This window comes from Streptomyces sp. NPDC006332, assembly GCF_040612855.1.
Classification (GTDB): domain Bacteria; phylum Actinomycetota; class Actinomycetes; order Streptomycetales; family Streptomycetaceae; genus Streptomyces.
This window is the reverse complement of sequence record NZ_JBEXRA010000028.1, coordinates 57,672-113,697: the sequence shown is the minus strand read 5'-3', so window position 1 is coordinate 113,697 and position 56,026 is coordinate 57,672. Positions and strand designations below refer to the sequence as shown.

The following is a 56,026-nucleotide window of genomic DNA, read 5'->3' as shown; positions in this document are numbered from 1 at the left end:
GGCGTCCCACAACTTCGCGCCCTCACCCCGGACCAGGGGCAGCCGCGGCGTGCCGTAGTTGTTCATGAGCGCGCCCTGCCACCGCTGGGTGAGTTCCTCGTTGCCTGTCATGCGTCGTCCCCCTCTTCCGCGTCGGGCACGACCATCGTCCCGATGCCTTCGTCGGTGAAGATCTCCAGCAGGATCGAGTGCTGGACCCGGCCGTCGATGACCCGGGCGGTGGTCACGCCGCCCCGCACGGCGTGCAGGCAGCCCTCCATCTTCGGCACCATGCCGGAGCTCAACTCCGGCAGCAGCTTCTCCAGTTGGGAAGCGGTGAGGCGGCTGATCACCTCGTCGCTGTGCGGCCAGTCCTCGTAGAGGCCCTCGACGTCGGTGAGGACCATGAGGGTTTCGGCGCCCAGCGCGGCAGCGAGTGCCGCAGCCGCCGTATCAGCATTGACGTTGTAGACATGGTGGTCGTCCTCGCTCCGGGCGATCGACGAGACGACCGGGATGCGGCCGTCCGCCAGCAGTGCCTCGATCGCGCCCGTGTCGATGTCGGTGATCTCGCCGACCCGCCCGATGTCGACCAACTCGCCGTCGATTGTGGGCTGGTGCTTGGTGGCGGTGATGGTGTGCGCGTCCTCGCCGGTCAAGCCCACGGCGAGCGGGCCGTGTTGGTTGAGCAGCCCGACCAGTTCCCGCTGGACCTGCCCGGCCAGCACCATCCGTACGACGTCCATGGCGTCCTCGGTGGTGACCCTGAGGCCGGCCTTGAACTCGCTGACGATGCCGTGCTTGTCGAGGGCCGCGCTGATCTGCGGGCCGCCGCCGTGCACGACGACGGGCTTGAGGCCGGCCTGGTGCAGGAAGACGATGTCCTGCGCGAACGCGGCCTTCAGGTCCTCGTCGATCATGGCGTTGCCGCCGAACTTGATGACGACGGTCTTGCCGTTGTGGCGGACCAGCCAGGGCAGCGCCTCGATGAGGATCTGCGCCTTGGGCAGGGCGGTGTGCTTGCGAGTAGTGCTCATGACGAGTACGCGCTGTTCTCGTGGACGTAGTCGGCGGTGAGGTCGTTGGTCCAGATGGTGGCGGTCTCGGACCCGGCGGCGAGGTCGGCGACGATGTGCACCTCGCGGTAGCGCATGTCGACCGTGTCGCGGTCCTCGCCGACACCTCCGTTCTTGCACACCCACACACCGTTGATGGCCACATTGAGCTGGTCGGGGTCGAAGGCCGCCTTCGTGGTGCCGATCGCGGAGAGCACCCGGCCCCAGTTGGGGTCCTCGCCGTGGATCGCGCACTTGAGGAGGTTGTTGCGGGCGATGGACCGGCCCACCTCGACGGCGTCGTCCTCGCTCGCGGCGTTCACCACCTCGACCTTGATGTCCTTGGTGGCACCCTCGGCGTCCTGGATCAACTGCTGGCCGAGGTCGTCGCAGACGGCCCGTACGGCCTCGGCGAACTCCTCGTACGCGGGGGTGACTTCGGAGGCGCCGGAGGCGAGCAGCAGCACGGTGTCGTTGGTGGACATGCAGCCGTCGGAGTCGACCCGGTCGAAGGTGACCCGGGTGGCGGCGCGCAGCGCCCGGTCCAGGGTCGCGCTGTCGAGGTCGGCGTCGGTGGTGAGGACGACGAGCATGGTGGCCAGGCCGGGGGCGAGCATGCCCGCGCCCTTGGCCATGCCGCCCACGGTCCAGCCGTTCCTGGTCACGACGGACGTCTTGTGGACGCTGTCGGTGGTCTTGATGGCGATGGCGGCCTTCTCACCGCCGTGCTCGCTGAGGGCCTCGGCGGCCTGCTCGACTCCCGGCAGCAGCTTGTCCATCGGGAGCAGGACGCCGATCAGCCCCGTGGAGGCGACCGCGACCTCGATCGCTCCGAGACCGAGCACCTCGGCGGCCTTCTCGGCGGTGACGTGCGTGTCCTGGAAGCCCTTCGGTCCCGTACAGGCGTTGGCGCCACCGGAGTTGAGGACGACCGCGGAGACCTGGCCGGCCTTCAGGACCTGCTCCGACCACAGCACCGGCGCGGCCTTCACACGGTTGGAGGTGAACACGCCGGCGGCGGCGCGGCGCGGCCCGGTGTTGACCACGAGGGCCAGGTCCGGGTTGCCGTTCTCCTTGATTCCGGCGGCGATACCCGCCGCCTGGAAGCCTTGTGCTGCCGTGACGCTCACGGTGCGACTCCGATCGTGGAAAGACCGAGCTCCTCGGGAAGCCCGAGGGCGATGTTCATGCTCTGGACGGCACCGCCCGCGGTGCCCTTGGCCAGGTTGTCGATGGCGCTGATCGCGATGATGCGGCCCGCCGCCTCGTCGTACGCGACCTGCACCTGAACGGCGTTGGAACCGTAGACGGACGCCGTGGCGGGCCACTGCCCCTCGGGGAGCAGGTGGACGAAGGGCTCGTCGGCGAAGGCCTTCTGGTAGGCGGCGCGGACGGACTCGCCGGTGACACCGGGGCGTGCCTTCGCGGTGCAGGTGGCGAGGATGCCCCGGGGCATCGGCGCGAGGGTGGGTGTGAAGGAGACCGAGACGGCCTCCCCGGCGACCCCGCTCAGGTTCTGGATCATCTCGGGCGTGTGCCGGTGGCCGCCGCCGACGCCGTACGGCGACATGGAGCCCATGACCTCGCTGCCCAGCAGGTTCGGCTTGGGGGCCTTGCCCGCGCCGGAGGTGCCGGAGGCAGCGACGATCACGGCCTCGGGCTCGGCGAGGTGGGCGGCGTACGTCGGGAACAGGGCCAGGGAGACCGCGGTCGGGTAGCAACCGGGCACCGCGACGCGCTTGGACCCCTCCAACGCGGCGCGGCCGCCCGGCAGTTCGGGGAGGCCGTACGGCCAGGTGCCGGCGTGCGGGGAGCCGTAGAACCTCTCCCAGTCGGCCGCGTCCCTCAGCCGGAAGTCGGCGCCCATGTCGACGACGAGAACCTCCGGGCCGAGTTGTTCGGCGACGGCGGCGGACTGCCCGTGCGGCAGCGCGAGGAAGACGACGTCGTGTCCGGCGAGGACGTCGGGTGCGGTCTCCGCCAGGACCCGGTCGGCCAGCGGCAGCAGGTGCGGCTGGAGCGCGCCGAGCTTCTGACCCGCGTTGGAGTTGCCGGTCAGGGCACCGATCTCGATCTCGGGGTGTGCCAGGAGCAGCCGCAGGAGCTCCCCGCCCGCGTATCCGCTCGCTCCGGCCACTGCCGCACGTACCGCCATGGAATCCATCCTCCTCTTGGATGGCATGACTATACGTTTCGATGCACGTTTATGCAATCTTGTCTCTCTCGGGCCCGGCCGTGATCACACGGCCGGGTCCGGCGCGTCGGTTCTCACTTTCCGTAGACGGAGGCCTCGTAGAGCCCGCGGGACCAGTCGGCGTCCTTGCCGTGCGCGAGGTCGAACGACTTGTACACGTCGAGCTTGACGTACCGGTACGAGCCGGTCAGCTCGTGGCTCTGGTGGCCGACCCGGTTGTTCTGGGTGTTGTCTACGAGTTCCGTCCAGCGTTGTCCGTCGGTGCTGGCGGAGACGGTGTAGCGGTGGACGTTGTCCGAGCCGCCGACCGTCTTGAACGAGAGCCCGATCCAGGCCAGCTTGTGGCGCCCGCCGAGGTCGACCTGCCAGGAGAAGGGGAGCCCCGCGCTCTTGTAGTACTGCTCCGTGTCGTCGTAGACGCTGACGTCCGAGTCCTTGCCGTCATTGGCCTCGGTGGCGTCGTAGTGCCGGTAGATCCCGGTCTTCTCCTGCTCGGGTGTGGTCTCCCAGTCGCTCTGGCTCTCGGTGGGCGCGCCGACGGCGGCACGGACCTTGGGAGAGGCGGTCACCGGCTTGTTCAGGGAGAGCAGCTTCCAGTCCGGCTGCTTGACCTTCCCGTTCTTGACGTCGAGGTCGAGGCGGGGGGTGGGCTGGAGCCTCATCAGACCCTTGCCGCCGTTGCCGCTGTCGCTGATGGTCACGGGCATGGCCACATAGGTCGACTTCAGCAGGAGGTCCGGGCGCCAGCGGTCGCCGATGTACACATAGCTCGGCTTGTTGTCGGTGCCGATGTTGAGGATCTTGGTGGGCTGGGAACCGTAGGTGGTGTTGTCACCGACGAGCTGCAGGGAGCTCCACGCCTTCTGGCCATTGCGGTAGCCGTAGGCGTCCCGCGGCTCGCCGAAGCCCGCGTCCAGGTCCTCGGTACGCCCGTACTGGGACTGGTTGGGGTACCAGCCGGACTGGTAGGACGTCATGAGGTACACGTATTTCCCGTTCTTGCCGCCGTTGCGGACGAGGGCGGGAGCCTCGCGGTGCTCGCCGACGTACATGTCGTACTCCTTGTCGGGCACCACGTCCGTGAAGGAGTCGTTCAGCTTCCACACCCGCATGTAGATGTGGTCCTGCGCGGTGACGAGGTAGGCCTCGCCGGTCTTCTCGTCCTGGTGGACGGTGAGGTCACGTGAGCCGTACCCGATGTTGTCGCCCTTGCGTGCGGGGGCCGGGTCCTGACCGTCCATGGTGTAGTACGTCTCCGCGCCGTAGGAGGGGGAGAAGATCCGCAACTCCTTGTAGCCGAAGGTGCCGTACGTGCCGGGGACACGGTTGATGACCGGCGCGAACACCGGTACGTCCGAGGCGTTCTCGGCCACCTGGTACGTCACCGACGTGACGTCGCTGGCCTTGCCGTCCTTCTCGGTGACCGCCTTGACGACGGTCCGCTTGCCGGGGGCGCCCGCCAGGGAGATCCGCATCCCGTCGCGGTATCTGCGGCGCTGGGCGTTGTCCGGGGCGGCCGGGTCGGACCCGTCCGTCGTGACGTACGAGACCGAGTCCGCGGTCGCGCTGGTGACGAAGGCGACGTCCTGGCTGTTGACCAGCACCACCGACGGATCGGAGGACTCCTTCAGCGTGGGAGACACCACCGGCGCCACCAGCTGGTCGTGGGAGGTTCCCGGATCGCCGATCGTGTACCGGGCGGTCACCGTGTCGGACGCCGTTTCCGTCGGGTACCGCACGATGTAGCCGCTCGTGGAGACGTTGTAGTCCTTCACGTAGCGGTCGTACGCCGACGTGTCGAAGCCGGTCATCCGGACCGCCCTGGCCTTCACGGTCGTGTCGTGGGCGATGTCGTTCAACTGGTACGTCCACGAGTTGCCGGCCTGGCTGGTGCCGTAGTCGTCGTCACCGACGTAACCGAGCTTCTCGGGGGTGCGGGCGTCCGGGGCCTTGTACTGGAGGATCTTCGCCGGATAGTCGGCCTGCACGGGCTTGTAGGCGTGCTTCTTGTTCGCGGCGTCCTTCGCCGAGGTGTCGAAGTCCTCGACCGGCTGCCCCACGCGGTCGCCCATCGCCTCCGCTGCGGCGTTCCCCGCACCGGGGCGGAAGTGGCCCTTCGAGGTGATCGTGTACGGGCCGTCGATGGTGCTGGAGGTCGCCACGAGGACCTCCGAGGCGGAGTAGTCCGCGGCCATCTCCCAGTGACCCCACAGGACGTACTTCTTCGTCTTCTCGTTGTAGAGCAGCTTCGGGCGCTCCACCTTCGCGTGGGTGAGGATCTTGTTGCCCCGGGTGTCCTCGGAGTCCACCGTGAGTATCTGTTTGACCTTCTCCCAGTTCTCCAGGTCCTTGGACTTGTACAGATTCAGTCCGTTGAACCGGGCGCTGCCCTGGGACTTGTCCTCCCCCACCCAGTAGTAGGTGTCTCCTCGCTTGAGGAAGCCCCCACCGTGGGCCTCGACGGGGTCGCCGGCGGTGTCGTAGTACGTCTGACCGTTCGGGATGGCGTCGTACCGCGGACGCGAGGTGGCGCTCCCGGATGCGGAGGCTCCCGCGGCGGTGGGAAGCAGGCCGGTCAGCAAGGCGGCGGCGGTCACCACCACGGCCGCCGCCCTTCCAGGTCTGGGCATGTCTGAGTCAGATCCCCTCGTGAGCTGTGCGGGCCGGATCGGTCGGTGCCCGGACGCGATCACGTCCGACGCATGTTTACGCAAACATGCGTCGTGAGCATGGCACCGCGGGCGTTGCCGGACAAGGGGATGAACCTCAGTTGCTCTTCTGAACCGCGACCCGTTCCTCGGTGTCGTGGCCGTCCCATACGGGTGTGGGCCGCTGCCGCCGGACAGCGGCCCACACCGGGACCTGCTACCTCTGCTTGATCCGCAGGAAGGTGACCGAGTTCGCCGGGAAGGTGTACGTGAACCTGTCGGCCACGCCCGAGAAGGTGGACGACACCGGCGCCACCGTCGTGGACGTCTCCGTGTTCACCGCGTCCGGGGCGGCGGCCAGCGTGGTGACCTTCGCCTTGGACGCGACCTTCGCGCCGCCCAGGTCGATCGCCGTACGGGCCGCCGAGGACTGGGCGTTGACGACCTTGACGATCAGGTCACCGCTCTTCTTGTCCTGGGTGACGACCTGGCGGAACGGCTCGGCGGGCTTGTCGTCGGTGAAGCTGCCCCACTCCTTGCCGTCGAGGTAGAGGGTGACCTGACGGCCCCGCACCTTGATGTCGATGTCGTAGGCCCGGCCCGTCTCGACCGACCCGGGCTTGGAGAGGAGCGTCGACTTGCCGCCGTCCACGGCCTGCTCCACGGCGGACTGGGTGTTGTTCCAGCCGCCCAGGTTCCACCAGTAGTAGTTGCCGGTGTCCTTGACGCCGAAGGCGACGAGGAAGCCCTCCTTGCCGGACTTCTTGGTGGCCTTCGCGTGCAGGTCGTAGTCGTGCCAGCCGGCGTCCCCGGCCGAGACCATGGTGTTCTCGGCGGCGGTGTCCGTCTGCACGTACTGACCGTCCTGGACGCTCCAGGTTCCGCCGCCGGTGTGGTTCCACTGGGCGGCGTCCCCGGAGAAGTCGTCCGTGAGCAGCGTCTTCCCGTCGGCGTCGGTGACCTTCACGTCGTCGTACGCCGCACTGGTCGCCCAGGTCGACAGGCCGACGGCGCCGGTGATCGGGGCGAGCAGCGACGGCGTCCCGGTGGCCTTCGAGGGCACCACCCGGTCGCCGACGTTGTTCATGAACAGCTTCTGGACCTCGTAGTTGGCGGAGTTCCAGGAGGCGTGGTTGTTGAACCACACCAGGTCCGGGCGCCACTGGACGTAGTCCTCGTTGGCGAACAGCGGGGCGTAGGAGGCGAGTTTCACGACGTCGGCGTTGCGTTCCAGGCCGGTCATGAAGGCCGCTTCGGCGAGGCCGTTCTTGAAGGCGTTGCCCTGTGAGGCGTACTCGCCGAGGAAGACCTTGGGGCCCTTCCGGTCGTAGGAGTCGTAGCGGCCGTTGTTCTGCAGGAACCACTGCGGGCTGTTGTAGTAGTGCTCGTCGACCATGGCGACGTTCGCGTCCCGGTTCAGCTGCCAGGCGGTGTCGAAGATCGAACCCGTGTCGTCCGGGCCGGAGTTGGAGATCACGGTGATGCCGGGGTACTTCGCCTCGATGGCTGCTCGGAACTGCTTGAACCGGGCGAAGAACTCGTTCGGGAGGTTCTCCTCGTTGCCGACCTCCAGGTGCGTGAGGTGGAACGGCTTGGGGTGCCCCATCTGCGCGCGCTTCTTGCCCCAGGTCGAGGTCACCGGGCCGTTGGCGAACTCGATGAGGTCGAGGGTGTCCTGGATGTGCCGCTTGAGCAGCGCCTCGTCGTCGACGGCCTGGTTCTGGCCGCAGCCGGTCACCAGCGCCGGGACCACGGGCAGAGGCATCGCGCCGATGTCCTCCGCGAAGCGGAAGTACTCGTAGTAGCCGAGGCCGTAACTCTGGTTGTAGCCCCAGAAGTTGGAGTTGGTGGCCCGTTGCTCGACCGGGCCGATGGTGTCCTTCCACTGGTAGGAGCGCTTGCGCTGGTAGCCGGAGGCCTCGCTGTAGTCCTCCATGGAGCCGGTGTTGACCAGGCAGCCGCCGGGGAAGCGCACGAAGCCCGGGTGCAGGGCGGCGACCTTCTCGGCGAGGTCCTTGCGCAGGCCGTTCGGTTCGTTGCGGTAGGTGTCACGCGGGAAGAGCGACACCATGTCCAGGGCCGCGTCGGCCGAGGAGGCGACGGTGAGGCGGCCGGTGGAGCTGGTGCGGGTCGCGGTGAACGTGGCGGTGTACTTGGCCCAGCCGCTCTTGCGTACGGCCACCTTGCGGGCGGTGGCCAGGCTTCCGTCGGCGTCCTGCAGGGTGAGGGTGAGGGTGGTGCCGGCGGCTGCGCGGGCCCACACCGAGAAGTCGTACTTCTTGCCCTCGGCCACGTGGACGCCGGTGTTGTAGCCGGCGTTGGTGATGGATGAACCGGCTCTCAGGGAAAGGTAGTTGCGGTTGCGTTCGTTGAGCCGGCCGCCGTCGTCCACGACCTGCGCTGTGCCGTCGACCGTCCAGGAGGTGAGGGGCGTGTACGAGGAGTTGTCGGCGGCGGAGTACTCGAAGGACCGGTTCTGCACGAGTTCGGCGTACAGGCCGCCGTCCGCGGCGCGGTTGATGTCCTCGAAGAAGACGCCGTACATCGTGTCGTCGATCTTCGCGCCCTTGGTGGCGGGATCGACGGTGATCGCGTAGTCGGTGACGTCCTCGGCGTGGGCGGATGCCGGGACCAGGCCGGCCGCCACCAGGAAGGTGGTGGCCGTGAGACCGAGTCTCCAGCGGGTGCGGGTGCGTGACATGGATACTCCGCGGCTCAAGTGGGGGGGAACCCCAAGTCATTCGAGATACCGGACAATGATCAGCACTTCGAACGGCAAGATAGAGAGGGGATTCAGGAGCGTCAACGGGTCGCGCGGTATCGAAAGTGTCGGAAGAGTCGGAAGGGAGGGACGGATGGACGAGTTCTGGCCGGTACCGGACCTCCTGGCGTATCTCGCCGGGAGCTGGGGGGTGGAACGCTCCGTGCGGGATCTGGCGGGCGGCGACGAGGGACGCTTCGGCGGTACGACGACTTTCGGCCCGTTGGACGAAGGCGGGCTGCTGCACCACGAAACCGGCACCTTCACCTGGCGGAGTGTCCCCCGCCCCGCGGAGCGCACCCTGCTCTTCCTGCCGGGCGGCTCACCGGGAGCCGTCGACGTCCGCTTCGCCGACGGCCGCCCCTTCCACGACCTGGACCTGACCTCGGGGCAGCATGTCGCCGACCACCCCTGCTCGGCCGATCTCTACCGGGGCGAGTTCACCGTCCGCGACAAGGACCACTGGCGAACCGTGTGGCGGGTCCGCGGGCCCGCCAAGGACCTCGTCCTGACCACCGACTACGCCCGTGAGGGCTGAGCTTTCACCCCGTCGAAGCGGAGGTTCCAGCGGCCCGTCCGGCCGGTGACGGCGGTCGTCGACAGCGGGCGTACGTCGATGTTCCAGTACGTCGAGGGCGGCGCCTTCAGGGCGTAGACGATCGCGGCCCGGATCACCGAGGGTTCGGCCACGGCGACGATCCGGCCGGCGTCCTCGACGGGACGGGTGTCGAGCCAGTTCCCGACCCGCGAGATGAACGCCATCAGCGACTCGCCGCCGTGCGGGGTGGCCCGCGGGTCGGCGAGCCAGGCGTCCACGGCCTCCGGCTCACGGGCCATCGCCTCGGCCAGCGTCAGCCCGCGCCACCGGCCCATGTCGCAGTCCCGCAGGGCGAGTTGCACCAGCGGCGCGTAACCGAGGACCTCCCCGGTGGTGCGGCTGCGCGGGGTCGGCGAGCAGTAGCGCAGTTCGGCCGCCGCGAGCGGGAGCAGATCCGGGACGACGCTCTGCACCTCGTCCCAGCCGGCCCGGTCCAGCGGACGGTCGTCCTCGAAGCGCTCCGCGAGCAGCGGGGAACTGCGCGCGGCGGCGACGAACGTGACCCGAAGATGCATGCGGTGATGGTGAGCCCCGCGAGTGCAAGTTTCAATAGCCGTCAGTCGAGAGGTGTGCGGTCCGCCCGCGGGGCGTGGGCGGGGGCGACCTCGTCGCAGGCCGCACGAAGACGTCGTACGCCCTCCGCGATCTCCCCCGCTCCCGCCACCGCCGCGAAGCTCAGGCGGACGTGTCCGGCGGACGGCTCGGCGCTGAAGTACGGGCGGCCGGGCGTGATCGCGACGCCCGCCCGCAGGGCCGCCGACGTCAGGGCCGATTCCGCGCCGGAGCCGAACGCCGAGGAGGTGCCCCCGTCGGGCAGCCGCAGCCAGAGGTGGTAGCCGCCCGAGGGGATGTGCGGGAGGGAGAGCTCGGGCAGGTTGAGCCGCAGGGCGGCGGTCATGGCGTCCCGCCGCGCCTTCAGCTCCACCGAGACGGCCCGCAGATGGCGGGGCCAGGCCGGCGAGCCGACCAGTTCGAGTGCCGCCTCCTGCAGCGGCCTGGGCACGAAGAAGCTGTCGACGACCTGGATGGCGCGCAGCCGCTCCAGGACCGGGCCGTGCGCGGCGAGCGCGCTGACCCTGAAGCTCGGCGAGGTCGCCTTGGTGAGCGAGCCGACGTGCACGACGACTCCGTCGGGGTCGTCGGCGGCGAGCGGACGCGGCACCGGACCGGCGTCCTCGTGCACCAGGCGCCGTACGAAGTCGTCCTCCACGACGAACGCGCCGGCCGCGCGCGCGATGCCCAGCACCTCCCCGCGCCGCTCGGGGGCGAGCACCGCGCCGGTCGGGTTCTGGAACAACGGCTGGCAGACGAACACCCGGGCGCCGGTGGCCCGGAACGCGTCGGCGAGCAGGGACGGCCGTACCCCGTCCGCGTCGACCGGCACCGGGACGGGCCTCAGGCCGGCCGCGCGGGCGATGGCCAGCATGCCCGGATACGTGGGCGATTCGACCAGCACCGGCGCGCCCGGCGGGGCGAGGGCGCGCAGGGTGGTGGTCAGTGCGGCCTGGCCGCCCGAGCTGATCAGCACCTCGGCCGCGGTGAGGCCGCCGATGCCGCGCGCGAACCACTCCCGCAGCTCCGGCAGCCCCTCCATGGGCGGCCGCCCCCACGCGCCCGGTCGGCGTGCCGCGCGTGCCAGTGCTGCGGACATCGCGCGTTCCGGTTGCAGTGAGGGATGGAGATAGCCCCCGTTGAACTCGATCACCTCGGGCGGCGGTGCGGCCAGCGACACCAGGACGCCGGACGCGTCCACCGAACGCGGTACGAGGTCGGCGGCGCCGTCCGCACTCAGCGCCACCTCCTGCCAGGAGGTGTCCCCGGCCGTCGTGGCCGCGGTCGTCCGCGGCGAGGCCCGGAACGCGCCGGCGCCCGGCCTGGTGACGACCAGGCCCTCGGAGGCCAGCTGCGCGAGCGCCCGCGAGACGGTCACCGGGCTCACCCGGAACCGCTCCACGAGGGCCCGGCTCGACGGGAGCTTTCCACCCGGAGAGTAGCGGTCCAGCTCCCTTCGCAGCCGTTCCGCCAGTTCAGTGACGCTGCTACGCTCTTGCATGAGAGCACAGAGTAGCGCTACCGCGCCAACCCGGATAGCGGTCACCACTCCGGCCAAGCCGCCGGTCACCGGCACCCTGCTGGCCGCCCTCGGCGTCGTCGCCTTCTCCCTCACCTTCCCCGCCACCGCCTGGGGCCTGGAGGGCTTCGGCCCCTGGACGCTCGTCGCCCTGCGCAGCGTGCTCGCGGCGCTCGTCGCGGGGGTGTGCCTGCTGGCCCTGCGGGTGCCGCTGCCGGACCGCCGGCACCGGCCGGGGCTGGCTGTCGTCGGCGCCGGGGTCGTGGTGGGCTTTCCCCTGCTGACCACCCTGGCGCTTCAGACGTCCACCACCGCGCACGCCGCCGTGGTGGTCGGCCTGCTCCCGCTGACCACCGCGCTGCTGTCCGCGCTGCGGTTCGGCACCCGCCCTTCCCGCACCTTCTGGGCGGCGGCGCTCGCGGGCGCCGCCGCGGTGGTCGCGTTCACCGTGCAGCAGAGCGGCGGGGCACTCACCACCGCCGATCTGTACCTGTTCGGGGCGCTGCTGGTGTGCGCGGCCGGCTACACCGAGGGCGGCCGGCTGGCCCGGGTCATGCCGGGCTGGCAGGTCATCGGCTGGGCGCTGGTGCTGTGTCTGCCGCTCACCGTGCCGGTCGCCGCGGTGGCGCTGGCCTACGAGCCCGTCCGGCTGACGGCGCACAGTGTCGCCGGGCTGCTGTGGGTCGCGGCGGGCTCGCAGTTCCTCGGGCTGGTGGTCTGGTACCGGGGCATGGCGGCTGTCGGCATCCCCCGGGCCAGCCAGTTGCAGTTGGCCCAGCCGCTGCTCACACTGGTGTGGTCGGTGCTGCTGCTGGGCGAGCACCTGACGGTGGCCGCCCCACTGACGGCCGCGGCGGTGCTGGTGTGCATCGCCGTCACCCAGCGGGCTCGGAGCTGAGCGGCGCGCATGCGCCGGTGTCGACCGGGCCCGGCGCCGTGGCCCAAGGGCCGCGGACGCTGCTCCCGCACCAGGTGAGGAGGCCCAACAGATGCGTGCAACCGTGGGCGACCAGCTTGTCCAGCACGGCAGGGTGGTCGGACAGCAGGACAAGGTCGGCGAGATCGTCGAAGTGATGGGACCCGAGGGCAACCCCCCGTACCGCGTCCGATTCGAGGACGGTCACGAGGGCGTGTGCTCACCCGGCCCCGACACCGAGATCCGGCACCGGGAAACCCACCGGTGACTCAGCGCGGGGGCTTCGCCGGCCGCTGGTAGTGGTCGGCGACCACCCGCGCCATCGCCCCGACGCGGTCCGCCGCGACTTCCTTGGCCGCGAAGAAGACGTGCCCGCGCGCCTGCGGGTGAGCCCGGGCGAGAGTCAGGTGACGGGACAGCTCGGCCGGATCCTGCCAGGCCGCGGGCTGCGCCGGATCCCCGGCCTTGTAGAGCGCCTCCCCCAGGTACAGCTTGGTTCTGCTGCCCTTCGCCACCTCGGCCCACCAGCGCAGCAGTTCGGCGTAGTCGGCGGCGGCGAAGCCGATGTTCCAGTAGAGCTGCGGGACGAGGTAGTCGATCCAGCCCTCACGCACCCAGGTGCGGGTGTCCGCGTGCAGGTCGTCGTAGGTCTGCACGCCCGCCCGGGTGTCCGAGCCAAGCGGATCGGTGTCGGAGTTGCGCCACACTCCGAAGGGACTGACGCCGAAGCGGGCGGTGGGGCGGGTGCTCCTGACCCGGGCCGCCGTCTCCCGAACCAGCCTGTCGATGTTGTCGCGTCGCCAGGCGGCCCGGTTCGGGAAGGCGCCGCCGTGGCGGTCGTAGGCCGCGTCGTCGTCGAAGGTCTGGCCCGCCACCGGGTACGGGTAGAAGTAGTCGTCGAAGTGCACGGCGTCCACCGGGTACCTGCGCACCGCGTCCAGCATGGCGTCCTGCACGAAGGCGCGGACCTCGGGCAGCCCGGGGTTGTAGTAGAGCTTCCCCCCGTAGGGCACCACCCACTCCGGGTGCCTGCGGGCGGGGTGGGAGGCGACCAGTCTGGTGACGTCCGTGTGGTTGGCGACGCGGTACGGGTTGAACCAGGCGTGCAGTTCCAGGCCTCGCGCGTGCGCCTCCTCGACCGCCGTGCCGAGCGGGTCCCAGCCCGGATCCCGGCCCTGGGTGCCGGTGAGGTACTGCGACCAGGGCTCATGGGGCGAGGGCCACAGCGCGTCGGCCGTCGGCCGCACCTGGAACACCACGGTGTTCAGGCGGGCCGCGACAGCCCGGTCCAGATGCGCGAGCAGCTCGGTCCGCTGCTGGTCCGCCGGCAGTCCCGGCCGCGAGGGCCAGTCGCGGTTGCTCACCGTCGCCAGCCAGACCCCCCGCATCTCGGTGCCGGCCCGGCGCCGCGGCGCGGCCGTCGCGCCCGAGGCCGATGCCGATGCCGATGCCGATGCCGATGCCGATGCCGAGGTGAGCGTCGACAACGCAGCCAGCGCGAACCCCCGACGTGACAGTGACCCCACCCGAACACCCCCGTACACCGCGGATCCGTGCGGTCACGGATCGTCTCCGGGCCCCAGGATGCCCGTACCCCCGCGATCGATCATCGATACTTGGGAGTAACGTGCACGAACGGAGCAGGCACCGGACAGACGGCGAACCTGCCACAGCCGTAGATCAGCGAAAGGGACGATGTGACGGACATCCCGGCGGGAGACATCACGCGGGTCGGCGTGGTCGGCTGCGGTCAGATGGGAGCGGGTATCGCCGAGGTGAGTGCCCGCTCCGGCCTCGACGTGAAGGTCGCCGAGACCACCGGCGAGGCCCTGGAGATCGGCCGGACGCGGCTGTTCAACTCCCTGGCCAAGGCCGCCGAGCGCGGCAAGATCACCGAGGAGGAGCTGGCGGCGACGCAGGCGCGGCTGAGCTTCACCACCGACCTCGGCGAGTTCGCCGACCGTGACCTGGTGATCGAGGCCGTCGTCGAGAACGAGCAGGTCAAGACGGAGATCTTCCAGGTGCTGGACCAGGTCGTGACCCGGCCGGACGCCATTCTCGCCTCCAACACCTCCTCCATCCCGCTGGTGAAGCTGGCGGTCGCCACCGCACGGCCCGACCACGTCATCGGCATCCACTTCTTCAACCCGGCGCCGGTGCAGCAGCTGGTCGAGCTGATCCCCGCGCTCACCACCTCCGAGGGCACGCTCAGCCGCGCCCAGGCCTTCGCCGAGAAGGTGCTCGGCAAGCACGCGATCCGCGCCCAGGACCGCTCCGGCTTCGTGGTGAACGCGCTGCTGATCCCGTACCTCCTGTCCGCGATCCGGATGTTCGAGTCCGGCATCGCCAGCCGCGAGGACATCGACAACGGCATGGAGCTCGGCTGCGCCCACCCGATGGGCCCGCTGAAGCTGTCCGACCTGATCGGCCTGGACACGGTCGCCTCGGTCGCGTACTCGATGTACGAGGAGTACAAGGAGCCGCTGTACGCCGCTCCCCCGCTGCTCCAGCGCATGGTCGACGCGGGCCGGCTGGGCCGGAAGTCCGGGTCGGGCTTCTACACCTACGGCTGACTACGCACGGTGGCCGAAAAGGGCCCGGCACTCTTCGGAGCGCCGGGCCCGCGACATTCACACACCGTGTGCGCGCCGGGCTCGCATATGCCTGTCGCACACTCTCCCCACCTGCCCACCAGGCGAGTTGACTCTCCATGCGCATGCAAGGGATGTGCCGACTACGGAAAGGAGCGGACTCGTGACCGCCGACCCCGAGCATCCCGTGGTTCATGGAGAACTCGCAGAGTTACGCCGTCGCCTCGACGTCGCCTACGCGCGTGTCGAGGGAGGGCTCGCCCTGCTCAGCCATCGCACCGAGGAGACCGACAAGGAGGTCGACGACCTGAACACCCGGGTCATCGCCCTGGAGCACGCCCGCTGGCCGCTGCCCGCGGTCGCGGTGATCACCGCCGTGGGCGCGCTCGTCGTGACGATCTGGCAGGCCATGGGGCGCTAGGAGCGCCTCCGGGACGCGTGGGGGAACTCAGGGCATGGCGTCCTGGCCGAGCCGCAGATGATGCAGCAGTAGTAACGCGGCCGCCATGTTGGCGGCCGGGACCTCCCCTCGGGCGACCATGTCGGGGACGAGCTTGAGGGGAACCCATTCCCTGCGGTCCGACTCGAAGTCGTCCACGGGGTGTCCGACGTACTCGCCCTCGTCCGACCAGTAGATGTGGTGCCGGGCGTCGGTCAGGCCGTTGGACGGCTCCACGCTCATCAGGTGGCGCAGGGGCCCCGGCCGCCAGCCGGTCTCCTCCTCGAGTTCCCTGGCGGCCGCGTGCTCGATGTCCTCGCCGTCCTCGACGACGCCCGCCGCGAGTTCCCATCCCCAGCTGTCGGTGATGAAGCGGTGACGCCACAGGAGGAGCACCTCGTTGGCCTCGTTGACCACCGTGGCGACCGCGACGGGCCGCAACCGGATGAGGAAGTGGTCCAGGCGCCGCCCGTCCGGCAGCTCCACATCTGCCAGGTTGACGGTGAACCAGCGGTTTTCATACACAGTTTGTTCGCTCTGTTTCGTCCACTGCACGGTTCTGCCACCTTCCGTCGAGTAAGTGGCAATATCGCAGCAGGGACAAGGACGTGCCGGTGCTCAAGTGGCCGGTCTACAGCGGTACGCGCAGTGCCCCGTCGATGAGTTCGGCTGCCTCGGCCGTGCCCGCGCAGCCGCTGCGCACCAGGTGTTCGCGCACCGCTCTGAGTCTGTCCCGCAGGCGCTGGGACTCCATCCCCCGGGCCTGCTCGGCCATCTGCACCGCCGTGGCCACCGCCTTGTCGGCGTTGCCCCGACGCAGCTCGATCGTGCTGAGCATGGCGAGCCGGTGCACCCGCCCTCGGTCGTGGGCCGGGTTGTCCACGGCCGCCGCGGCGTGCTCCCACGCCGCCGCGAGTTCGCCGAGGCTGAGCAGGGCTTCCGCCACCTGGACGTTGACGAGTCCCGGCTGGACGTAGCCCGTCTCGTCGGGCTCGTGTCCGCGCCGGATGCGTTCGGCGGCCTGCTCGGCCCGCCGGATGCAGGACAGCGCGCTGCTGCCGTCACCGAGGTGGGCGTAGGCCTTCGCCTGCATCGCGTACAGGTCGGAGGCGAGCGCCGGGGTGATGTGCTTGCCGGCGGCGCGCAACGCGGCCTCCGCGAAGGCCACGGCCTGTCGGTACTCCCGCATGAACAGCGACTGGTTGACCAGGAGCGCGATCACATACGCACCCAGCCCCCGGTCACCGCTGGCCTTCGCCAGCCTGAGCGCCTGGTGGAAGTAGCGCTGGGCCAGCCCGTGCGCGTCGGAGTCGTAGGCGCAGATCCCGGCGACCGCGACCAACCCGCCGGTGGCACGGTGCAGTTGGCGGCCCGTCTCGTCGGTGTAGCTGCCGCGCAGCAGCGGTGCGGCCTCCGCGTTGAGGAAACCGACGATCCGGGTGCGGGTCGCCACGCCGCCCGCCTTGCGGTACATCTGCTCGTAGTGGGCGCGGGCGGCGCGCAGCATCTCGATGTCGCCGGAGGTCACCCGGTGCCGGCCGCCGCGTGAGACGTCGACGTCCTCGGGCGGGTTCTCCCACTCCCACACGGGCATGACGGCGGGTGTGCCGGTCACCGCGGGCGCGCCCAGGACGTGCGGGCGCTGCTGCTCGTCGCAGCGCCACAGGGCGGTGGCCCGCTCGACGAAGCCGGACAGGGAGGTGCCGTGCGGTGCGGACGGTTCACCGGGGACGCCGAGGCCGATGTCGTCGAGGGTGACGGGGCGCTGCAGCCGAGCCGCGAGCACCTCACAGATCAGGTCGGGCACCTGGCCCCGGGGCCGCTGCCCCTTCAACCACCGGGCCACCGCGGTGTGTTCGTAGCGGAGGGTCAGGCCCCGCGTCCGGCCCGCCTGGTTCACGTGGGCGGCGAGGCCCGCGTGGGAGATCCCCGCCTCGTCCAGGATCGCGTCGAGCAGAGTGTTGGGCTGCATGGGAGGCCCCCCGGTGGCTCAGTGCCGTCAGAGTAGTGGCTGCGCCTTCACACGGGGTGTGAACGAAGCACTCGAATCCGTAGCGTGTGCACTCTGTCGCTCTGAGTTTCCGGACGATTGACTGAAATACCTCGCAAGAGGCCGGCCGGGCCGCCGGCTCCCCCTCGTACAGTGCGGCGGCCCGATCCCGCGCCGTCCGCCCAGCTGCCTGCCCGACACTCCGTGGCGGGGCGGACGGCGCTGCGCTGGCTTATGCCGGGGAGTTGTCGCCGTTGTGGGTCAGGGTTGCGTTGTCGGCTGCGGGTGTGTGGGGCTGGTCGCGCAGTTCCCCGCGCCCCTGAACAGCATCGGTCTGATCCGGCGTCACGGAGGGCGGGGGCGCTTGCCTACGCCGACCGAGCGCCGTCGCGGTTGCGGTGCGTTGTCGGACGCCGGTGCGGGGGGCCGGTCGCGCAGTTCCCCGCGCCCCTGAACAGCATCGGTCTGATCCGGCGTCACGGACGGCAGAGGCGCTTGCCTACGCCGACCGAGCGCCGTCGCGGTTGCGGTGCGTTGTCGGACGCCGGTGTGTGGGGGCTGGTCGCGCAGTTCCCCGCGCCCCTGAACAGCATCGGACCGGCCTCGAGAGGCCGGTCCGATGCTGTCGATGGCTGGGCCGGCGGCTAGCCGCGCAGCACCGCGCCCGTCCGCTCGCCCGCGAGGGCCACCGCGGTGTCCCGGGCCGCTGACGCCTCGTCCACGGTCAGCGTCCGGTCGGCCGCCCGGAACCGCAGGGCGTACGCGAGTGACTTGCGTCCCTCGCCGAGCTGCTCGTCGTTCTCGTAGACGTCGAACAGCCGGATCGCCTCCAGCAGTTCACCGGCCCCCTCACGCAACGCGGCCTCGACGTCGGCCGACGGCACGTCACGCGGGACGACCAGGGCGACGTCCTGCGTCGCCACCGGGAACGTGGAGATGCTGGGCGCCCGCAGCGTCGCGGTGCCGGCCAGCTCCAGCGCGTCCAGGTCGAGTTCCATCGCGGAGGTGCGCGCGGGCAGTCCGAGCGCCTTCAGGACGCGGGGGTGCAGCTCGCCCGCGTGCCCCACGATCCGCTCGCCGCCCTCGCCGGTCACCACCAGCTCGGCGCACCGGCCCGGATGCCACGGCCCGTACTGCCCACCGCGGACGACCAGTTCGGCCCCGGTCTCCCGGGCGACGCAGCGCGCCGCCTCGACCGCGTCGGCCCAGTCCGCCGGACGGCCCTTGCCCCACCAGCCGGCCTGCTCGCGGGCACCCGCGAGGACGACGGCGACATGGCGCGGCTGCTCGGGCAGCGCGGCGTCCAGCTCGGCGATCTCCTCGACGGTGGGACGCCGGTCGACCGGCAGGGCGGCGGCGACCCGCTGCTCCTCACGCGGCTGGAAGACCAGGCCGGTCTCGAACAGCGCGAGGTCGTGCGAGCCGCGGCCGTCGTTGCGTCGCAGTGCGGCCAGCAGGCCCGGCAGCAGCGTCGTACGGAGCGCGGGCTCCTCGTCGTTGAGCGGGTTGACCAGCTTGACGACGCGGCGGGCCGGGTCGTCGGCCGCGAGACCGAGCTGGTCGAAGACCTGCTCGTTGACGAAGGGGTAGTTCGGCGCCTCGACGTATCCGGATCCGGCCAGGGCTCGGCCGACGCGCCGGTGCAGCCGCTGCCGGTGGGTGAGGCCACGGCCCGCGGGGGGCCTGGGCAGGGTGGAGGGCAGGTTCTCGTAGCCCTCGAGGCGGATGACCTCCTCCGCCAGGTCGTTGGGGCTGCGCAGGTCGGGACGCCAGGACGGCACGGTGACGATCAGCTCGTCCTGCCCGTACACGTCGCAGCCGACCTCCTGCAGCCGGCGTACGACGATCTCGCGGCCGTACTCGACGCCCGCGACCTTGTCGGGGTGGTCGGCGGGGACGGTGATGGTGTGCGGCCCGGACGGGGCGATCACCTCGGTGACACCGGCCTCGGCGGTGCCGCCCGCGAGCAGCACGAGGAGGTCGACGGTGCGCTGCGCGGCGGCGGAGGCGGCCTGCGGGTCCACCCCGCGTTCGAAGCGGCGCGACGCCTCGGAGGACAGCTTGTGACGGCGGGCCGTGCGCGCGATGGAGACGGCGTCGAAGTGCGCCGCCTCGATCACGATGTCGGTCGTGCCCTCGCCCACCTCGTGGTCGGCGATCTCCGTGTTGGCGCCGCCCATCACGCCGGCCAGCCCGATCGGGCCGCGGTCGTCCACGATGACCAGGTCCTCGGCGTGCAGGGTGCGGGTGGCGCCGTCGAGGGTGACGATCTTCTCGCCCTCCTCGGCCCGGCGCACGCCGATGGTGCCCTGGACCAGCGCGCGGTCGTAGGCGTGCAGCGGCTGGCCCAGCTCCATCATCACGTAGTTGGTGACGTCGACGGCGAGGGAGATCGGACGCATGCCGACCTTCTGAAGCCTGCGCTGGAGCCAGATCGGGGAGCGCGCCTCCGGGCTCAGGCCGGTCACCGTACGCGCGGTGAAGCGGTCGCAGCCCATCGGTTCCGAGACGCGCACCGGGTAGCCGAACGCGTTCGGCGCGGGGACGTCGAGCAGGGCCGGGTCGCTGAGCGGCAGACCGTAGGCGATGGCGGCCTCGCGGGCGACGCCGCGGATCGACAGGCAGTCGCCGCGGTTGGCGGTGACGGCGATGTCGAGGACCTCGTCGACCAGTTCGAGGAGCTCGATGGCGTCCTTGCCGACCTCGGTCTCCGGCGGCAGCACGATGATGCCGTGGCTGCCGTCGTCGCCCATGCCGAGCTCGTCGCCGGAGCAGATCATGCCGTGGGAGGTCTTGCCGTACGTCTTGCGCGCGGAGATCGAGAAGCCGCCCGGGAGCGTGGCGCCGGGCAGCACCACGACGACCTTGTCGCCGACGGCGAAGTTGCGGGCGCCGCAGACGATCTCCTGCGGCTCACCGGTGCCGTTGGCCTGACCGACATCGACGGTGCAGAAGCGGATCGGCTTCTTGAAGCCCTCCAGCTCCTCGATGGTCAGCACCTGGCCGACCACCAGGGGGCCCTTGAGGTCGGCGCCGAGGTGCTCGACGGTCTCCACCTCGAGGCCCGCGGAAACGAGCTTGGCCTGGACGTCACGGCCGGTTTCGGTCGCCGGCAGGTCGACGTACTCCCGCAGCCAGGAAAGCGGGACGCGCATCAGATCTCCATCCCGAACGGCCGGGTGAACCGGACGTCACCCTCGACCATGTCTCGCATGTCTTCGACGTTGTGGCGGAACATCAGCATCCGTTCGATGCCGAACCCGAAGGCGAATCCGCTGTACTTCTCGGGGTCGACGCCGCAGGCGGTGAGCACCCGCGGGTTGACCATGCCGCAGCCGCCGAGCTCGATCCAGCCCTCGGAGGAGCAGGTGCGGCAGGGCCGGTCCGGGTTGCCGACGGACTCGCCGCGGCAGACATAGCAGACCATGTCCATCTCGGCGGACGGCTCGGTGAACGGGAAGAAGTTGGGCCGCAGCCGGGTCTTCATACCCTCGCCGAACAGGGACTGGACCATGTGGTCCAGGGTGCCCTTGAGGTCGGCCATGGTCAGGCCCTCGTCCACGGCGAGCAGCTCGACCTGGTGGAAGACGGGCGTGTGGGTGGCGTCCAGCTCGTCGGTGCGGTAGACGCGGCCGGGGCAGATCACGTACACCGGCAGCTCACGGTCGAGCAGCGAGCGGATCTGCACGGGCGAGGTGTGGGTGCGCAGCACGACGCCGGACTCGGCGCCGCCCTGGGGGCCCTGCACGAAGAAGGTGTCGGCCTCGCCGCGGGCCGGGTGGTCCGGGCCGATGTTCAGGGCGTCGAAGTTGAACCACTCGGCCTCGACCTGCGGGCCTTCGGCGACCTCGTAGCCCATGGCCACGAAGATGTCCTCGATGCGCTCCGAGAGGGTGGTGAGCGGGTGGCGGGCGCCGGCCGGTACGCGGTCGTACGGCAGCGTGACGTCCACCGCCTCCTCGACCAGCACGCGCTGGTCCCGCTCGGCCTCCAGCTCGGCCTGGCGGGCGGCGAGGGCCTTGTTCACCGCGCCGCGGGCCTGTCCGACGAGCTTGCCGGCGGCGGCCTTGGCGTGCGGGGGCAGGGCGCCGATCTCGCGGTTGGCGAGGGCCAGCGGGGAGGTGCCGCCGGTGTGGGCGACCTTCGCCTCCTGGAGTGCGTCGAGGGAGCCCGCGGCAGCGAAGGCGGCGAGCGCCTCGTCCCGCATGCGCTCGATCTGTTCCGGTTTCAAGGCCTCGACCTCTACAGGGTCGTACGACTTATTCGGTGCCGACATCTCTTCCCGTGCTTCCGATTAGCTGGCTGAAGGTCCCCGTCGCCGACTCACTCAGAGGTCGGAGGGCCGTCCCATGGGACACAAAGGTGCCAGAGGCCGAGTCTAACGGGGTGCGGATGGACGGATACGCCCGCGGGCGCTCAGGTCAGGTAGGCCGGAGCGCTCACGGGCAACGTAAATCGGAACTCGGCACCACCGCCGGGCGCGCGGCCGACCGTGATGGTGCCGCCGTGGGCCTCGACGATGCCCTTGACGATGTAGAGCCCGAGGCCGGTGCCACCGCGCTTGCTGCCCCGCCAGAAGCGGGTGAAGACGCGGTTCATGGACTCCTCCGGGATGCCGGCCCCCTCGTCGCTCACCGTGACCGACGTGCCGGTGTCCTCGCCCTCTCGGGGGGACGCGGCGGGCGTGATGTCAATCGTGACGGTTCCCTCGCCGTGGCGCACCGCGTTTTCCAGCAGGTTGCTGAGCACCTGGTCGATCTTGTCGGGGTCGGCCCACAGGTCGGGCAGCGGCTGTTCGAGGCGCAGCAGGAACCGGTCGGCGGGCAGCCCGGCGGCGACGTAGGCCTGGATGTGCCGGCCGACGGCGGCGCCGATGTCGACGGGCTGGCGACGCAGTTCCAGGCGCCCGGAGTCGATCCGCGAGATGTCCAGGAGTTCGGCGATGAGCCGGGTGACCCGGTCGGCGTCCGCGTCGACGGTCTCCAGCATCAGCCGCTTCTGGTCGTCGGTGAACCTCTCCCACTTGGCGAGGAGGGTGGCGGTGAAGCCCTTGACGGAGGTGAGCGGGGAACGCAGCTCGTGGGCGACGGTGGCGATCAGCTCGGCGTGGCTGCGTTCGGTGCGGCGGCGGGCCTCGGTGTCGCGCAGGGACACGACGACACGGCGGACGGGGCCGGTGGGCGCGGCGCGGACGTAGCGCGCGGAGACGAGGACCTCACGGCCGCCGGGCAGGAGGAGGTTGCGCTCGGGCTGGCGGACCCGGATGGCGAGTCCGCCGTACGGGTCGGTCAGTTGCCACCAGCGGCGACCCTCCAGGTCCTCTAATGGGAGGGCTTTGTCCAGTCGCTGTCCGAGGGCGTCGGCGGCGGGGACGGCGGTGATGCGTTCGGCGGCGGCGTTGAAGCAGATCACGAGCCCGTGCTCGTCGGCGACGACCAGGCCCTCGGGCAGCTGGTCGGGGTCGATGCCGAGCTCGGCGAGATCACCGGGCCGGGCCGCGGACGGGTGCCGCGCGTCCCGTGCCCCCGGTGCGCTGCTCGTGCCGACGCTCATCCCCGTAACCCACCTCTCAGACGGCCGCTCAGCTGGCGCGTTGGGCCCCCGAGCTGGTCACCCTACTAGCTCTCGGTGACCGAACGGCACCCTCCGGAGGCGCGCTGTGCACGGGCTGACGCATAGAGACATACGGCGGCCGCGGTGGCGAGGTTCAGACTCTCGGCCTTCCCGTGGATCGGGACGCGCACCACGGCGTCCGCGAGCGCGCGGGTCTCCCGCGGCAGCCCCCAGGCCTCGTTCCCGAACACCCAGGCGGTCGGCCCGCCCATGGTTCCCCGGTCCAGTTCGTCGTCGAGGTCGTCGGTCCCGGCACCGTCGGCGGCGAGGATGCGCACCCCGGCGTCCTTGAGTCCGGCGACGGCCTGCTCGACGGGCACGCCCACGGCGACCGGAAGGTGGAACAGGGACCCGACGGACGCCCGTACGGTCTTGGGGTTGTACAGGTCGACGGAGGCGTCGGTGAGGACGACGGCCTCGGCGCCCGCGGCGTCCGCGCACCGCAGCACGGTCCCGGCGTTCCCGGGGTCCCGCACGTGGGCGAGCACGGCGACAAGCTTGGGCCCGGCCCGCAGCACCTCCTCGAAGGGCGTGTCGAGGAACCGGCAGATGCCGACGAGGCCCTGCGGGGTGACGGTGGTCGAGATGTCGGCGATGACGTCGTCGTCGGCGAGATGGACCCGGGCGCCGGCGCTCCGGGCCGCACCGATGATGTCCGCGTACCGCTCCGCGGCCTCGACGGTGGCGAACAGATCGGTGAGGGTGCCGCCGCCGTCGCGATGCGCCGCCGCCTCCCGCACGGCCTGCGGCCCCTCCGCGAGGAACAGCCGCTCCTTGCCCCGGAAGTTCCGCCTGGCCAGCCGCCGGGCAGCGGAGACCCGGGGGGAACGGGGGGAGATCAGCTCGGGGGCGGTGGGGGGCATGTTCGGCATCACCTTCAGTAAAGGGCGTTCACAGGCGCGGGGCTCTGACATGAGCGGCTCCGCCGCGGGGCGCGACCAGCCCACGACAGCCCGCACCCGAACCACGGCCATCACGTCAGCAGCAAAGGACCCGCAGGTCAGAAAACCTGCGGGTCCTTGCACGTCGGCCTGAGCCGGCGCAGCGTCACGCGGCCTTCGGCGCGTTCACGTCCGACGGCAGCGCCTTCTGGGCCACCTCGACGAGCGCGGCGAACGCGCCGGCGTCGTTCACGGCGAGCTCGGCCAGGATCTTGCGGTCGACCTCGATGTTCGCCGCGTTCAGACCCTGGATGAAGCGGTTGTAGGTGATGCCGTTGGCGCGGGCAGCGGCGTTGATGCGCTGGATCCACAGCCGACGGAAGTCACCCTTGCGCTTCTTGCGGTCGTTGTAGTTGTAGACCAGCGAGTGGGTGACCTGCTCCTTGGCCTTGCGGTACAGGCGCGAACGCTGACCGCGGTAGCCGGAGGCCTGCTCGAGGATCGCCCGGCGCTTCTTGTGGGCGTTGACTGCCCGCTTGACGCGTGCCACTTGTTAACTCCTTGTAGCTGGGTCACGAGGGTGACCCGAGAACGGCTTGGTCCCGGTTATCGGCTGCGCCCTGCCCACGCAGGGCGCGCACTACATCCCGAGGAGCTTCTTCGCCTTCGCGGCATCGCCGGGCGCCAGCTCGACGGTGCCGGCCAGCTTGCGGGTCAGCGTCGAGGGCTTGTGCTCCAGGTAGTGGCGGCGGCCCGCGCGCTGGCGCAGCACCTTGCCCGAGCCGGTCACCCGAAAGCGCTTCTTGGCACCGCTGTGCGTCTTGTTCTTCGGCATGGCGCCGTTCTCTCCTCGTCGGTGGCGCTCCGATGCCCGGTCACGAAAACCGGGCACAGTGGAGCGTCGCTGTTGTTTCGGTTACGTCCTGGGGACTCGCGTCCCTGGGATCACGCGTCGGCGGAAGCCTCGGCAGGGGCCTCGGCGTCTTCCACGACGTGGTCGACATCCACGTCGCCGGACTCCGCGGCGTTCTGCGACTTGCCGGGGTTGGCCTTCGCTTCCGCCTTGCGGGCTTCCTGCGCCTGGCGAGCCTCGGCCATCGCCTCGGTCTTCTTCTTGTGCGGACCGAGAACCATGATCATGTTCCGGCCGTCCTGCTTCGGGTTCGACTCCACGAAACCGAGGTCCTGGACGTCCTCCGCGAGACGCTGCAGCAGTCGGTAGCCCAGCTCGGGCCGGGACTGCTCGCGACCACGGAACATGATCGTGATCTTGACCTTGTCGCCCTGCTTGAGGAACCGGACGACGTGACCCTTCTTGGTGTCATAGTCGTGCGGGTCGATCTTCGGCCGGAGCTTCATCTCCTTGATGACCGTGTGCGCCTGGTTCTTGCGCGCCTCACGGGCCTTCATGGCCGACTCGTACTTGAACTTCCCGTAGTCCATGAGCTTGCACACGGGCGGACGGGCGTTCGCCGCGACCTCGACCAGGTCCAGGTCGTACTCCTGCGCAAGCTCCAGTGCCTTGGCCAGGGGGACGATGCCCACCTGCTCGCCACTGGGACCGACAAGTCGCACCTCGGGAACGCGAATCCGGTCGTTGATGCGGGGCTCGGCGCTGATGGATCCTCCTCGGTTAGCACCACACGGCGGTCTGGCGGACAGCCGCGTATGTCTCTTCTAGACAGACCTAACCGCGCCGAAGCACAAAAAATGCCCCGGACGATCACAGGCGGGGCTCCAAGCACTACCGGAGCACCGCCGCGGTGATGCCGCGGGGCGCGCATTCGGGCGACTCCATCGTCCGTACGGAACGATGGTGGCCGCCTGACCGGGGTGACCCGCCGTCCCGGGGGACGGTCAGGTGGGAGATCGGAGCCTCCACTTGTGGGCCGGGCACTGCTGTCCGGCCGGTCGTCACATAAGGTTAGCAGCTACCCGGGGGTGGTGCGAACCGCCGTACACCGGGCCCTATCGTTGGGGCATGAGTGACACCCCTGCTGAGTTCGCCGAGTCCGCCGCGGGCCCCGACTTCGACGAGATGACCCGCGACATCGCCGAGGTCCCCGCCGTCGAGGTGATCGTGACGGTCGCCGTCAACCTGATGAGCGCCGCCGCCGTGAAGCTCGGCCTCACTGAGGAGGGCGACAAGTACAAGGACCTCGACGAGGCCCGCAAGCTGATCCACGCCCTCGCCGGTCTGCTCGACGCGAGCGCGACCGAGATCTCCTCCTTCCACGCGGCGCCGCTGCGGGACGGCCTGAAGTCGCTCCAGCTGGCGTTCCGCGAGGCCTCCCTCGTCCGGGACGAGCCGGGCCAGGGGCCGGGCGAGAAGTACACCGGCCCGATCTACGGCTAGTCCGTTTCCGCGGCCGTCAGGTCCCGCGGCCCGTTCCGTTCCACATCCGGCCCGCTCCACGGCCGACTCATCCGCGTATGTACAAGGGCTCGCCCGGTGGTGTCGCCCCGGCCGGCAGCAGTGCCAGGTCGAGGCCGCGCACCAGGCGGGCCCTGAGCGTCTGGTCGGCGGCCAGCCGCTCGGCGACCGCGCGGGCGGCCTCGGCCGGGGCTGCGGACGCGTCCAGGACGAGGGCGAGGGTGCCGTCGGCCTGTCCGGGACCGAGGTGGGCACGGAGCACGCCCGGTTCGGCGGCCACCGCGGTCCGTACCGCGTCGCGCACCGCCGGATCGGCGAGCGGGTCGGCCGTCGTACGGCCCTCGGCGAGCGCGAGCAGCGCGGACCCTGTCAGCTCGTACGGCACCGGTCCGGCCAGATCGAGCACGAGTGTGTCGGCCTTCTCGTGCGCGGCGGCCTGGAGCGCCTGGTGCAGGGGTACGGCGACGGGGCGGGCCTCGGGGTCCCAGCGGGCCAGCGACTCGGTGGACGTGAAGGCGGGCAGCGCGGTGCGGTGGCCGGCCTTCAGCGTCGGTACGGCCATGTCGCTGGTCTTCTCGCGGCGCAGCCCCTTCTCGTCCTCCTCCACCTCGCCGAGCACGGCCACGACGGGGACGAGCAGCCGGGCGTCTTTGAGCGCCTCCAGGACGGGCCCCTCGGCGCCGTGGTCGTCGGCCCAGGCCGCCAGCGCCGCGCTCAGCCGAGGGTCGGCCGTGCCGTCGTCGTCGGAGAAGCCGGGGTCGGGAATGTTCTTGTTCGCCACGGTCACCGACCCTATCGGGGGGATGCTGCTGGGCTTGTGCGGGTCCGGAAACCTGCCGGTGACCGATTTCACGGGTTTCTCAGATTTCCCTGACACACATCTAACGTCCCGCCAACGGCACGCACAGCCGGCGCCTCCAGCATCGCGGACATGGAGTCCTCCAGAGCCGCGCGACGTCACCGCTCCCGCCCCTCCAGGCGGCGCCCGCCGCTGTACACCGCGCTCGCCTGCGTCGCGCTCGTCGGTGTCACGGCCGCGGGGGCGGTGTATGTGAAGGCGGGGGCGCAGCCCGGAACGGGCGTCGTATCGTCGACGGTGGCGCCGTCGGCCTCGTCGACGGCGCCGGGTCCGGCCGCGGCCTCGGCCTCGGCGGAGGGGCCGCAGGAGGGGGAGGCATCGGTGGAACCCGTGGCGGAGCCGACGGTGGATCACGACGCCCTGCTGACCGCCGCCATGAAGACGGTGAGCGTGGCGGACTCCGCCACGGTGTCGGTGGCGGTGCTGGACCTGGAGTCCGGGGCGAGCGCCACATACGGCGACGGGGCCTTCGACACGGCGAGCATCGTCAAGGTCGACATCCTCGCGACGCTGCTGCTGCAGGCGCAGGACGCGGGGACGCGTCTCACCGCGCGGGAGAAGTCGTACGCCACGGCGATGATCGAGGACAGCGACAACGACGCGGCGTCGGCGCTGTGGCGGGACATCGGCGGGGCGGACGGGCTGAACGCCGCGAACGAACGGTTCGGACTCACCGGCACGCAGGGCGGCGAGGGGCCGCTGTGGGGGCTCACACAGACCACGGCTGCCGACCAACTCACCTTGCTGCAGCAGGTGTTCGGGGCGGACTCGGAGCTGAGCGAGGCCTCGCGGAGGTATCTGCGGGGGCTCATGGGGCAGATAGCCGCCGATCAGCGCTGGGGGGTGTCGGTGGTGGCCGACGGTTCCGGGTGGGCGCTGAAGAACGGCTGGCTGCCGCGGGGCACCACCGGCCTGTGGGACATCAACAGCATCGGGCGGGTGACCGTGGACGGGCAGGGCTGTCTGGTGGCCGTGCTGTCGAAGGGCAACGCGACGAAAGCTCAGGGGATCTCGCTGGTCGAGGCGGCGGCGAGGGCGGCGGTGCCGGTGGTCACGGCCGCCGGGGCGTCCGGTTCGGCCTCGGCGTCGCCGGTTTCCTCGGCCTCGGCCGCCGCGGTGTCGTCGGCGCGGTGACCGGTCAGTGGCGGACCAGGCAGAAAGGATGCCCTGCCGGGTCCGCGTAGACGCGCCAACTCCGGTTGTCGGAGCCCGCGTCGAGCAGGGTCGCGCCCGCGGCCAGCACCTCCTCCTGCGCCCGGTCCAGGTCCGGGACGGCGAAGTCCAGGTGGAACTGCTGAGGCCGGGCGGGATCCGGCCACCGCGGGGCCTGGTGATCGGCCACCCGTTGGAAGGCGAGCACCGGACCCGAGGCCGCGTGCAGGGTGGCCCAGTCGTCGCCGACCGCCCACCGCTTGTCCGGCCGGTTGACGGTGCCGCCGAGCAACGTCCGGTAGAACTCGGCCAGTCGGGCGGGCTCGGGGCAGTCCAGCACCACGCACTGCAGGTCGGCGATCACGTCCAGCCGTCCTGGGACTCGTAGTCGTCCACGGGGCGCGGTTCCCGGCGGCGGCCGCGCCACAGGACCACCGCGCCGACCAGCAGCAGGACCCCGGCGCCGCCCGCGAGGGGAGCCGCCCAGCCGGCCGGGCCGTCGCCGTCGTCGGCGCTGTCCGGGCCGGAGCCGAAGTACGTGTCGCCGTACGCGGCCGACTTGAGGCCCTCCGGCTTGAGTCGGGCCGCCTCGGCGAGCGCGGCGGCCGGGTCCACGAAACCGAAGCCGCGGGAGTCGTCGCGGCCGCCGGCCGGGGCGTTGCGGGCCGTGTCCTCCAGGAGCTTCTTGATCTGGGCGGGGGTCAGATCGGGGTCGGCGGACCTGATCAGCGCGACCGCGCCGGAGACGAAGGCGGAGGCGGCGCTGGTGCCCCAGCCCTCGTAGTACTTGTGGTCGGGGTCGGCGATGACGACGTCGACGCCGGGGGCGCTGACGGTGGCGTACCAGCGTCGGGTGGAGAAGGAGGCGCGGGTGCCGAAGCGGTCGACGGCGGTCGCGGCGATCACGCCCGGGTAGGCAGCCGGGTAGGAGATGTGGTCGCCCTTCTCTCCGCCGTTGCCCGCCGAGGCGACGACGACGGAACCCTTCTTCAGCGCGTACTGGACGGCCTCGTCCTCGGTGGGTTCGGGGTGCGCGGAGGCGGAGTCGTCGCCGAGGGAGAGGTTGATGACGTCGGCGCCCTGGTCGGCGGCCCAGCGGATGCCTTCGGCGAGGGCGTTGCCGCGGATGCTGCGGGCTTTGGCGCGGGCCGGGTCCTTGTCCTCGAGGATCACCCGGACCGGGAGGATCTTCGCCTCGGGGGCGATGCCCATGACGCCGTCGGCGTTGTCGGTGCCGTGTCCGTGACCGGCGATGATCCCGGCCATCGCGGTGCCGTGGCGGGCCCAGGCCCGGTCGCCGTCCTTCGCGCCGAAGCCGATCATGTCCTTGCCGGTCAGGACGTTGCCGACGAGGTCGGGGTGGTCGGCCTCCACGCCGGTGTCCAGGACGGCGACGGTGACGCCGGCGCCCTTCGTGGTGCGCCAGGCCTGCTCGGTGTGCATGGCGCCGAGGGCCCACTGCTCGGCGCGGATGGTGTCGGCGTGCGCGGCGGTGGGCGGCACGAGGGCGACGGAGGCGGTGACGAGGACGCTCAGCAGGCCGGCCCGGCGGGTCCTGACGCTCACTCCGCCTGTCGGGTACACACGTCTCTTGCGGCTCATGCGGCTCATGAGGGCGGCTCCGTGGGTGAGCTGACGGTTTTGCGCAGGCCCCGTTCGACGCGGTCGGCGAGGCCTTGCGCCTCGTTGCCGAGGCCGGCCTGGGCGGGGGCGGTGGTGGCGCCCGAGGTCATGGCCTGCGCGGCGGGCTGCGGGTCGTCCACGCTGCGGCCGTCGGCCCAGCCGGAGACGGCGTACACGACGACGGGGGCGTCGGTGAGGACGGACATGGTCCAGGAGGCCCGCTGTTCGGCGCCGAAGCGGGCGGCGACGGTGCCCTGGGCGGCGTACGGGCGGGGCATGAGGTCGGTGCGGTCGGCGAGGTCCTGGTTCTTGAACGCCTTCGCGAGGGCGCTCATCGCGGTGGCGTCGCCGTCGGTGAAGAGGAGGCCGACGGTGGTGACGTAGCTCTGCGTGGCGTCGGTGTAGGTGGCGCGCAGCAGCCGCTGGCAGCCGACGGGGGCGAGGGCCTTGCTCAGCAGAGGGTCGAAGGCGTTGTCGCAGTCGGTGTCCGGCGCGACGGCGACGCGTGTCCAGGTGCGGTCGGAACCGCCGGGTCCGGCGCCCTTGCCCTCCAGGGTGGGTGGGAACAAGTGATCCACCGGAACGCTGTGCCACAGCCCGCCGGCCGCGGCGAAGCTGTCCCGCGACTCGCTCTGCCCGGAGTCCCCGATCAGCCAACTCCCCGTCACGGCACCGCCGATGAGTCCCAGACCGAGCACCATGCACGCCGCGGCGGCGGCGACCCGCGGCCGCACCCACATCGGGAGCGCCCGCGGGCGGGGCGGTTCGCGGTACCCCTCGGGCTCCGCGAACGACACGATGGGCCGTCCCGCGCCAGGGGTTCCACCGGGGTTCATGGGCGCGCTCCAGGAGAGCGCGGGATCCGGCGCCCGGCGGGGCGACTCGGTGACCTCGGGCGAGGACGTGCGCGCGTCACCGCCGAGGGTGGGTGCCGACGGGGGCTGCGGAGGGGTCCGGAAGCCGGTGGTCGGCGACGAGGAGTGCGTGCGGCTTCCGGAGCCGGTGGTCGGCGACGGGGAGCTCGGACCGTTCTCAGGGCCGACGGGCGCCGAGGACCGTTGGGGGCTGCTCGGGGGTCTGGGGGGCGCCGGTGGCGTGTATGGAGCGCTAGGGGGTGCGGGGGGCGCCGCGAACGGCATGTCCGAGCCGCTGTCGGTGCCGGGGGCGCCCGGCGTCTTCCGGGCCCGACGGGGCGGGAAGACGGGGCGGGCGGGCGTGGGCGGGGCGCTCGGGCGGGCGCCCGGCTGGGCGGCGGCCCCGGGGTCGCGATCCGGCACAGCTTCCGTGCGCGCGCCGGACCGAGCCCCGGGCACCGAAGAGCCGGGACGGCGATCGGCCACGGAATCGGGGCGGGCGCCGGGCCGCGGTGCCGACGAGGTCGAACCGGGGCGCGACTCGGGCCGCTGCGGCCCGCCGGAGGCGGCGGACCCGGGCGCCTGCGAGCCGGCCGGCCGACCTGCCCGTGCCCCCGCCCCTTGGGGACGCGGGTCCGAGTCCGGCCTCGGGCGCGGCTGTGCGGGGGCCGGGGGGACGGGGCTGAGGCGGAACGTCGTCTCCGACGCGGTCTCGGCGGGTGCCGAAGGACGGCGCGGTGGTACCGGGGGCCGATGGCTCGGGCGGGACGGTATGGGGTCCGACGCCGGGGCCCCGGACGTCGGTCGGGGCTGGTGTCCCGCGGAGGCCGGGCCTGAGCTCGGCCGGGGCGGCACGCGGTCGGTCGTCGGTGGTGTGTCGGGGAAGCGGGCCGAGGCCTTGGGCGGGGGCGGCGGACCGGCCCCGTCGGTCCCGAAGGCCGGTGTCCGCAGGTTCGGGATGCGGGGGCCGGTGTGCCGCGCGGAGAACGCGCGGTCGGTCTCGTCCACATCGGAGCCGCTGTCACGGCGAGCGGACACGCCTCCCCCGAAACCGGCGCCACCGCGACCGGCCGCCCCGGAACCAGGCCCCTGGTCACCCCCGCCGAACACACCCCGCACCGCATCCGCCGCAGGCGCGGAACCCGTCCCCGACGCGTCCGGCGTCGAGGGCCCGGCACCGACCGACCCGGAGTCGACCGCGGGCGCTCCCGCGCTCACCGGCGTCGAGCGCCCCCCGAACACGCCCCCGTTCCCCGGGAGCGAGGTGTCAGCGGAATCTTGAGCGGCGTCCCCGCCCGTCCCTGATCCCGTCCGTGAACCGGACTTCGACGGACCACTCTCCCCGGCCCCCGCCGTCGGCGGCTGGGTCGGGCGTGGGGGGATCGGGGCGCGCCGCGCTTCCGTGCTCATGCACCCCCCGTTTCCTCGCGCCCGTCCGTCTCCACGCACACGGGCCGTTGTCACCGTCGGCCGGGCCCCGCGTCGACTCGGCCGTCCCGGGCACCCATACCCGCATCGACGGACCGGCATCCCGGCGCGTACGTGCGGCCGGAGACGGAGCGGTCCTTGGTGCGTGCGCGTCACTCTACGGGTTGTCGGCGGGCGAACGGGAACCAGTCCGCGCCCCCCGCGGCATCTGCCCGGAACATCCCCCTACCCTGCGGTAAGCCTGTCTGGCAGGCTGCGTTCATGACTGCGCGCGCCGCCGACCGGACCCGTTTCGACCGGGCCACCGCCCATCTCGACGCCCCTCTCGCGATCGTGGACCTGGACGCCTTCGACGCCAACGCGGACGACCTCGTCCGCCGTGCCGACGGCAAGCCGGTCCGGGTCGCCAGCAAGTCCGTACGCTGCCGGGCCCTGCTGGACCGCGTGCTGGCGCGGGACGGCTTCGCGGGCCTCATGTCCTTCACCCTCGCCGAGTCCCTGTGGCTGGCCCGGAGTGGATTCGACGACGTGCTGCTCGCCTACCCGTCCGCCGACCGCGCCGGGTTCGCCGAACTGGCCTCGGATCCCAAGCTCGCCGCCGCCGTGACCGTGATGGTCGACGACCCCGCGCAGCTCGCGCTGATCGACGAGGCCCGCGGCGGCGGACGGGAAGTCGTCCGTGTCTGCCTGGAGTTGGACACCGCCCTCAAGCTCTTCGGCGGCCGGGTACGGGTCGGCGCCCGCCGCTCCCCGCTGCACTCCCCGGCCCAGGTCGCCGACATGGCCCGTGCCGTGGCCAGACGGCCGGGTTTCAAGGTCGTGGGGATCATGGCGTACGAGGGGCATGTCGCCGGTGTCGGGGACGCCGTCGCGGGACGGCCGCTGCGCTCGCGCGCGATACGGCTGATGCAGGCCACCGCGCGCCGGGAACTCGCCGAGCGGCGCGCGGCGGTGGTGCGCGCGGTGCGGGCCGTCGTGCCGGACCTGGAGTTCGTCAACGGCGGCGGCACGGGCAGTGTGCAGCACACCGCCGCGGAGGACGCGGTCACCGAGATCGCCGCCGGGTCGGGCCTGTACGTGCCGCGGCTGTTCGACAACTACACGTCGTTCAGCGGGCGCCCGGCCGCGCTCTTCGCCCAGCCCGTGGTCCGGCGTCCGGGGGTGGGGGTCGTGACCGTCCTCGGCGGCGGTTACCCCGCCTCGGGCGCGCCCGGACCCGACCGGCTGCCGGTGCCGTATCTGCCGGAGGGGCTGAAGTACGACCCCCAGGAGGGACCCGGCGAGGTGCAGACGCCGCTGCTCGGCTCCCCCGCCGACGACCTCCTGGTCGGCGACAAGGTGTGGTTCCGGCACGCCAAGGCCGGCGAGCTGTGCGAGCGCTTCGACACGCTGCACCTGATCGAGGGGGACACGGTGACGGCGACGGTGCCGACGTATCGCGGGGAAGGCCACACCTTCCTGTAGTTCGTCAGCTCGACGGACCGAGGCTGCTGCCCACGCCGCCGCCCGTGCTCGCGTCGCCGATCGACCGGATCCCCTTGGTGATCCGGTCCATGTCGGCGAGCGGGGGTCCGTCCGGGCCCGCGTCGAAGACGAACCGTACGAGGACGGGCGACTCGCTGCCGACGCTGGAGGGGAAGACCAGCGACTGCACATAGCCGCCGGGGCCCTCGGCCGTCCGCACCCGCCAGCGCACGAAGTACCCGGCGCGGCCCGCCACCGCGACCTGCCCGGCCCCGGCCTGCTGGTGCGAGGTGATGCCGCCGTAGGGGCGGCGGTCCAGGGAGTCGCGGTCATAGGCGGTGTCGGCCGCCTTCGAGATGTCCGCCAGGGCGAGGGCCTTCGGGGAGCGCACGTCGTTCTCGGTGACCGTGCGCGTCAGGACCAGGCCGTGCCGGCACAGGCCGACACCGGCCGGGCAGTCGTACGTCCCGTCGTCCCGCATCATGACGACGTCGTCCTCAACAACGTTCTCCGGCCTGGTCCAGCCGTCGCGCAACGGCAGGGTGATGCCGTTGAGCTGGTCCACCACCACGGCCGGGTCGTCGGCGGACGGCGTGGAGGAGGCCGGTGGGGGGTTTTCGCCGGCCGGTGTCGAGGTGGGGGCCAGCGGCGTCGGCGCGGTGTTCACGTCGGTGCCGGCCCCGCCGTTCTCGCGGAGCACGAACGCGCCGGTGACGATCGCGGCGACGAGGACGACCCCGGCGGTGCCCAGGGCGAGGGCCTTGGCCCGGCCGGAGGGCCCGTCGGCCGCCCGCGGCCGCTCCGGGGTCTGCGGGGAGCGCCGGTGGTCGGTCCAGGTGGCCCCGTCCCACCAGCGCTCCAGATGCGGGGCCGAGGGGTCGGGGTACCAGCCGGGCGGAGGCGTCATGCTCATTCCGGAACTGTAGGGCGCCGCCTACAGCGGTGTGACGTACGCCCCCGAGATCCCGCCGTCCACCAGGAAGTCGGTGGCGTTCACGAAGGAGGAGTCGTCGCTGGCCAGGAAGGCGACGGCGGCGGCGATCTCCTCGGCCTCGGCGAACCGGCCGACGGGAATGTGGACCAGGCGTCGGGCGGCCCGCTCCGGGTCCTTGGCGAACAGTTCCTGGAGCAGGGGGGTGTTGACCGGGCCCGGGCAGAGCGCGTTGACCCGGACGCCCTCCCGCGCGAACTGCACGCCCAGTTCACGGGACATGGCCAGGACGCCGCCCTTGGACGCGGTGTACGAGATCTGCGAGGTCGCCGCGCCCATCCGGGCCACGAAGGACGCGGTGTTGATGATGGAGCCCTTGCCCTGGCGCCGCATGTAGGGGATCGCGGCCTTGCAGCACAGGTAGACGGAGGTCAGGTTGACCTCCTGGACGCGCTTCCAGGCCTCCAGGCCGGTCTCCAGGATGGAGTCGTCGTCGGGCGGGGAGATACCGGCGTTGTTGAAGGCGATGTCGACACTGCCGTAGGTGTCGTATGCCGTCTTGAAGAGGGCCTCGACCTGTTCGGGGTCGGTGACGTCGACCTTCACGAAGATCCCGCCGACCTCGTCGGCGGCCGCCTTGCCACGGACCTCGTCGACGTCGCCACAGACGACGTGGGCGCCCTCGGAGGCGAGCCGGCGCGCGGCGGCGAGGCCGATGCCGCTGCCGGCTCCGGTGATGACGGCGGTGCGGCCGACCAGGCGGCGGCAGACGGCCGGCTCGGACTGGTCGGTCGTGGATGACGCGGGCGTGGATGACTCGGTCATGGGTGGTTCAGGCCTCCGTGCTGATGAAGACGTTCTTGGTCTCGGTGAAGGCGGTCAGGGCGTCCGGGCCCAGTTCACGGCCGATGCCGGACTGCTTGAAGCCGCCGAAGGGCGTCCAGTAGCGGACGCTGGAGTGGGAGTTGACGGACAGGTTGCCCGCCCTGACCGCCTGGGAGACGCGCAGGGCGCGGCCGACGTCCCGGGTCCACAGGGAGCCGGAGAGGCCGTAGTCGGTGGCGTTGGCGAGGGCCACGGCCTCCGCCTCGTCCTCGAAGGGCAGGACCACCGCGACCGGGCCGAAGACCTCCTCGACGGCCACCCGGGCGTGCGGGTCGACGCCGGTCAGGAGGGTGGGCGGGAACCAGAAGCCGGGGCCTTCGGGGGCCTTGCCGCGAAGACCGGGGGCGTCCGGGTCGACGTAGGAACTCACGCGGTCCCGTTGGGCCTTGGAGATCAGGGGGCCCATCTGGGTCTGCTCGTCGGCCGGGTCGCCGACGCGGACCGACTCGATCCCGGGAGCGAGGAGGTCCAGGAAACGGTCGTAGGCGGAACGCTGGACGAGGATGCGGGTGCGGGCGCAGCAGTCCTGGCCGCAGTTGTCGAGGAAGGCCATGGGTGCGGCTGCCGCCGCCGCTTCGAGGTCGGCGTCGGAGAAGACGATGTTGGGGCTCTTGCCGCCGAGTTCGAGGGTGACCGGCTTGAGCAGCGCGGCCCCTTTCGACGCCACCTGCCGGCCCACCGCTGTCGACCCGGTGAAGACGATCTTCGCCACGCCGGGGTGTTCGACGAGCGCGTTGCCGGTGACGGCGCCGTGGCCGGGCAATACCTGGAAGAGGCCCTCCGGGAGGCCCGACTCCAGGGCGAGTTCGGCGAGCCGCAGGGCGGTCAGGGGGGTCGTCTCGGCGGGCTTGAGGATCACCGCGTTGCCCGCCGCGAGCGCCGGCGCCGTGCCCCAGGCCGCGATCGGCATCGGGAAGTTCCAGGGCGCGATGACGCCGACCACGCCCAGCGGTTCGAGGAGGGTGACGTCCAGACCGCCGGGCACCGGGATCTGGCGCCCGGTCAGGCGCTCCACTCCCCCGGCCGCGTAGTCGAGCAGGTCGCGGACGTTGCCCGCCTCCCAGCGGGCGTTGCCGACGGTGTGTCCGGCCTCCCGGACCTCCACCTGGGCGAGTTCCTCCAGGTGTTCGTCCACAGCGACGGCGAACCGGCGCAGCAGCCGGGCCCGGTCGCCGGGCGCGAGGGCGGCCCAGCCGGCCTGTGCCCTGGTGGCGCGTACGACGGCCGTGTCCACGTCGGCGGCGGTGGCGGCCGGGACGGTCGCGACCACCTCCTCGGTGGCCGGGTTGAGGACCTGCAGCTCAAGCTCGTGCGACACGGAAGAACCTCACATGCGTTCGAAGGAGCGGCGCAGCTCCCAGTCGGTCACCGCGGCGTCGAAGGCGTCCAGTTCGACGCGTGCCATGTTGCGGTAGTGGGCGACGACCTCGTCGCCGAAGGCGGCCTTGGCGATCGGGCTGTGCTCCCAGAGTTCGGCGGCCTCGCGGAGCGTGCTGGGGACGTGCGCGTAGCCGCCCGCGTAGGCGTTGCCGGTGCAGACCTCGGGCAGCTCCAGCTTCTGCTCGATGCCGTACAGTCCCGCCGCCACCAGCCCGGCCACCGCGAGGTGCGGGTTGACGTCGCCTCCGGGCAGCCGGTTCTCGAAGCGCAGGGAACGGCCGTGGCCCACGACCCGCAGGGCGCAGGTGCGGTTGTCGTACCCCCAGGCGACCGCGGTCGGGGCGAAGGAGCCCGGCTGGAACCTCTTGTACGAGTTGATGTTGGGCGCGTAGAGGAGCGAGAAGTCCCGCAGCGCGGCCAGCTGACCGGCGAGGAAGTACCGCATCACCTCCGACATGCCGCCCTCGTCCTGGTCGGAGCCGACCATGGCGTTGGCGCCGGCCGCGTCCGTGAGCGAGAGGTGGATGTGACAGGAGTTGCCCTCGCGCTCGTTGTACTTGGCCATGAAGGTGAGGGAGACGCCCTCCTGGGCGGCGATCTCCTTGGCGCCGGTCTTGTAAATGGCGTGCTGGTCGCAGGTGACCAGGGCCTCGTCGTAGCGGAAGGCGATCTCGTGCTGGCCGGGATTGCACTCGCCCTTGGCGGACTCGACGGTGAGGCCGGCGGCGGCCATCTCGTTGCGGATGCGGCGCAGCAGGGGTTCGACACGGCCGGTCCCCAGCACCGAGTAGTCGATGTTGTACTGGTTGGCCGGCGTCAGCCCTCGGTAATTCGCGTCCCAGGCCTGCTCGTAGCTGTCCTTGAAGACGATGAACTCCAGCTCGGTGCCGACCTGCGCGGTGAGGCCGTGCTCGGCGAGACGTTCCAGCTGGCGGCGCAGGATCTGGCGGGGGGCGGCGACGACCGGGGAGCCGCCGTTCCAGGCGAGGTCGGCGATGAGCATCGCCGTACCGGCGTTCCAGGGCACGCGGCGGAGCGTGGACAGGTCGGGGTGCATCGCGAAGTCGCCGTAGCCCTTGTCCCAGGAGGACATGGCGTACCCGTCGACGGTGTTCATCTCGGTGTCGACGGCGAGGAGGTAGTTGCAGCCCTCGGTGCCGTGGTGGAGGACCTCGTCGAGGAAGAAACGGGCGGCGAACCGCTTGCCCTGGAGCCGCCCTTGCATGTCGGGGAAGGCCAGGACGACAGTGTCGATCTCACCGCCGGCGACGAGGGCGTGCAGCTCCTCGACGCCGAGCGGGGGTGTGCGGTCTGCCACGGAAATGCCTCCTTCGGCTTCTACGGTCAGCCGGAAGCCATAAGGTATTGCGGAGAACCATTGCTTGGGAAGGGGGCGCGGCCATATGTCGCTGGACGCTGACGGCGGCCCGGGCGACCGGCTGACGCCGGTGCTGCGACCGGTGCGGGCCGGCAACGGCTTCGAGGAGGCGCTGGAGCAGATCCTCCAGGTCGTCCGGCTGGGCCTGGTGCCGGGCGGTGAGCGGCTGCCGGCCGAGCGGGAGCTGGCGGAGCGGCTCGGGATCAGCCGGGTGACGCTGCGCGAGGTCCTGAAGGTGCTCCAGGACCAGGGGCTGGTCGAGCCACGGCGCGGGCGGTACGGCGGAACGTTCGTCCTGCCGCGCACCGATGCCGGCGGCGAGGACGAGCTGCGGCGGCGGGTCGCCGAGGTCGACATCGAGGACGTGCTGCGCTTCCGTGAGGTGCTGGAGGTGGGAGCGGCGGAGCTGTGCGCCACGCACGGCCTGTCGGAGGAGCAGGCGGACCGACTTCGGGGCGCCCTGGCGGCGACGCGGGACGCGCCGCTGTCCGAGTACCGCCGCCTGGACACCCTGCTCCACCTCACCCTGGCCGAGCTGTCCGGCTCACCCACGCTGACCGCGCGGTACGCGGCGGTACGGGCCTCGGTGAACGACCTCCTCGACTGCATCCCGCTGCTGGTGCGCAACCTGGAGCACTCCCAGCGTCAGCACACCGCGCTGGTCGAGGCGGTACTCGACCAGGACGCCGACGGGGCCCGGGAGATGATGCGGGAGCACTGCGCGGGGACGGCGGCGCTGCTGCGGGGGTTCCTGACGTGACGGGCGTGACGGGCGTGACGGGGCAGGGGCTGTTGCGGAGGGCGCCGGGATGAAAAGGTTTGAGCGCAGTCCATTGAAGCGTCGGAGGGGTACATGTCGGGCAGACCGCTGATCGGTGTCAGCACGTATCTGGAGGCCGCGGCAGCCTGGGGCCAGTGGGAGCTGGAGGCCGCGCTGCTGCCCGCCGGGTATCCGCGGCTCGTGCAGCGGGCCGGTGGACTCGCGACGATGCTCCCGCCGGACGCGCCGGAGCACGCCGCCGCGACCGTCGCCCGCCTCGACGGCCTGGTGATCGCCGGCGGCCCGGACGTGGAGCCGTACCGCTACGGCGCCGAACGCGACCCGCGCACCGGCCCGCCCGCTGCCGCGCGGGACGCCTGGGAGCTCGCCCTGATCGACGCGGCCCTCGCCGCCGGTCTTCCGCTGCTGGGGGTCTGCCGGGGCATGCAGCTGCTGAACGTCGCCCTGGGCGGCACGCTCGTCCAGCACATCGACGGGCACGCGGAGGTGCCCGGGGTCTTCGGACGGCACCCGGTGAAACCGGTGCCGGGCACGTTGTTGGCCGAGGTGGTCCCCGAGGAGTCGTCGGTGCCGACCTTCCACCACCAGGCCGTGGACCGTCTCGGCAGGGATCTGGTCCCCTCCGCCTACGCGGCCGACGGGACGGTGGAGGCGGTCGAGCTGCCCGGCCCGACCTGGGTGATGGGCGTGCAGTGGCATCCGGAGATGGCCGACGATCTGCGGGTGATGCGGGCGCTGGTCGAGGCCGCCACACCCCACTGAACCCTCAGGGCCGCCACGCCCGCTGAACCGTCAGCCCGCCACACCCCGCTGAGCCGTCGGACAGGGCCCTACGACCATGTGAGCCGGCGCCTGAGCCAGGTCAGGGCGGCGTCGCCCTGGGCCCGTTGGAAGGCGCGGAGGGCCGGGATGCCCGGGGGCGGGGGCAGCAGGGAGTGCCGCAGGAAGAAACCGGCCAGGCCGGCGAGGGCGGCGGTGACGGCGTCCGGGTCGGCCTGGCGGCCCAGGGGATGGCGGGTGAACATGTCCTCCGGTTCCGGGCCGCCCTGGGCGCGGACGCAGGGCAGCATGACGAGCAGGTCGAACCACGGGGCGGCGCGCAGGGCGTGCGGCCAGTCGACGAAGACGACACGGTCGTCGGTGAGCAGGATGTTGTCGGCACGCAGGTCGGCGTGGGCGAGGGTGTCGCCGGTGACGGCCTGGCGCCAGGGCGCCGACAGGTCGGCGAGGCGGGGCAGGTGCGTGGTGGTCCAGGCGCCGAGACGGGCGGGTGGCAGCCCGGTGGCCTCCTGCTCGTCGAGGAGGTGGCGCCAGCCGTCGAAGGTGTGGCCGAGAGCGGTGGCGGCGGGCGGGACGTCGAGCGGGGACGGGGTGAGGGCGCCGGCGAGTTGCCCCACAGCGTCCAGGACTCGGCGCAACTCGGGCTCCCGCCACGGGACATGAGGCTGGCGGCCGGTCACGTCCTGGTAGACGAGGGCGACCCAGGTGCCGTCGTCGTGGGTGCCGAGGAGACGGGGGGCGGGGACGGCCGGCGGCAGGGCGGCGGCGTTGCGGGCCTCGGTGCGGTGCAGCCGCGGGCTGTGCGGGTTGGTGTCCGTGCTGACCGCCTTGACGAAGGCGCGGCGTCCGTCGGCGGCGCGGACGCGGGCGGCGACACCGGGAGAGAATCCGCCGGGCTGGGTGACGGCGTGGACGACGGGGGCGCCGAGTACACCCGCGACGGCGTCGCGTACCGGTTGCGGGAGGTGTTCCCAGGGGGTACGGACGCCGGTGGCGGGCGGGGCGGAGGGCGGCATGCCTGTCATGGTGCGGGGCGTCTGCGGCAGCGCGCCAAGCATTTTCGCCCCAGGCCTGGACGGGCCCGCTGAGCTACCCCCGTTGGACGGGTCCGCTGAGCTACCCCCGTTGGACGGGTCCGCTGAGCTACCCCCGTTGGACGGGTCCGCTGAGCTACCCCCGCGTCAGCGACAGCAAGTCCCTCGCCGGCCCCACCGGGCGGTGCCCCGTCGGCCATACCGCGCGCAGGTCTCGGGCCAGGGCGACGCCCTCCACCGGGACCTTCACCAGGCGGCGCATGGCGAGCTCCTCCCCGACCGCCAGTTCGCTCAGGACCGCCGGTCCCGCGCCGCTGACCGCCGCCGCCTTGACCGCCGTGGTGGACGACAGTTCGATCAGTGGCCGTGCCAGGCCGCCCAGCGCCGAGTCCAGGACCTGCCGGGTCCCCGATCCCTTCTCCCGCAGGATCAACGGCGTCACCGCGAGCTCCGAGGCCTCCAGGGGACGGCGACGGCGGGCCCAGGGGTGATCCGGTGCCGTCACCACGATCAGGTGGTCGTGCGCGATGACCACGGAGTCCAGGCCGGTCGGCACCGTGAGCCCCTCCACGAAGCCCAGGTCCGCCTCGTCGGCCAGCAACCGCTCCGCCACCACCGTCGAGTTGCCCGCGAGCAGCGACACCGCGGTGTCCGGCCGCTGGGCGCGCAGCGCGAGGAGCCAGCCCGGGAGCAGGTACTCGGCGATCGTCATGCTCGCCGCCACCCGCAGCCGGGAGTCACGACGGTGCCGCAGCGCCTGCGCGCCCGCGTCGAAGGCCTCCGCCGCCGCCACGATCCGCCGCGCCCAGTCCGTCACCAGCGCGCCGGCGTCGGTCAGCCGGGAGCCGCGCGGCGAACGGTCCACCAGCGCCACCCCCAGCTGGCGTTCCATGGAACGGATCCGGCTGCTGGCGGCCGGTTGGGTGATCCCCAGCTCCCGCGCCGCCGCGCCCAGGCTGCCGAGCCGCGCCACCGCCAGCAACAGCTCCAGCGCCCCCAGATCGGGCACCCGGTGCGCGAGCGAGCCGCCACCCGCCACCGATCCCGCGTGTGCCTGGCCCTGCTGCCCCTCCGCGCCGCTCATAAGGACAGCTTATGCCTTGACCTGGCGAAACTGCCGGGTCGCGGGCCGCCCCGACCGCCGCCCTCCCCGTACGTCGTCCAGGCAGCCGCCCGGCCCACCACCTCCGTGCCCACCCCGTCCGCTACCGCCGTGCACACCGCGCGCGGCCCGGTCAGCGGCGAGCTGCTCGCAGCGCCTCGCCCAGCACCCGTGGCGCCTCGGCCAGCGACGGCCCGTACCACGTCAGGTGCCGTCCGCTGACCAGCGCGCAGGGCACGCCCGGGAAGGCCTCGGGACCGTCGTCGGCCGTGAAGCGGTAGGGCTCGTCCGGGAGGACGACCACGTCCGGGGCGGCGTCCCGCAGGTCTTCGACCGGGATCCTCGGATAGCGCTCGGCGTGGGTGGCGTACAGGTGGTCGACGCCCAGGCGGGCCAGCACGTCGCCGGCGAAGGTGTCCCGGCCCAGCACCATCCACGGTCGGCGCCAGATCGGCACGACCGCCGTCGTACGGGATTCCAGGGCTCGCGGCGCCGACCAGGCCTCCTCCGCCTCCGCCAGCCAGCGGGGCCGGTGCCGCGCCCCGCACGCCTCCAGCACCCGTGCCAACTCGCTCAGGGCCTGCGGTACCCCGCGCACCTCCGTCACCAACACCTCGACGCCGGCCGAGCGCAGCGCCGCCAGGTCGGGGGCCCGGTTCTCCTCCTCGTTGGCGATCACCAGATCGGGGGCCAGAGAGACGATCCGTTCGAGGTCGGGATTCTTGGTGCCGCGGACGCGGGCGACGTCGAGGTCCGCCGGATGCGCGCACCAGTCCGTGGCGCCGACGAGCGCGCCCGGGACGGTGACGGCGACGGCCTCCGTGAGCGAGGGGACGAGCGAGACGACCCGCACTACCGCCGCCGGTCCCGGACCGCCTCGATGTGCTCGGCGACCGCGACGACGATCACGCGGGTGTCGGCCACCGTCGCCCGCCAGCGGTGGCGCACGCCGCCGGTGAGGTACAGGGTGTCGCCGCGACCCAGCCGGTACGCACGTCCCTCCGCCTCGATCTCCACGGCGCCGTCGGCGACGTACATCAACTGGTCGTTGCGGTACTGGAACTCACGGCCCGCCTCGTGGTCGCCGGTGAACTCCGAGGCGTGCATCTGATGGTGGCCGCGCACCAGGGACCGCATCTGGGGCACGAGCAGCGGCTGCTCGCCGTCCTCCGCGCGGACCACATCGACGCTGCACGCCGGGTCGGCGGCGGCCAGGAGTTCCACAGCGGTGGTGCGCAGCGCGTCGGCGACCTTCTCGAGCGAGCTCTGGCTGGGGCGCGCGCGTTCGTTCTCGATCTGGCTCAGGAAGGGGACCGACAGACCGCTGCGTTCGGCCACGACGGCGAGGGTGAGCTCCAGCGCCCGGCGTCGGCGGCGCACGGCCGCGCCCACCCGCAGAGGCTGTTCTTTGTGGTCGCCCATCGCTCCGGCTCCCTCCTCGTCCCGTCGGGCCACTTGTTCTTCCCGCGCCCCGGCTTGTTCTTCTTCTGCCCCGGCCGGCGCAGATCGCTCCTGCTGACCTCTCTGCACCCTACGCATGTTCGGCGGACCGTTTCACGCGGCCGTCACATCTGCCTCCCGCCGTCCGCGGCCGGACTCACGGTTCGCGCCAGCGGATCGGCCCCGGATCAGCCGGACGAACACCGGGATCGCCGTCCTCCAGTGGGGTGGGCGGGCGCAGCTCCACCGCCTGTTCACACCGTACGTCGAAGCTCGGGCAGGGGCGTAGCTCTCTGTGGTTGGCCGGAACCTTTCCGTGGGACCCGGACAGGACCGTGGGACCTGGACATGACCCGAGGGGTGGGCCCCGCCACACGCTGTCAGGACGCGTGGGGAGGCCCACCCCTCGGGCGACTGCGGTACGGCCGTTACTGCGGGGTCATCCGGTCGACCATCTCCGGATGCTCCTTCAGCCAGTCGGCGACCGCCTCCTGCTCCTGGCCCTGTCCGCGCTGGGTGATCTCGGCCTCCAGGCTGCCGAGCTCGTCCTCGCTCATCCTGAAGTTCTTGATCCACTTGGTGAGCTGCGGGTACTGCCCGGGGAACTTCTCGTTGGCGATCGTGCGGATGGTGTTGCCCTCGCCGAAGAGCTTCTTGTCGTCCTTCAGCTTGGTGAGGTCGTACTGGCTGTACGCCCAGTGCGGCGACCACAGGACGACCGCGACGGGCTCCTTCTTGGCGTAGGCGCGCTTGAGCTCGGCGAGCATCGCGGGCGTGGAGCCGTCGACGACGTCGTACTCCTTGTCCAGGCCGTAGCCGGGCAGGACCTTCGTCTTCAGCAGGTTCATCTCGCCGGTGCCCGGCTCGATGCCGATGATCTTCCCGTCGAAGAGGTCGGCCTTGCCCTTGAGGTCCTCGTAGGACTTCACGCCCTTGACGTACGAGGGGACCGCGACCTCCAGCGAGGTCGGCTGGTACCAGGTGCCCAGGTCGGCGAGTCTGTCCTTGCTCTTGTCCCAGTAGTTCTTCTGCGCGTACGGCAGCCAGGCGTCGAAGTTGAGGTCGAGGTCACCGGCGGCGAGGCCGGTGTAGACCGGGCCGACGTCCATCTGCTTCAGGTTGAGCTTGTAGCCGCGCCGCTCCAGGACGTTCTTCCAGAGGTAGGTGACGGCGATGTCCTCGTCCCACGGGAACCAGGCCACGTTCAGCGGACGCTTGGCCTCCGCGGGAGTCGAGCCGGAGCCGCCGGTAACCGGGGCCAGCTTGTCGACGACGCCCGGGTTCTGCTTCAGCCAGGCACGGACGGCGTCCTGCTGCTTGCCCTCGCCCGCCTTGTTGATCTCGGACTCGAGGCTGGTGAGCTGCTTCTCGTCCATCTTGAAGTTCTTCAGCCACGTGCCGGCCACGGGGTTGTCGGCCGCGAAACCCTTGCGGGCGACGGTGTGCACCGCGTCGCCCTTGCCCCAGGCGCCCTTGGGGTCCTTCAGCTTCTTCAGGTCGTAGTCGCTGTACGCCCAGTGCGGCGACCACAGCGTGACGACGATCGGTTCCTTCTTGCTGTACGCCCGCTTGAGCTCGGCCAGCATCGCCGGCGTGGAGCTGTCGACGACCTTGTACTCCTTGTCGAGGCCGTACGCCTTGAGGACCTTGCTCTTCAGCAGGGACATCATGCCGGCGCTGGACTCGATGCCGGTGATCTTCCCGCCGAAGGTGGCTCCCTTGCCCTTGAGGTCCGCCAGGGAGTTGATGTCCTTCATGTACGAGGGCACGGTCAGCTCCAGGGAGGTCTGGCCGTACCAGGCTCCGAGGTCGTCGAGCTTGCTGCCGTACTTCTTCCAGTACTGCTCATGGGTGGTCGGCAGCCAGGCGTCGGTCTGGAAGTCGACACTGCCCTGGGCCAGGGAGGTGTAGAGCGGACCGGCGTCGAGCTGCTTGGCCTCCACCTCGAAGCCGCGCTGCTCCAGGATCTCCTTCCACAGGAAGGTGGAGGCGACGCCCTCGTCCCAGGGGATGTAGCCGATGGTGACCTTCTTGCCCTTGCCGACGTCCTTGCCGTCGGCGACGGCGGACCCGCCTCCGTCGCCGCCGAAGACGCCCATACCGCCCGCCACCAGGGCGAGGACCACGACACCGATCACCGCGAACTGCGGGCGGGGCCGGTACGACCAGATCTTCAGGCCCTGCGCGGCACGCGCCTTGGCGGCGGCACGGCGGCCCAGCGGGGAGACCTGGGTGCCCAGGGCGCTGGTCATGCGGTCGAGGTAGATCGCGAGGATCACGATCGCGACACCGGCTTCGGAGCCGAGGCCGACGTTGAGCTGGCCGATGGCCTGGTTGACGTCGCCGCCGAGGCCGCCGGTGCCGACCATGCCGGCGATCGCGGCCATGGACAGGCCGAGCATGATGACCTGGTTGACGCCCGCCATGACGGTGGGCAGCGCCAGCGGCAGCTGGACCCGCAGCAGGACGTCACGGGGCGTGGTGCCGAACGCGTCGGCCGCCTCGACCAGTTCCTTGTCGACCTGGCGGATGCCGAGCTCGGTCATGCGCACGCCCGGGGCGAGGGCGAAGATCAGGGTGGCGACGATGCCCGCGGGGGCGCCGGTGCCGAAGAACAGGATCGCCGGGATGAGGTAGATCATCGCGGGCAGCGTCTGCATGAAGTCCAGGACCGGCCGGACCAGTCCGCTGACCCGGTCGGAGCGCGCCGCCCAGATGCCCACCGGCACGGATATCACCAGCGCGATGATCGTGGCGACGAGGACCAGCGAGAGGGTCACCATCGCGTCGTCCCACAGTTCGAGGGAGTCGATGAAGGCGAATCCCGCGAAGGTGAGGACACCGGCGAGGGTGCCGCGCAGCCAGAACGCGAGCACCGCGAAGATGCCCGCGAGCAGCAGGGGTTCGGGTGCCTGGAGGACGGCGTTGATGCCGTCGTAGGTGCCGGTGAAGACGGTCTTGAAGAAGTCGAAGAGCCAGGACATGTGGCCGAGCAGCCAGTTGACCGCGTCGTTGACCCAGTCGCCGAGCGGGATCCTAGGCAAGGGTCACCACCTTCTTGCCGTCAGGGTTGTCGCACGTGACGGGTTCGCCGGTCTCGTCGCCGAGGAAACGGACCAGCCGCTCTTTCGGCACGACACCGATGACCTGGTTGTCCTTGTCCACCACTGAGACGCGGTGCGGCAGGCGGGCGCTGATCGCGCAGAGCTCGGCGAACGAGGTGTCGGCCGTGGCGGTCTCACAACTGCAGCCGGGGCTGCCGCCCGAGACGGAGGTGTCCATGACGGAGGAGGCGGTGAGCACGCGGGAGCGGTCGACGTCCTTGGTGAAGGAGGCGACGTAGTCGTCGGCGGGCCGGACCAGGATGTCCTCCGCCGTGCCGATCTGGACGATACGGCCGTCACGCATGACGGCGATCCGGTCGCCGAGCCGCATGGCCTCGTTGAGGTCATGGGTGATGAAGACGATCGTCTTCCTCAGGGACTTCTGGAGCTGGAGGAGCTGGTCCTGCATGTCACGGCGGATCAGCGGGTCCAGCGCGCTGAAGGACTCGTCCATGAGCAGCAGGTCGGCGTCGGTGGCGAGGGCGCGGGCCAGGCCCACGCGCTGCTGCATGCCGCCGGACAGCTCGTCGGGCCAGGACTTCTCCCAGCCTGCCAGTCCGCACAGGGCGAGCGCCTCGGCGGCCCGCTCCTCGCGCTCGCGCCGGGCAACGCCCTGGACGGCCAGACCGTAGGCGGCGTTCTCCAGGACGCTGCGGTGCGGGAACAGCGCGAAGTGCTGGAAGACCATGCTGATCTTGTGCGCGCGGACCTCACGCAGAGCACGGTCGCTCAGGGTGGTCAGGTCCTGGTCGTCGAAACGGACGTGGCCCGCGGTCGGCTCGAGGAGCCCGTTGAGCATCCGCAGCAGGGTGGACTTGCCGGAGCCGGACAGACCCATCACGACGAAGATCTCGCCGGGTTCCACGGTGAAGGAGGCGTCGATCACGGCGGCGGTGGCGCCGTCGGAACGCAGTTCCTCCCGGTCGGCTCCGTTCCGGAGCCGCTCGACAGCGTTGTCCGGTCGTCTTCCGAACACCTTGTAAAGTTCTGCGGCCTCAAGTCTGGATGACACGCGTACCTCTCGTCTCAGCGGGCAGAAGCGGAGACGAAGGGCCGCGATCAGTTGAAAGGGCAACCGGCTTCTCTCCGAGTCGGCGCCTGCCCAGACGTCTTTCAGCCAAACGCGGTCGTGTTCCAGTTCACAGGACGTTTACGTCCGCGCGCGCACATGCCGGGTGCGTCTGGTGGCTGCCGGGCGGTTGCCGGTGGTTGTCAGTGGTGTACGGCAAGATGCGTGGCGTGACCGGACAACTGATGCTCCTCGACACCGCCTCGCTCTACTTCCGCGCCTACTTCGGCGTCCCGGAGTCCGTGAAAGCTCCCGACGGCACACCGGTGAACGCCGTGCGCGGACTCCTCGAGTTCATCGACCGTCTGGTCAAGGACCACCGCCCCGACCATCTGGTGGCGTGCATGGACGCCGACTGGCGGCCGCAGTGGCGGGTCGACCTCATCCCCTCCTACAAGGCGCACCGTGTCGCCGAGGAGCGCGAGGTGGGTCCGGACGAGGAAGAGGTGCCGGACACCCTCTCGCCGCAGGTGCCGGTCATCGAGGCCGTCCTCGACGCGCTCGGCATCGCGCGCGTGGGCGTCCCCCGGTACGAGGCCGACGACGTGATCGGCACGTTCACGGCGCGCGCGACGGGCCCGGTCGACATCGTCACCGGCGACCGCGACCTGTACCAGCTGGTGGACGACGCCCGCGGCGTGCGCGTGCTGTACCCGCTCAAGGGCGTGGGCACGCTGCAGGTGACGGACGAGGCGTGGCTGCGCGAGAAGTACGGCGTCGACGGCAGGGGCTACGCGGATCTGGCGCTGCTGCGCGGCGACCCGAGCGACGGTCTGCCGGGCGTGCCCGGCATCGGCGAGAAGACGGCCGCCAAACTGCTCGCCGAGTTCGGTGACGTGGCCCGGATCATGGCCGCGGTCGACGACCCGAAGGCGAAGCTGACGCCGTCGCAGCGTCGGCGCCTGGATGAGTCACGGGCGTATGTGGCGGTGGCCCCGACGGTCATCCGGGTCGCGGACGACGTCCCGCTGCCGGAGGCCGACACGGCGCTGCCGCGCACCCCGCGCGATCCGGTCGCGCTGGAGGAGCTGGCGGCACGCTGGGGGCTGGGGGGATCATTGCAGCGACTGCTCGCCACTCTCGCGGCGTGAAAAGTGATCTCGTTTCCCCTGGGCGGGTCTCCCCCGAAGGCGGGCAAACTTCCGCTAAAGAGACCGAGGCCTCCCGCATGGGGCGCTTCCACCGGGGGAGATGTTAAGTTAGGTTAGCCTAACTAGGATCAGGGAGGCCGCCATGGCAGAACGACCGGGACGCAAGCCGCGCACACCGCACACCGCGCAGGTCATCCGCACCGAACGGCTGACTCCCCACATGCAGCGCGTGGTGCTCGGCGGCGAGGGCCTGGCCGAGTTCTCCCCGGACACCTGCACCGATCACTATGTGAAGCTGCTCTTCCCGGCCGGCGGGGCGGTGTACCCGGAGCCCTTCGACATGGAGCGGATCCGCGAGGAGTTCCCGCGTGAGCAGTGGCCGGTGACCCGGACGTACACCGTGCGTGCCTGGGACGCCGAACACCGCGAGCTGACGCTCGACTTCGTGATCCACGGCGACGAGGGCCTGGCCGGCCCCTGGGCACTGCGGGTGCGGCCGGGCGAGACGGTCCGCTTCATGGGCCCCGGCGGCGCGTACGCCCCGGACCCGGGCGCCGACTGGCATCTGCTCGTCGGCGACGAGAGCGCGCTGCCCGCGATCGCGCGATCCCTGGAGGCGTTGCCGGCCGGCGCCCGGGCCCATGCCTTCGTGGAGGTCTCCGGGCCGGAGGAGGAGCAGAAGATCGACTCCGACGTGGAGGTCGCCTGGCTGCACCGCGGCGGGCGGCCCGTCGGCGAGGCACTGGTCGAGGCCGTACGGTCGCTGGAATTCCCGGAGGGCCGGGTGCACGCGTTCGTGCACGGCGAGGCGCACTTCGTGAAGGAACTGCGCCACCTGCTCCGCGTCGAGCGCGGGGTCGCGCGCGAGGACCTTTCGATCTCGGGTTACTGGCGCCTGGGTCACAACGAGGACGGCTGGCAGGCCTCCAAGCGGGACTGGAACGCGCGCATCGAGGCGGAGCAGGAGGGCGCTCCCGCGACCTCCTGACCCGAGGCGGATCACACCGACCGCTGATACGAGCGGAAGGTACGGATCGACAGCCATACCGGGGCCACCGCCAGTGCGAGCAGCCCCCCGGCCCCGCCGCCCCGGCTGAGCACCTCGCCCCAGTCCGGATCCCCGCATCGCCGAACGACCCGCCACCATCGCCCAGTCGAGCGGGTTGGAGTCGGCGATGCGCTGTTTCTACACGGCATCCGCGCGGGCGACATGACGGCACTGGACAACACCCGGACGGCGATCCCGCCGACGCCAGCAGGGTAGTCGGCCCCGCCGAGCCCGAGCAGCACGACGCCGATGCCACCGGAGTAGCCCTTCACGGGGGCGCCGGGCCGCGTCGTCGAGGGTGAGGCGCTCCAGCAACTCATCGGCACGGCGGCCGAGCGCGGCACCCCGCAAGCCGTGGGGCCTGCCCCGGAGTGGGAAGTTCCGCGGCCGGTGGCGGACGTGTCGGCACCGCAGTTCTGGTCGGGCGGCCAGCGCCGAGTCCTCACGCCGATCGCGCGGCGCACCCGGTCGGGGCGGCGCAGCACGTCGCGGTCGACCACGGCGGCCGCGGCCGGTCAGGGCGGCGCAGCACGTCGCGGCCGGCCACGGTGGCCGCGCCCCAGTCGGGGCCCCGCCACCGAGACGTCAAAACACGCGACATATCGCGACAGCTCCGGTGCGGCCAGACCGTGAGGACTTGGGACCGATGCGGACATGACCGCGTGACGCGGCCGAAACAGCCCGTCCCTAATTTCTGTCACCCGACAGGAACTCCGCTCCTGCCCCGGCTCCGCGTTCGTTCTCCTCCGCTTCGCCCCGGTCTCCGCCCTTCTCAGCTCTGCCCCGCTTCTCTCCCCCGCTCCGTTCCTTCGCGCCGAAGGCAGGTGCCGCCGTGACGACAACCGCTCCCTCCGACGTACGCCCCGACCCGCCCCACTCCTCCGCCGACCGCTCCCTCGCGGAGTTCGGCTACCGCCAGGAACTGCACCGCAGCCTGGGCCGGTACGCGTCGTTCGCGGCCGGGTTCTCCTTCATCTCCGTCCTGACCACCGTCTTCCAGTTCTTCGCCTTCGGGTACGCGTTCGGCGGCCCCGTCTTCTTCTGGGCCTGGCCCGCAGTCCTGGTCGGGCAGCTGCTGGTGGCCGCCTGCTTCGCGGAACTGGCCGCGCGCTATCCGATCTCCGGCGCCATCTACCAGTGGTCCTCGCGTCTGTCGAACCTCACCTTCGGCTGGTTCGCGGGCTGGATCATGGTGATCGGGCAGATCGTGGTGGTCGCGGCGGCCGCGCTGGCGCTCCAGGTGGTGCTGCCCGCGATCTGGTCGGGCTTCCAGCTGATCGGCACCGACCCGTCACCCGTCTCGGCGGACGGCGCGGCCAACGCGGCCGTCCTCGGGGTGATCCTGCTGGCCCTGACCACACTGGTGAACATCCTGGACAACCGCGTGATGTCCGTGATCAACCGGGTCGGCGTCACCGCCGAGATCATCGGCGCCGTCCTGATCGTCGTCCTGCTGCTGACCCACTCCGAACGCTCCCCCGGCATCACCTTCCACGCCACGGGCGCCGCCCAGTCCGGCCTGTTCGGGGCCTTGCTGGTGGGTTCGTTCACGGCGGCGTACGTGATGATCGGTTTCGACAGCGCGGGCGAGATGAGCGAGGAGACCCGCGATCCGCGCCGCACCGCGCCCCGCACGATCCTCACCGCGCTCGGCGCGGCCGGCCTGCTCGGCGGACTGATCATCCTCGGCGGCCTGCTCGCCGCGCCCAGCCTGACCGACGGCCACCTGGCGGTCGACGGCCTGAGTTACGTCCTCACCAGCAGCCTGGGCGACGGAGTGGGCCGGGTCCTGCTCGCCGACGTGGTGGTGGCGATCGCGGTGGCGACCCTCGCGATCCAGACGGCGGCCTGCCGCATGCTGTTCTCGATGGCCCGCGACGGCCAGCTGCCGTTCTCCGGCCGCCTCGCCCGCGTCAACCCGCGCACCGGCATGCCGAGCGCCCCGGCCCTGGTGGTCGGTGTCCTCGCGGCGACCCTGCTGCTGCTCAACTTCGCCTCCCCGGAAGCGTTCCTGGCCATCGGCACCACCTGCATCGTGATGCTGTACCTGGCCTACGCGATGGTCACCGGCCCCCTGCTGGTCCGTCGGCTGCGCGGCGAGTTCTCCGTCGAGGGCACCGACGAGGCGGGCACCCGCCTCTTCTCCCTCGGCCGCTGGGGCGTCCCGGTCAACGCCCTGGCCCTCCTGTACGGCCTGCTCATGACGGTCAACCTGGCCTGGCCGCGGGCGGCGGTGTACGACCCGGCGGGCGGGCACTGGTACTTCCAGTGGTTCACCGTGTTGTTCCTCCTGCTCACCGTGGGCGCGGGCGCCGGATACCGGGCGTGGCGGGCACAACGAGAACGAACTGCTCCGGCAGGTCGATGACGTCACCCTGTCCGTGCGCCGAGGCGGCGGGCAGGGACCCCGCCGGGCGGCCTCACAGCCTGCCGAAGACCACTCCGCGCCAGGTCCAGCCCGACTTGAGGACGGTGTCGCGCAGCGGGTCGCGCAGTTCCGAGCTGTCGAAGCGGAAGGTCTCGGTCGCTTCGAGTCGGCCACTCTCCCCGCGTTGGATCTTCAGGTGGCGGGACACGGTACGGTCCGGCCCGCGCGTGTACGCCCCGGAGACCTTCAGCTTCGGTGGATTCCCGACTCGGGTGACCTGCCACCCTTCCTCGAGGGCGCGCACCTCATGGCCCTTGTGAACCAGACGCAGCCCGATCCGCACTGCGCGGGTCAGCTGCGACGCGACGAAGAGGGGCTGCCAGGCGGGCTCCGCCAACCGCCACTCCGCGACCAGGTCCGCGGCCCCGTCGTCCGCGGCGCCCGCGCGGACGACGTACGGGACATCGGGCCGGTTGAGGCCGAGCAGGGCTGCCCGCACCTCCTCGGCCGGGACCGGTGCGACACCGTCGACGGGATATGCGGTTCCGGTCAGCTTGTCGAAGAGCCCCATCGCGTCAGCCTATGAGCGGCCGGGCCGCCGGTGCAAGATCCGCCCCGCACGCCGCCCGTCCGTGCGGGAGCTACGGGGTGCGACCTCCAGTGCCGGAGCGGATGGCGGCGCCGTCGGCCTCGTACGCTTGATCCCGATGAGACGAAAGACCCGGATCCCGCCCGCTCCCCTGCCGCAGCGCGAAGGGGTGGATCCGGTGCGGGTGCGGCTGCCCGCCGGCGGGTCCTGGGCCACGGTGCGCGAGCATCTGGTGGAGCGGCTCGCGGCCGAGGCCGGTGTCGTCGAGGGGATGTTCGACACGGGCCGGGTCGTCGGGGCGGACGGCCGGGCGGTGGCCGTGGACGCGGCGTACGTGCCGGGCATGTTCGTGTGGTTCCACCGGGAGCTGCGCGCCGAGGTGCCGGTGCCGTTCCCGGTGGAGATCGTCCACCGCGACGAGCACATCGTCGTCGCCGACAAGCCGCACTTCCTGGCCACCACCCCGCGCGGCAGCCATGTCACCGAGACCGCGCTGGCCCGGCTGCGCCGGGAGCTGGGCATTCCCACGCTCAGCGCCGCGCACCGGCTGGACCGGCTCACCGCGGGGCTCGTGCTGTTCACGGTACGGCCCGAGGAACGGGGCGCCTACCAGTCGCTGTTCCGCGACCGGCTGGTGCACAAGGAGTACGAGGCCGTCGCCCCCTACGCCTCCGAACTCGCCCTGCCGCACACCGTGCGCAGCCGGATCGTGAAGGAGCGCGGGGTACTCGCCGCCTACGAGGTGCCCGGCGAGCCGAACGCGATCAGCCGCGTCGAACTCGCCGAGCGGCCCGGCGGCGGCAGTGGCGGGGACAGCGGTACGGGCGGCGACGAGCACGGGCTCGCCCGCTACCGGCTGGTCCCCGCCACCGGGCAGACCCACCAGTTGCGGGTCCACATGAACACCCTCGGCGTGCCGATCCTCGGGGACCCGCTCTACCCGGTGGTGGCCGATCCCCGGCCGGCCGATGACTTTCGGCGACCGCTCCAACTGCTGGCGCGGGTCCTGGAGTTCACCGACCCGGTCACGGGGGTGGAGCACCGGTTCCGCAGCGGGCGGGTGCTGCGGGCCTGGACGTCGTACGACGGTTGGGCCGCCGGTCAGTAGCCACGCCACCAGCGCACAAGGCGGCGCCAGGCGCCCTGCGGGCGGGCCGGTTCGGACGCCGAGGCGGGCTGCGGCCGGGTGACGGCCGACTGTGGCGCGGCGGTCGGCTGCGGTGCGGCGGCGGTCGCCTGCGATGCCGAATGCGGTGAACGTGGTGCCGTATGCTGCCCGGCCGCAGCTGCCCGCTCCGGCTGATGGGTGCCGACCTGCCACGAGTTGCGCTGCGACGGAACCGGCAGGTGGCCCGGCGTGAGCAGCACGTCCTGCGGCGGCTTCGGCGCGAACCGGGACGGCAGTTCCACCAGGTGGCGTGAGGACATCGACTCCGTCCACGCCAACTCGTCCTCGGCGCAGTCGAGTTCGACGTCAGGCAGCCGCATCAGCAGCGCGTCCACGCCGGTGTCGGCGATGGCACGCCCGATGTCCTGGCCGGGGCACTCGTGCGGCCCGCCGCCGAAGGCGAGGTGGGAACGGTTGCCCTGCATGTGGGCGGCGAGGTCGGGACGCACCCGCGGGTCGACGTTGCCCGGCGCGATACCGAAGAGCAGCCCGTCGCCCCTGCGGATGCGCTGACCGCCCAACTCGGTGTCCTGCTTGGCGAAGTAGGCGAAGATCGAGCTGAACGGAGGCTCGTCCCACAGGGACTGCTCGACCGCCTCCGGCACCGTCATCTGACCGCCGTTGAGCTGGGCGCGGAAACGGGGATCGGTGAGCACCATGCGCAGCACGTTGGCGATGAGGTTGGCGGTGGCCTCGTAGGCGGCGATCAGCACCAGCCGCAGGTGCTCGCGGACCTCGTCGTCGGAGAGCCGCGCCGGGTGGTTGATGAGGTAGCTGGTGAAGTCCTCCTCGGGCTGGGCGCGACGACGTGCGGTGAGCCGGCCGAGGGCGTCCATGATGTACGCGTTGCTGGCGATCGCGGTCTCGGTGCCCCGGAGCATGTCGCGGGCGGCCTGGACGATGCGGTCGTTGTACTCGTCGGGCATGCCGAGGATCTCGCACATCACCGCCATCGGCAGGTGCTCGGCGAACTGGCTGACCAGGTCGGCGGTGCCCTGCTCGCAGAACCGGTTGACCAGGCGCTGGGTGTAGCGGTTGATGTGCCGGCGGATGCCGCGGGGGTCGATGGTCGAGATGGCGCCGTTGACCGCGCCGCGCAGCCTGAGGTGTTCGTCGCCCTCGACGTGCGCGGCGATGGGCTGCCAGGCGATGTGCGGCATCAGCGGGTGGTCGGGCTTGACCATGCCGTCCAGGAACGGGGTCCAGATGCGGCTGTCCCGGCAGAACTGCGAGGGCGTGCGCACCATGTGCAGGTTCTCGGCGTGGCCGAGCACCACCCACATCGGCACGTCGTCATGGAGCAGCACGGGGGCCACCGGGCCGTGTTCGTCCCGGAGTTGTTCGTAGAGGGCGCTGAGGTTGTCCGCGTCGGGGCCGTAGAGCCGGCGCAGCCCGCCGGGGCCTCGGCCGTGGGCGGGGCAGCCGGGGGGCGGGGCGAGGCCGGGGTCCGTACCGGCCGGGGGGTGGGATTCAGGCGTCACAGTGATCGCTCCGAAGTGGATCCGGTGTCTGTGTCTGTGTGGGGGACATGGGCGGGCATGCGGGTGGGTCTGGAGCGCGGGCTCGGGGGCCGGGGGCTGTCCCGGGCAGGCCGGTGGCGGCGGGTACGGCGGTCACTTCAGGGCGCCTGACATCGCGAGGGAGTGCAGGAAACGCATGAGGGTCATCAGGGTGTCCCGGCTGGAGGCGCGGCGGCGCGCGTCGCACTCGACGATGGGGATGTCCTCACTCAGGTCGAGCGCGGTGCGCAGTTCCTCGATGGGGTAACGGGGCCCGTCGGGGAAGGTGTTGACGGCGACCACGAACGGCACACCGCGTTCCTCCAGGCGCCCCATGACGTCGAAGCTGACCTCGAGCCGACGGGTGTCGACCAGCACGACCGCACCCAGCGCCCCCTCGAACAGGCCGTTCCACAGGAACCAGAAGCGTTCCTGGCCGGGGGTGCCGAAGAGGTACAGCACGAGCTGATCGGTGATGCTGATGCGGCCGAAGTCCATCGCCACCGTGGTGGCCGTCTTGGTCTCGGAACCGTAGTTGTCGTCGACGCCGACGCCGGCCTGCGTCATGGTCTCCTCGGTGGTCAGCGGTTTGATCTCGCTGACCGAGCCGACCATGGTGGTCTTGCCGACTCCGAAGCCGCCCACGATGACGATCTTCACAGCCGCCTGGGCTGTGTGCGGGAGGTGGTCCTCGGTTCGTGGACCGGTGAGGGTGTCAGAGCTTTTGAAGTCCATGCATCACCGCTTCGAGAAGGGATCGGTCGGCCAGCGCCCGGCGGACGACCGGGGCGCGCGCCGTCACCAGTTCGGCGGTCAGCAGCTCGCTGACCAGCACGGTCACCACACTGAACGGCAGGCCCAGATAGGCCGACAGCTCGGCCACGGACAG

At 71.5% G+C, this 56,026-nt stretch carries 50 protein-coding genes and 2 pseudogenes (2 of these 52 only partly in view); 14 read left to right on the top strand and 38 right to left on the bottom strand.

From position 1 onward, the window contains the following. From ABZ027_RS24685 to ABZ027_RS24660, 6 genes are all read right to left on the bottom strand, one after another. Positions 1 to 111: the start of an acetylornithine transaminase gene (locus ABZ027_RS24685; protein WP_356771844.1), read on the bottom strand. Its footprint begins 1,101 nt before the window's first position; only the first 111 of its 1,212 coding nucleotides appear in the window; the start codon lies at positions 109 to 111; its stop codon lies off the left edge, out of view. Next, entirely contained in the window at positions 108 to 1,016 is a 909-nt protein-coding gene (gene argB, locus ABZ027_RS24680) for an acetylglutamate kinase (RefSeq protein ID WP_356771842.1), read from the bottom strand. Before argB ends, ABZ027_RS24685 begins: the two co-directional genes overlap by 4 nt. Beyond that, positions 1,013 to 2,164, bottom strand: coding sequence for a bifunctional glutamate N-acetyltransferase/amino-acid acetyltransferase ArgJ (gene argJ, locus ABZ027_RS24675; protein WP_356771840.1), 1,152 nt, complete (start codon positions 2,162 to 2,164; stop codon positions 1,013 to 1,015). Before argJ ends, argB begins: the two co-directional genes overlap by 4 nt. After that, positions 2,161 to 3,189 carry an N-acetyl-gamma-glutamyl-phosphate reductase gene (gene argC, locus ABZ027_RS24670; RefSeq protein ID WP_356771838.1) on the bottom strand — a complete coding sequence of 343 codons (1,029 nt, stop codon included), beginning with the start codon at positions 3,187 to 3,189 and terminating at the stop codon, positions 2,161 to 2,163. The genes argJ and argC overlap by 4 nt, the downstream gene beginning before the upstream one ends. 113 nt (positions 3,190 to 3,302) lie before the next feature. Beyond that, entirely contained in the window at positions 3,303 to 5,858 is a 2,556-nt protein-coding gene (locus ABZ027_RS24665; protein ID WP_356771836.1) for a discoidin domain-containing protein, read from the bottom strand. A gap of 235 nt (positions 5,859 to 6,093) precedes the next feature. Then, positions 6,094 to 8,577 (bottom strand): alpha-L-arabinofuranosidase C-terminal domain-containing protein, encoded by a 2,484-nt coding sequence (locus tag ABZ027_RS24660; RefSeq protein WP_356771834.1) that lies wholly within the window; start codon positions 8,575 to 8,577, stop codon positions 6,094 to 6,096. A gap of 154 nt (positions 8,578 to 8,731) precedes the next feature. Here ABZ027_RS24660 and ABZ027_RS24655 point away from each other — a divergent pair, with 154 nt between their 5' ends. Continuing rightward, on the top strand, positions 8,732 to 9,175 hold the full coding sequence (locus tag ABZ027_RS24655) for a DUF6314 family protein (RefSeq protein WP_356771832.1): 444 nt from the start codon (positions 8,732 to 8,734) through the stop codon (positions 9,173 to 9,175). Here the strand turns inward: ABZ027_RS24655 and ABZ027_RS24650 are convergent. Together ABZ027_RS24650 and ABZ027_RS24645 are read right to left on the bottom strand one after the other, a co-directional pair. Beyond that, positions 9,157 to 9,750, bottom strand: a complete 594-nt coding sequence (locus ABZ027_RS24650; RefSeq protein WP_356771830.1) for a histidine phosphatase family protein — start codon at positions 9,748 to 9,750, stop codon at positions 9,157 to 9,159. The genes ABZ027_RS24655 and ABZ027_RS24650 overlap by 19 nt on opposite strands. Before the next feature lie 41 nt (positions 9,751 to 9,791). Beyond that, entirely contained in the window at positions 9,792 to 11,288 is a 1,497-nt protein-coding gene (locus tag ABZ027_RS24645; RefSeq protein ID WP_356771828.1) for a PLP-dependent aminotransferase family protein, read from the bottom strand. Here ABZ027_RS24645 and ABZ027_RS24640 point away from each other — a divergent pair. Continuing rightward, positions 11,287 to 12,204 (top strand): DMT family transporter, encoded by a 918-nt coding sequence (locus ABZ027_RS24640; RefSeq protein WP_356771826.1) that lies wholly within the window; start codon positions 11,287 to 11,289, stop codon positions 12,202 to 12,204. The genes ABZ027_RS24645 and ABZ027_RS24640 overlap by 2 nt on opposite strands. 91 nt (positions 12,205 to 12,295) lie before the next feature. Then, positions 12,296 to 12,490, top strand: coding sequence for a DUF1918 domain-containing protein (locus ABZ027_RS24635; RefSeq protein WP_356771824.1), 195 nt, complete (start codon positions 12,296 to 12,298; stop codon positions 12,488 to 12,490). 1 nt (position 12,491) lies between these two features. Here ABZ027_RS24635 and ABZ027_RS24630 read toward each other — a convergent pair whose 3' ends face one another. Continuing rightward, the gene (locus ABZ027_RS24630) at positions 12,492 to 13,739 is read right to left on the bottom strand and encodes a family 10 glycosylhydrolase (RefSeq protein ID WP_356771868.1); all 1,248 of its coding nucleotides are present in this window, start codon (positions 13,737 to 13,739) and stop codon (positions 12,492 to 12,494) included. A gap of 180 nt (positions 13,740 to 13,919) precedes the next feature. Here ABZ027_RS24630 and ABZ027_RS24625 point away from each other — a divergent pair, with 180 nt between their 5' ends. Together ABZ027_RS24625 and ABZ027_RS24620 are read left to right on the top strand one after the other, a co-directional pair. Then, the gene (locus tag ABZ027_RS24625; RefSeq protein ID WP_356771822.1) at positions 13,920 to 14,795 is read left to right on the top strand and encodes a 3-hydroxybutyryl-CoA dehydrogenase; all 876 of its coding nucleotides are present in this window, start codon (positions 13,920 to 13,922) and stop codon (positions 14,793 to 14,795) included. A gap of 181 nt (positions 14,796 to 14,976) precedes the next feature. Continuing rightward, a complete protein-coding gene (locus ABZ027_RS24620) occupies positions 14,977 to 15,234 on the top strand; it encodes a hypothetical protein (protein WP_356771820.1) in 258 nt (85 codons plus the stop codon). Positions 15,235 to 15,261: 27 nt separating this feature from the next. Here the strand turns inward: ABZ027_RS24620 and ABZ027_RS24615 are convergent, their stop codons facing one another. The 9 genes from ABZ027_RS24615 to infC all read right to left on the bottom strand — a co-directional run bounded on the left by ABZ027_RS24615 (position 15,262) and on the right by infC (position 25,356). Then, complete coding sequence (locus ABZ027_RS24615) at positions 15,262 to 15,807, bottom strand: NUDIX hydrolase (RefSeq protein WP_356771818.1); 546 nt, start codon at positions 15,805 to 15,807, stop codon at positions 15,262 to 15,264. A 76-nt stretch (positions 15,808 to 15,883) separates the two neighbouring features. Further along, positions 15,884 to 17,224 carry a transcriptional regulator gene (locus ABZ027_RS24610; RefSeq protein ID WP_356771816.1) on the bottom strand — a complete coding sequence of 447 codons (1,341 nt, stop codon included), beginning with the start codon at positions 17,222 to 17,224 and terminating at the stop codon, positions 15,884 to 15,886. A 662-nt stretch (positions 17,225 to 17,886) separates the two neighbouring features. Continuing rightward, the gene (pheT, locus tag ABZ027_RS24605) at positions 17,887 to 20,397 is read right to left on the bottom strand and encodes a phenylalanine--tRNA ligase subunit beta (protein WP_356771814.1); all 2,511 of its coding nucleotides are present in this window, start codon (positions 20,395 to 20,397) and stop codon (positions 17,887 to 17,889) included. Continuing rightward, complete coding sequence (pheS, locus tag ABZ027_RS24600; RefSeq protein WP_356771812.1) at positions 20,397 to 21,518, bottom strand: phenylalanine--tRNA ligase subunit alpha; 1,122 nt, start codon at positions 21,516 to 21,518, stop codon at positions 20,397 to 20,399. The genes pheT and pheS overlap by 1 nt, the downstream gene beginning before the upstream one ends. Positions 21,519 to 21,658: 140 nt before the next feature. Further along, positions 21,659 to 22,795, bottom strand: coding sequence for an ATP-binding protein (locus tag ABZ027_RS24595; RefSeq protein WP_356771810.1), 1,137 nt, complete (start codon positions 22,793 to 22,795; stop codon positions 21,659 to 21,661). Between the two features lie 65 nt (positions 22,796 to 22,860). Continuing rightward, positions 22,861 to 23,718, bottom strand: coding sequence for an RNA methyltransferase (locus ABZ027_RS24590; RefSeq protein WP_356771808.1), 858 nt, complete (start codon positions 23,716 to 23,718; stop codon positions 22,861 to 22,863). Between the two features lie 184 nt (positions 23,719 to 23,902). Further along, positions 23,903 to 24,286, bottom strand: coding sequence for a 50S ribosomal protein L20 (rplT, locus tag ABZ027_RS24585; RefSeq protein WP_356771806.1), 384 nt, complete (start codon positions 24,284 to 24,286; stop codon positions 23,903 to 23,905). 90 nt (positions 24,287 to 24,376) lie between these two features. Continuing rightward, complete coding sequence (gene rpmI / locus ABZ027_RS24580) at positions 24,377 to 24,571, bottom strand: 50S ribosomal protein L35 (RefSeq protein ID WP_356771804.1); 195 nt, start codon at positions 24,569 to 24,571, stop codon at positions 24,377 to 24,379. A gap of 110 nt (positions 24,572 to 24,681) precedes the next feature. Beyond that, complete coding sequence (gene infC, locus ABZ027_RS24575; protein WP_356771866.1) at positions 24,682 to 25,356, bottom strand: translation initiation factor IF-3; 675 nt, start codon at positions 25,354 to 25,356, stop codon at positions 24,682 to 24,684. Between the two features lie 361 nt (positions 25,357 to 25,717). Between infC and ABZ027_RS24570 the strand changes: the two genes are divergently transcribed. Beyond that, positions 25,718 to 26,092, top strand: coding sequence for a DUF1844 domain-containing protein (locus tag ABZ027_RS24570; protein WP_356771802.1), 375 nt, complete (start codon positions 25,718 to 25,720; stop codon positions 26,090 to 26,092). A 67-nt stretch (positions 26,093 to 26,159) separates the two neighbouring features. Here the strand turns inward: ABZ027_RS24570 and ABZ027_RS24565 are convergent, their stop codons facing one another. Further along, positions 26,160 to 26,891, bottom strand: coding sequence for an SseB family protein (locus ABZ027_RS24565; protein WP_356771801.1), 732 nt, complete (start codon positions 26,889 to 26,891; stop codon positions 26,160 to 26,162). Positions 26,892 to 27,041: 150 nt separating this feature from the next. Between ABZ027_RS24565 and ABZ027_RS24560 the strand changes: the two genes are divergently transcribed. Then, positions 27,042 to 28,103 (top strand): serine hydrolase, encoded by a 1,062-nt coding sequence (locus ABZ027_RS24560; protein ID WP_356771799.1) that lies wholly within the window; start codon positions 27,042 to 27,044, stop codon positions 28,101 to 28,103. 4 nt (positions 28,104 to 28,107) lie between these two features. Here the strand turns inward: ABZ027_RS24560 and ABZ027_RS24555 are convergent, their stop codons facing one another. From ABZ027_RS24555 to ABZ027_RS24545, 3 genes are read right to left on the bottom strand one after another with little or no spacing between them, the layout of a single operon-like run. Further along, the gene (locus ABZ027_RS24555) at positions 28,108 to 28,485 is read right to left on the bottom strand and encodes a VOC family protein (protein WP_356771797.1); all 378 of its coding nucleotides are present in this window, start codon (positions 28,483 to 28,485) and stop codon (positions 28,108 to 28,110) included. Then, positions 28,482 to 29,723, bottom strand: a complete 1,242-nt coding sequence (gene mycP / locus ABZ027_RS24550; RefSeq protein WP_356771864.1) for a type VII secretion-associated serine protease mycosin — start codon at positions 29,721 to 29,723, stop codon at positions 28,482 to 28,484. Before mycP ends, ABZ027_RS24555 begins: the two co-directional genes overlap by 4 nt. A 5-nt stretch (positions 29,724 to 29,728) precedes the next feature. After that, entirely contained in the window at positions 29,729 to 30,580 is an 852-nt protein-coding gene (locus ABZ027_RS24545; RefSeq protein ID WP_356771795.1) for a hypothetical protein, read from the bottom strand. 1,707 nt (positions 30,581 to 32,287) lie between these two features. Here ABZ027_RS24545 and ABZ027_RS24540 point away from each other — a divergent pair. Beyond that, positions 32,288 to 33,490 (top strand): amino acid deaminase/aldolase, encoded by a 1,203-nt coding sequence (locus ABZ027_RS24540; RefSeq protein WP_356771793.1) that lies wholly within the window; start codon positions 32,288 to 32,290, stop codon positions 33,488 to 33,490. 4 nt (positions 33,491 to 33,494) lie between these two features. On the opposite strand, the gene ABZ027_RS24535 is transcribed toward ABZ027_RS24540, so the two are convergent. Genes ABZ027_RS24535 through ABZ027_RS24520 form a run of 4 tightly spaced genes read right to left on the bottom strand, consistent with a single transcriptional unit; the run spans position 33,495 to position 38,004 of the window. After that, positions 33,495 to 34,397 carry a DUF2510 domain-containing protein gene (locus tag ABZ027_RS24535; protein WP_356771862.1) on the bottom strand — a complete coding sequence of 301 codons (903 nt, stop codon included), beginning with the start codon at positions 34,395 to 34,397 and terminating at the stop codon, positions 33,495 to 33,497. A gap of 27 nt (positions 34,398 to 34,424) precedes the next feature. Continuing rightward, entirely contained in the window at positions 34,425 to 35,246 is an 822-nt protein-coding gene (locus ABZ027_RS24530; RefSeq protein WP_356771791.1) for a 3-oxoacyl-ACP reductase, read from the bottom strand. A gap of 7 nt (positions 35,247 to 35,253) precedes the next feature. Next, on the bottom strand, positions 35,254 to 36,624 hold the full coding sequence (locus ABZ027_RS24525; RefSeq protein ID WP_356771789.1) for an aldehyde dehydrogenase family protein: 1,371 nt from the start codon (positions 36,622 to 36,624) through the stop codon (positions 35,254 to 35,256). A 9-nt stretch (positions 36,625 to 36,633) separates the two neighbouring features. Continuing rightward, positions 36,634 to 38,004, bottom strand: a complete 1,371-nt coding sequence (locus ABZ027_RS24520) for a glutamine synthetase family protein (RefSeq protein WP_356771787.1) — start codon at positions 38,002 to 38,004, stop codon at positions 36,634 to 36,636. Positions 38,005 to 38,089: 85 nt separating this feature from the next. Here ABZ027_RS24520 and ABZ027_RS24515 point away from each other — a divergent pair, with 85 nt between their 5' ends. Both ABZ027_RS24515 and ABZ027_RS24510 read left to right on the top strand, forming a co-directional pair. Next, entirely contained in the window at positions 38,090 to 38,824 is a 735-nt protein-coding gene (locus ABZ027_RS24515; protein ID WP_356771785.1) for an FCD domain-containing protein, read from the top strand. 93 nt (positions 38,825 to 38,917) lie between these two features. Continuing rightward, positions 38,918 to 39,607 (top strand): gamma-glutamyl-gamma-aminobutyrate hydrolase family protein, encoded by a 690-nt coding sequence (locus tag ABZ027_RS24510; RefSeq protein WP_356771783.1) that lies wholly within the window; start codon positions 38,918 to 38,920, stop codon positions 39,605 to 39,607. Positions 39,608 to 39,675: 68 nt separating this feature from the next. Here ABZ027_RS24510 and ABZ027_RS24505 read toward each other — a convergent pair whose 3' ends face one another. The 6 genes from ABZ027_RS24505 to ABZ027_RS24480 all read right to left on the bottom strand — a co-directional run bounded on the left by ABZ027_RS24505 (position 39,676) and on the right by ABZ027_RS24480 (position 47,317). Then, the gene (locus tag ABZ027_RS24505; protein ID WP_356771781.1) at positions 39,676 to 40,641 is read right to left on the bottom strand and encodes an aminoglycoside phosphotransferase family protein; all 966 of its coding nucleotides are present in this window, start codon (positions 40,639 to 40,641) and stop codon (positions 39,676 to 39,678) included. A gap of 154 nt (positions 40,642 to 40,795) precedes the next feature. Continuing rightward, entirely contained in the window at positions 40,796 to 41,743 is a 948-nt protein-coding gene (locus ABZ027_RS24500; RefSeq protein ID WP_356771779.1) for a LysR family transcriptional regulator, read from the bottom strand. 151 nt (positions 41,744 to 41,894) lie between these two features. Continuing rightward, positions 41,895 to 42,614 (bottom strand): helical backbone metal receptor, encoded by a 720-nt coding sequence (locus ABZ027_RS24495; RefSeq protein WP_356771777.1) that lies wholly within the window; start codon positions 42,612 to 42,614, stop codon positions 41,895 to 41,897. Then, complete coding sequence (locus ABZ027_RS24490; protein WP_356771775.1) at positions 42,614 to 43,183, bottom strand: XRE family transcriptional regulator; 570 nt, start codon at positions 43,181 to 43,183, stop codon at positions 42,614 to 42,616. The genes ABZ027_RS24495 and ABZ027_RS24490 overlap by 1 nt, the downstream gene beginning before the upstream one ends. 446 nt (positions 43,184 to 43,629) lie before the next feature. Next, positions 43,630 to 46,245, bottom strand: coding sequence for an ABC transporter permease/substrate binding protein (locus ABZ027_RS24485; protein WP_356771773.1), 2,616 nt, complete (start codon positions 46,243 to 46,245; stop codon positions 43,630 to 43,632). Next, entirely contained in the window at positions 46,238 to 47,317 is a 1,080-nt protein-coding gene (locus tag ABZ027_RS24480) for a glycine betaine/L-proline ABC transporter ATP-binding protein (protein ID WP_356771771.1), read from the bottom strand. The genes ABZ027_RS24485 and ABZ027_RS24480 overlap by 8 nt, the downstream gene beginning before the upstream one ends. A 218-nt stretch (positions 47,318 to 47,535) precedes the next feature. On the opposite strand from ABZ027_RS24480, the gene ABZ027_RS24475 reads away from it, so the two are divergent. Both ABZ027_RS24475 and ABZ027_RS24470 read left to right on the top strand, forming a co-directional pair. After that, positions 47,536 to 48,465 (top strand): 5'-3' exonuclease, encoded by a 930-nt coding sequence (locus ABZ027_RS24475; RefSeq protein ID WP_356771769.1) that lies wholly within the window; start codon positions 47,536 to 47,538, stop codon positions 48,463 to 48,465. Between the two features lie 142 nt (positions 48,466 to 48,607). Beyond that, a complete protein-coding gene (locus ABZ027_RS24470) occupies positions 48,608 to 49,453 on the top strand; it encodes a siderophore-interacting protein (RefSeq protein WP_356771767.1) in 846 nt (281 codons plus the stop codon). A gap of 11 nt (positions 49,454 to 49,464) precedes the next feature. On the opposite strand, the pseudogene ABZ027_RS24465 reads toward ABZ027_RS24470, so the two are convergent. Further along, positions 49,465 to 49,764 (bottom strand): annotated as a pseudogene (locus tag ABZ027_RS24465) (ABC transporter permease); the annotation flags it as partial. Between the two features lie 52 nt (positions 49,765 to 49,816). Next, positions 49,817 to 50,019: pseudogene (locus ABZ027_RS24460) on the bottom strand (hypothetical protein); the annotation flags it as partial. 326 nt (positions 50,020 to 50,345) lie between these two features. Here ABZ027_RS24460 and ABZ027_RS24455 point away from each other — a divergent pair. Further along, positions 50,346 to 51,881 carry an amino acid permease gene (locus ABZ027_RS24455; protein WP_356771765.1) on the top strand — a complete coding sequence of 512 codons (1,536 nt, stop codon included), beginning with the start codon at positions 50,346 to 50,348 and terminating at the stop codon, positions 51,879 to 51,881. Positions 51,882 to 51,933: 52 nt separating this feature from the next. Here the strand turns inward: ABZ027_RS24455 and ABZ027_RS24450 are convergent, their stop codons facing one another. Then, positions 51,934 to 52,452, bottom strand: coding sequence for a hypothetical protein (locus tag ABZ027_RS24450; RefSeq protein WP_356771763.1), 519 nt, complete (start codon positions 52,450 to 52,452; stop codon positions 51,934 to 51,936). 136 nt (positions 52,453 to 52,588) lie between these two features. On the opposite strand from ABZ027_RS24450, the gene ABZ027_RS24445 reads away from it, so the two are divergent. Then, the gene (locus tag ABZ027_RS24445) at positions 52,589 to 53,578 is read left to right on the top strand and encodes an RluA family pseudouridine synthase (protein ID WP_356771761.1); all 990 of its coding nucleotides are present in this window, start codon (positions 52,589 to 52,591) and stop codon (positions 53,576 to 53,578) included. Here the strand turns inward: ABZ027_RS24445 and ABZ027_RS24440 are convergent. The 3 genes from ABZ027_RS24440 to ABZ027_RS24430 all read right to left on the bottom strand — a co-directional run. Beyond that, on the bottom strand, positions 53,572 to 55,119 hold the full coding sequence (locus ABZ027_RS24440) for a cytochrome P450 (RefSeq protein ID WP_356771759.1): 1,548 nt from the start codon (positions 55,117 to 55,119) through the stop codon (positions 53,572 to 53,574). The genes ABZ027_RS24445 and ABZ027_RS24440 overlap by 7 nt on opposite strands. A gap of 132 nt (positions 55,120 to 55,251) precedes the next feature. Next, positions 55,252 to 55,872: an ATP/GTP-binding protein gene (locus tag ABZ027_RS24435; protein WP_356771757.1), complete on the bottom strand. Its 621-nt coding sequence runs from the start codon at positions 55,870 to 55,872 to the stop codon at positions 55,252 to 55,254. Further along, positions 55,853 to 56,026, bottom strand: partial view of a DUF742 domain-containing protein gene (locus ABZ027_RS24430; RefSeq protein WP_356771755.1) — the 3' end only. 315 nt of this gene lie beyond the right edge of the window; only the last 174 of its 489 coding nucleotides appear in the window; the start codon falls outside the window, past its right edge; the stop codon is at positions 55,853 to 55,855. The genes ABZ027_RS24435 and ABZ027_RS24430 overlap by 20 nt, the downstream gene beginning before the upstream one ends.

What these genes read in the sequence shown, in the direction of transcription:
- ABZ027_RS24515 (WP_356771785.1), top strand. Translation starts at nt 38,090, where the DNA reads ATGTCGCTGGACGCTGACGGCGGCCCGGGCGACCGGCTGACGCCGGTG.
- ABZ027_RS24510 (WP_356771783.1), top strand. Translation starts at nt 38,918, where the DNA reads ATGTCGGGCAGACCGCTGATCGGTGTCAGCACGTATCTGGAGGCCGCG.
- ABZ027_RS24470 (WP_356771767.1), top strand. Translation starts at nt 48,608, where the DNA reads ATGGCAGAACGACCGGGACGCAAGCCGCGCACACCGCACACCGCGCAG.
- argB (WP_356771842.1), bottom strand. Translation starts at nt 1,016, where the DNA reads ATGAGCACTACTCGCAAGCACACCGCCCTGCCCAAGGCGCAGATCCTC.
- ABZ027_RS24445 (WP_356771761.1), top strand. Translation starts at nt 52,589, where the DNA reads ATGAGACGAAAGACCCGGATCCCGCCCGCTCCCCTGCCGCAGCGCGAA.
- ABZ027_RS24595 (WP_356771810.1), bottom strand. Translation starts at nt 22,795, where the DNA reads ATGAGCGTCGGCACGAGCAGCGCACCGGGGGCACGGGACGCGCGGCAC.
- ABZ027_RS24435 (WP_356771757.1), bottom strand. Translation starts at nt 55,872, where the DNA reads ATGGACTTCAAAAGCTCTGACACCCTCACCGGTCCACGAACCGAGGAC.
- ABZ027_RS24645 (WP_356771828.1), bottom strand. Translation starts at nt 11,288, where the DNA reads ATGCAAGAGCGTAGCAGCGTCACTGAACTGGCGGAACGGCTGCGAAGG.
- ABZ027_RS24505 (WP_356771781.1), bottom strand. Translation starts at nt 40,641, where the DNA reads ATGCCGCCCTCCGCCCCGCCCGCCACCGGCGTCCGTACCCCCTGGGAA.
- ABZ027_RS24490 (WP_356771775.1), bottom strand. Translation starts at nt 43,183, where the DNA reads ATGGGCGACCACAAAGAACAGCCTCTGCGGGTGGGCGCGGCCGTGCGC.
- ABZ027_RS24635 (WP_356771824.1), top strand. Translation starts at nt 12,296, where the DNA reads ATGCGTGCAACCGTGGGCGACCAGCTTGTCCAGCACGGCAGGGTGGTC.
- ABZ027_RS24500 (WP_356771779.1), bottom strand. Translation starts at nt 41,743, where the DNA reads ATGAGCGGCGCGGAGGGGCAGCAGGGCCAGGCACACGCGGGATCGGTG.
- ABZ027_RS24665 (WP_356771836.1), bottom strand. Translation starts at nt 5,858, where the DNA reads ATGCCCAGACCTGGAAGGGCGGCGGCCGTGGTGGTGACCGCCGCCGCC.
- ABZ027_RS24535 (WP_356771862.1), bottom strand. Translation starts at nt 34,397, where the DNA reads ATGACGCCTCCGCCCGGCTGGTACCCCGACCCCTCGGCCCCGCATCTG.
- ABZ027_RS24450 (WP_356771763.1), bottom strand. Translation starts at nt 52,452, where the DNA reads ATGGGGCTCTTCGACAAGCTGACCGGAACCGCATATCCCGTCGACGGT.
- pheS (WP_356771812.1), bottom strand. Translation starts at nt 21,518, where the DNA reads ATGTCGGCACCGAATAAGTCGTACGACCCTGTAGAGGTCGAGGCCTTG.
- argC (WP_356771838.1), bottom strand. Translation starts at nt 3,189, where the DNA reads ATGGCGGTACGTGCGGCAGTGGCCGGAGCGAGCGGATACGCGGGCGGG.
- ABZ027_RS24610 (WP_356771816.1), bottom strand. Translation starts at nt 17,224, where the DNA reads ATGCAGCCCAACACTCTGCTCGACGCGATCCTGGACGAGGCGGGGATC.
- ABZ027_RS24530 (WP_356771791.1), bottom strand. Translation starts at nt 35,246, where the DNA reads ATGACCGAGTCATCCACGCCCGCGTCATCCACGACCGACCAGTCCGAG.
- pheT (WP_356771814.1), bottom strand. Translation starts at nt 20,397, where the DNA reads ATGCGCGTCCCGCTTTCCTGGCTGCGGGAGTACGTCGACCTGCCGGCG.
- ABZ027_RS24545 (WP_356771795.1), bottom strand. Translation starts at nt 30,580, where the DNA reads ATGAACCCCGGTGGAACCCCTGGCGCGGGACGGCCCATCGTGTCGTTC.
- ABZ027_RS24640 (WP_356771826.1), top strand. Translation starts at nt 11,287, where the DNA reads ATGAGAGCACAGAGTAGCGCTACCGCGCCAACCCGGATAGCGGTCACC.
- ABZ027_RS24655 (WP_356771832.1), top strand. Translation starts at nt 8,732, where the DNA reads ATGGACGAGTTCTGGCCGGTACCGGACCTCCTGGCGTATCTCGCCGGG.
- ABZ027_RS24660 (WP_356771834.1), bottom strand. Translation starts at nt 8,577, where the DNA reads ATGTCACGCACCCGCACCCGCTGGAGACTCGGTCTCACGGCCACCACC.
- rpmI (WP_356771804.1), bottom strand. Translation starts at nt 24,571, where the DNA reads ATGCCGAAGAACAAGACGCACAGCGGTGCCAAGAAGCGCTTTCGGGTG.
- ABZ027_RS24540 (WP_356771793.1), top strand. Translation starts at nt 32,288, where the DNA reads ATGACTGCGCGCGCCGCCGACCGGACCCGTTTCGACCGGGCCACCGCC.
- ABZ027_RS24570 (WP_356771802.1), top strand. Translation starts at nt 25,718, where the DNA reads ATGAGTGACACCCCTGCTGAGTTCGCCGAGTCCGCCGCGGGCCCCGAC.
- ABZ027_RS24650 (WP_356771830.1), bottom strand. Translation starts at nt 9,750, where the DNA reads ATGCATCTTCGGGTCACGTTCGTCGCCGCCGCGCGCAGTTCCCCGCTG.
- ABZ027_RS24560 (WP_356771799.1), top strand. Translation starts at nt 27,042, where the DNA reads ATGGAGTCCTCCAGAGCCGCGCGACGTCACCGCTCCCGCCCCTCCAGG.
- mycP (WP_356771864.1), bottom strand. Translation starts at nt 29,723, where the DNA reads ATGAGCCGCAAGAGACGTGTGTACCCGACAGGCGGAGTGAGCGTCAGG.
- ABZ027_RS24590 (WP_356771808.1), bottom strand. Translation starts at nt 23,718, where the DNA reads ATGCCCCCCACCGCCCCCGAGCTGATCTCCCCCCGTTCCCCCCGGGTC.
- ABZ027_RS24475 (WP_356771769.1), top strand. Translation starts at nt 47,536, where the DNA reads ATGCGTGGCGTGACCGGACAACTGATGCTCCTCGACACCGCCTCGCTC.